Source organism: Pandoraea apista, from assembly GCF_001465595.2.
In the GTDB taxonomy this organism is placed as follows: Bacteria; Pseudomonadota; Gammaproteobacteria; order Burkholderiales; family Burkholderiaceae; genus Pandoraea; species Pandoraea apista.
In genome coordinates, this window is the sequence record NZ_CP013481.2 from 2866571 (window position 1) to 2924241 (window position 57671).

50 protein-coding genes (2 of these 50 running past the window's edge) are annotated in these 57671 nt (G+C 62.3%); 14 read left to right on the forward strand and 36 right to left on the reverse strand.

The window, feature by feature from the left end:
- The 7 genes from AT395_RS13220 to AT395_RS13250 all read right to left on the reverse strand — a co-directional run.
- A protein-coding gene (locus AT395_RS13220; RefSeq protein ID WP_048629440.1) for a universal stress protein crosses the window boundary here: on the reverse strand, window positions 1-318 show its 5' portion. The gene continues 99 nt to the left of window position 1, outside the view; only the first 318 of its 417 coding nucleotides appear in the window; it begins with the start codon at window positions 316-318; the stop codon falls past the left edge of the window.
- Between the two features lie 189 nt (window positions 319-507).
- Window positions 508-1383, reverse strand: a complete 876-nt coding sequence (locus AT395_RS13225; RefSeq protein ID WP_042115944.1) for a lipid A biosynthesis lauroyl acyltransferase — start codon at window positions 1381-1383, stop codon at window positions 508-510.
- A gap of 248 nt (window positions 1384-1631) precedes the next feature.
- A complete protein-coding gene (locus AT395_RS13230; RefSeq protein ID WP_048629441.1) occupies window positions 1632-2012 on the reverse strand; it encodes a TraR/DksA family transcriptional regulator in 381 nt (126 codons plus the stop codon).
- Between the two features lie 165 nt (window positions 2013-2177).
- Complete coding sequence (locus tag AT395_RS13235) at window positions 2178-3671, reverse strand: lyase family protein (protein ID WP_376738375.1); 1494 nt, start codon at window positions 3669-3671, stop codon at window positions 2178-2180.
- Between the two features lie 231 nt (window positions 3672-3902).
- Window positions 3903-5228 (reverse strand): MFS transporter, encoded by a 1326-nt coding sequence (locus tag AT395_RS13240; protein ID WP_048629443.1) that lies wholly within the window; start codon window positions 5226-5228, stop codon window positions 3903-3905.
- Window positions 5225-6448, reverse strand: a complete 1224-nt coding sequence (locus AT395_RS13245; RefSeq protein ID WP_109468901.1) for a M20 aminoacylase family protein — start codon at window positions 6446-6448, stop codon at window positions 5225-5227. Before AT395_RS13245 ends, AT395_RS13240 begins: the two co-directional genes overlap by 4 nt.
- A 66-nt stretch (window positions 6449-6514) precedes the next feature.
- Window positions 6515-7600 (reverse strand): porin, encoded by a 1086-nt coding sequence (locus AT395_RS13250; RefSeq protein WP_048629444.1) that lies wholly within the window; start codon window positions 7598-7600, stop codon window positions 6515-6517.
- Window positions 7601-7855: 255 nt separating this feature from the next.
- Between AT395_RS13250 and AT395_RS13255 the strand changes: the two genes are divergently transcribed.
- The gene (locus AT395_RS13255; RefSeq protein ID WP_048629445.1) at window positions 7856-8818 is read left to right on the forward strand and encodes a LysR family transcriptional regulator; all 963 of its coding nucleotides are present in this window, start codon (window positions 7856-7858) and stop codon (window positions 8816-8818) included.
- A 176-nt stretch (window positions 8819-8994) separates the two neighbouring features.
- Here AT395_RS13255 and AT395_RS13260 read toward each other — a convergent pair whose 3' ends face one another.
- Entirely contained in the window at window positions 8995-9468 is a 474-nt protein-coding gene (locus AT395_RS13260; protein WP_042115948.1) for a pyridoxamine 5'-phosphate oxidase family protein, read from the reverse strand.
- A 59-nt stretch (window positions 9469-9527) separates the two neighbouring features.
- Window positions 9528-10148, reverse strand: coding sequence for a BON domain-containing protein (locus tag AT395_RS13265; protein WP_231606144.1), 621 nt, complete (start codon window positions 10146-10148; stop codon window positions 9528-9530).
- A 403-nt stretch (window positions 10149-10551) separates the two neighbouring features.
- On the opposite strand from AT395_RS13265, the gene AT395_RS13270 reads away from it, so the two are divergent.
- Window positions 10552-11379, forward strand: a complete 828-nt coding sequence (locus AT395_RS13270) for a universal stress protein (protein WP_162597677.1) — start codon at window positions 10552-10554, stop codon at window positions 11377-11379.
- 71 nt (window positions 11380-11450) lie between these two features.
- Here AT395_RS13270 and AT395_RS13275 read toward each other — a convergent pair whose 3' ends face one another.
- Together AT395_RS13275 and AT395_RS13280 are read right to left on the reverse strand one after the other, a co-directional pair.
- Window positions 11451-12758 (reverse strand): NRAMP family divalent metal transporter, encoded by a 1308-nt coding sequence (locus tag AT395_RS13275; RefSeq protein WP_048629447.1) that lies wholly within the window; start codon window positions 12756-12758, stop codon window positions 11451-11453.
- Window positions 12759-12767: 9 nt separating this feature from the next.
- Complete coding sequence (locus tag AT395_RS13280; RefSeq protein ID WP_125347348.1) at window positions 12768-13220, reverse strand: hypothetical protein; 453 nt, start codon at window positions 13218-13220, stop codon at window positions 12768-12770.
- 1004 nt (window positions 13221-14224) lie between these two features.
- On the opposite strand from AT395_RS13280, the gene AT395_RS13285 reads away from it, so the two are divergent.
- Window positions 14225-15670 (forward strand): thymidine phosphorylase family protein, encoded by a 1446-nt coding sequence (locus tag AT395_RS13285; RefSeq protein WP_335645794.1) that lies wholly within the window; start codon window positions 14225-14227, stop codon window positions 15668-15670.
- Between the two features lie 132 nt (window positions 15671-15802).
- On the opposite strand, the gene AT395_RS13290 is transcribed toward AT395_RS13285, so the two are convergent.
- On the reverse strand, window positions 15803-16840 hold the full coding sequence (locus AT395_RS13290; RefSeq protein ID WP_042115954.1) for a zinc-dependent alcohol dehydrogenase family protein: 1038 nt from the start codon (window positions 16838-16840) through the stop codon (window positions 15803-15805).
- 24 nt (window positions 16841-16864) lie between these two features.
- The gene (locus tag AT395_RS25840; protein ID WP_048629450.1) at window positions 16865-17407 is read right to left on the reverse strand and encodes a universal stress protein; all 543 of its coding nucleotides are present in this window, start codon (window positions 17405-17407) and stop codon (window positions 16865-16867) included.
- 523 nt (window positions 17408-17930) lie between these two features.
- Here AT395_RS25840 and AT395_RS13300 point away from each other — a divergent pair.
- Window positions 17931-19943, forward strand: coding sequence for a PAS domain-containing sensor histidine kinase (locus tag AT395_RS13300; RefSeq protein WP_053086390.1), 2013 nt, complete (start codon window positions 17931-17933; stop codon window positions 19941-19943).
- 7 nt (window positions 19944-19950) lie between these two features.
- On the opposite strand, the gene AT395_RS13305 is transcribed toward AT395_RS13300, so the two are convergent.
- From AT395_RS13305 to AT395_RS13325, 5 genes are all read right to left on the reverse strand, one after another.
- Window positions 19951-20943, reverse strand: coding sequence for a zinc-dependent alcohol dehydrogenase family protein (locus tag AT395_RS13305; RefSeq protein ID WP_048629451.1), 993 nt, complete (start codon window positions 20941-20943; stop codon window positions 19951-19953).
- A gap of 29 nt (window positions 20944-20972) precedes the next feature.
- Window positions 20973-21758: a cyclic nucleotide-binding domain-containing protein gene (locus AT395_RS13310; RefSeq protein WP_048629452.1), complete on the reverse strand. Its 786-nt coding sequence runs from the start codon at window positions 21756-21758 to the stop codon at window positions 20973-20975.
- Window positions 21759-21895: 137 nt separating this feature from the next.
- On the reverse strand, window positions 21896-22540 hold the full coding sequence (locus AT395_RS13315; RefSeq protein WP_048629453.1) for a response regulator: 645 nt from the start codon (window positions 22538-22540) through the stop codon (window positions 21896-21898).
- A gap of 142 nt (window positions 22541-22682) precedes the next feature.
- Window positions 22683-23138, reverse strand: coding sequence for a universal stress protein (locus tag AT395_RS13320; protein ID WP_042115958.1), 456 nt, complete (start codon window positions 23136-23138; stop codon window positions 22683-22685).
- Window positions 23139-23142: 4 nt separating this feature from the next.
- Entirely contained in the window at window positions 23143-23646 is a 504-nt protein-coding gene (locus AT395_RS13325) for a universal stress protein (RefSeq protein ID WP_072632833.1), read from the reverse strand.
- Window positions 23647-23931: 285 nt separating this feature from the next.
- Between AT395_RS13325 and AT395_RS13330 the strand changes: the two genes are divergently transcribed.
- Window positions 23932-24243 carry a DUF1488 family protein gene (locus AT395_RS13330; protein WP_042115960.1) on the forward strand — a complete coding sequence of 104 codons (312 nt, stop codon included), beginning with the start codon at window positions 23932-23934 and terminating at the stop codon, window positions 24241-24243.
- 48 nt (window positions 24244-24291) lie between these two features.
- Here AT395_RS13330 and AT395_RS13335 read toward each other — a convergent pair whose 3' ends face one another.
- The 11 genes from AT395_RS13335 to AT395_RS13385 all read right to left on the reverse strand — a co-directional run bounded on the left by AT395_RS13335 (window position 24292) and on the right by AT395_RS13385 (window position 35953).
- The gene (locus tag AT395_RS13335) at window positions 24292-25749 is read right to left on the reverse strand and encodes a sensor domain-containing diguanylate cyclase (protein WP_224787588.1); all 1458 of its coding nucleotides are present in this window, start codon (window positions 25747-25749) and stop codon (window positions 24292-24294) included.
- Window positions 25750-26108: 359 nt separating this feature from the next.
- Entirely contained in the window at window positions 26109-26741 is a 633-nt protein-coding gene (locus AT395_RS13340) for a GntR family transcriptional regulator (protein ID WP_042118475.1), read from the reverse strand.
- A gap of 213 nt (window positions 26742-26954) precedes the next feature.
- A complete protein-coding gene (locus tag AT395_RS13345; RefSeq protein ID WP_082164835.1) occupies window positions 26955-27920 on the reverse strand; it encodes an alpha/beta hydrolase in 966 nt (321 codons plus the stop codon).
- The gene (locus tag AT395_RS13350) at window positions 27914-28261 is read right to left on the reverse strand and encodes a 2Fe-2S iron-sulfur cluster-binding protein (protein ID WP_082118040.1); all 348 of its coding nucleotides are present in this window, start codon (window positions 28259-28261) and stop codon (window positions 27914-27916) included. Before AT395_RS13350 ends, AT395_RS13345 begins: the two co-directional genes overlap by 7 nt.
- Window positions 28262-28546: 285 nt before the next feature.
- Entirely contained in the window at window positions 28547-28858 is a 312-nt protein-coding gene (locus AT395_RS13355) for a 2Fe-2S iron-sulfur cluster-binding protein (protein WP_042115962.1), read from the reverse strand.
- Between the two features lie 170 nt (window positions 28859-29028).
- Entirely contained in the window at window positions 29029-30060 is a 1032-nt protein-coding gene (locus AT395_RS13360; RefSeq protein WP_048629455.1) for a 2Fe-2S iron-sulfur cluster-binding protein, read from the reverse strand.
- 19 nt (window positions 30061-30079) lie between these two features.
- A complete protein-coding gene (locus tag AT395_RS13365; protein WP_042115964.1) occupies window positions 30080-30559 on the reverse strand; it encodes a GlcG/HbpS family heme-binding protein in 480 nt (159 codons plus the stop codon).
- Window positions 30560-30587: 28 nt separating this feature from the next.
- Window positions 30588-32042: an aldehyde dehydrogenase family protein gene (locus AT395_RS13370; protein ID WP_042115965.1), complete on the reverse strand. Its 1455-nt coding sequence runs from the start codon at window positions 32040-32042 to the stop codon at window positions 30588-30590.
- Between the two features lie 132 nt (window positions 32043-32174).
- Entirely contained in the window at window positions 32175-32906 is a 732-nt protein-coding gene (locus AT395_RS13375) for a TenA family transcriptional regulator (RefSeq protein WP_042115966.1), read from the reverse strand.
- A gap of 156 nt (window positions 32907-33062) precedes the next feature.
- Window positions 33063-34382 carry an MFS transporter gene (locus AT395_RS13380; protein WP_052765618.1) on the reverse strand — a complete coding sequence of 440 codons (1320 nt, stop codon included), beginning with the start codon at window positions 34380-34382 and terminating at the stop codon, window positions 33063-33065.
- A 65-nt stretch (window positions 34383-34447) separates the two neighbouring features.
- Window positions 34448-35953 (reverse strand): amidase, encoded by a 1506-nt coding sequence (locus AT395_RS13385; RefSeq protein WP_053086391.1) that lies wholly within the window; start codon window positions 35951-35953, stop codon window positions 34448-34450.
- A 215-nt stretch (window positions 35954-36168) separates the two neighbouring features.
- Between AT395_RS13385 and AT395_RS13390 the strand changes: the two genes are divergently transcribed.
- Window positions 36169-37119 (forward strand): alpha/beta hydrolase, encoded by a 951-nt coding sequence (locus AT395_RS13390; protein ID WP_082117895.1) that lies wholly within the window; start codon window positions 36169-36171, stop codon window positions 37117-37119.
- A 121-nt stretch (window positions 37120-37240) separates the two neighbouring features.
- On the opposite strand, the gene mqo is transcribed toward AT395_RS13390, so the two are convergent.
- Window positions 37241-38956 carry a malate dehydrogenase (quinone) gene (gene mqo / locus AT395_RS13395; protein ID WP_048629456.1) on the reverse strand — a complete coding sequence of 572 codons (1716 nt, stop codon included), beginning with the start codon at window positions 38954-38956 and terminating at the stop codon, window positions 37241-37243.
- Window positions 38957-39244: 288 nt separating this feature from the next.
- The gene (locus tag AT395_RS13400; RefSeq protein WP_048629457.1) at window positions 39245-40153 is read right to left on the reverse strand and encodes a LysR family transcriptional regulator; all 909 of its coding nucleotides are present in this window, start codon (window positions 40151-40153) and stop codon (window positions 39245-39247) included.
- 168 nt (window positions 40154-40321) lie between these two features.
- Between AT395_RS13400 and AT395_RS13405 the strand changes: the two genes are divergently transcribed.
- The 7 genes from AT395_RS13405 to gnd all read left to right on the forward strand — a co-directional run bounded on the left by AT395_RS13405 (window position 40322) and on the right by gnd (window position 49647).
- Window positions 40322-42043 carry an FAD-dependent monooxygenase gene (locus AT395_RS13405; RefSeq protein WP_048629458.1) on the forward strand — a complete coding sequence of 574 codons (1722 nt, stop codon included), beginning with the start codon at window positions 40322-40324 and terminating at the stop codon, window positions 42041-42043.
- Window positions 42044-42175: 132 nt separating this feature from the next.
- Window positions 42176-43558 carry an MFS transporter gene (locus AT395_RS13410; RefSeq protein ID WP_082164836.1) on the forward strand — a complete coding sequence of 461 codons (1383 nt, stop codon included), beginning with the start codon at window positions 42176-42178 and terminating at the stop codon, window positions 43556-43558.
- Between the two features lie 57 nt (window positions 43559-43615).
- The gene (locus AT395_RS13415) at window positions 43616-44479 is read left to right on the forward strand and encodes a fumarylacetoacetate hydrolase family protein (RefSeq protein ID WP_048629459.1); all 864 of its coding nucleotides are present in this window, start codon (window positions 43616-43618) and stop codon (window positions 44477-44479) included.
- A gap of 66 nt (window positions 44480-44545) precedes the next feature.
- Window positions 44546-45523 (forward strand): VOC family protein, encoded by a 978-nt coding sequence (locus tag AT395_RS13420; RefSeq protein WP_048629460.1) that lies wholly within the window; start codon window positions 44546-44548, stop codon window positions 45521-45523.
- 51 nt (window positions 45524-45574) lie between these two features.
- Complete coding sequence (locus AT395_RS13425) at window positions 45575-46735, forward strand: porin (protein WP_048629461.1); 1161 nt, start codon at window positions 45575-45577, stop codon at window positions 46733-46735.
- 182 nt (window positions 46736-46917) lie between these two features.
- Window positions 46918-48288, forward strand: coding sequence for an APC family permease (locus tag AT395_RS13430; protein WP_048629462.1), 1371 nt, complete (start codon window positions 46918-46920; stop codon window positions 48286-48288).
- 327 nt (window positions 48289-48615) lie between these two features.
- Complete coding sequence (gnd, locus tag AT395_RS13435) at window positions 48616-49647, forward strand: phosphogluconate dehydrogenase (NAD(+)-dependent, decarboxylating) (protein ID WP_048629463.1); 1032 nt, start codon at window positions 48616-48618, stop codon at window positions 49645-49647.
- Between the two features lie 85 nt (window positions 49648-49732).
- On the opposite strand, the gene AT395_RS13440 is transcribed toward gnd, so the two are convergent.
- Both AT395_RS13440 and AT395_RS13445 read right to left on the reverse strand, forming a co-directional pair.
- Entirely contained in the window at window positions 49733-50470 is a 738-nt protein-coding gene (locus AT395_RS13440) for a transporter substrate-binding domain-containing protein (protein WP_048629464.1), read from the reverse strand.
- A 33-nt stretch (window positions 50471-50503) separates the two neighbouring features.
- A complete protein-coding gene (locus AT395_RS13445; RefSeq protein ID WP_048629465.1) occupies window positions 50504-51703 on the reverse strand; it encodes a pyridoxal phosphate-dependent aminotransferase in 1200 nt (399 codons plus the stop codon).
- A 206-nt stretch (window positions 51704-51909) separates the two neighbouring features.
- Between AT395_RS13445 and AT395_RS13450 the strand changes: the two genes are divergently transcribed.
- Complete coding sequence (locus tag AT395_RS13450) at window positions 51910-53301, forward strand: aminotransferase-like domain-containing protein (protein ID WP_231606149.1); 1392 nt, start codon at window positions 51910-51912, stop codon at window positions 53299-53301.
- 59 nt (window positions 53302-53360) lie between these two features.
- Here the strand turns inward: AT395_RS13450 and AT395_RS13455 are convergent, their stop codons facing one another.
- The 3 genes from AT395_RS13455 to AT395_RS13465 form a co-directional block, all read right to left on the reverse strand.
- Entirely contained in the window at window positions 53361-54575 is a 1215-nt protein-coding gene (locus tag AT395_RS13455; protein WP_042115972.1) for a GGDEF domain-containing protein, read from the reverse strand.
- Window positions 54576-54822: 247 nt separating this feature from the next.
- A complete protein-coding gene (locus AT395_RS13460) occupies window positions 54823-56562 on the reverse strand; it encodes an ABC transporter ATP-binding protein (RefSeq protein WP_083577659.1) in 1740 nt (579 codons plus the stop codon).
- Window positions 56563-56707: 145 nt separating this feature from the next.
- Window positions 56708-57671, reverse strand: partial view of a hypothetical protein gene (locus AT395_RS13465; protein ID WP_048629467.1) — the 3' end only. It continues 2279 nt past the right edge of the window; 964 of the gene's 3243 nt are visible here — the last part of the coding sequence; its start codon lies beyond the right edge, outside the window; the stop codon is at window positions 56708-56710.

Sequence of the window (57671 nt, forward strand, 5' to 3'; positions counted from 1 at the left end):
GATATCCGCATGGCTTTGCGCGGCGCATTGCGCGATGGTTCGTTCGGCTGGCCCATACACGCGTTTCCATGTGTATGGGACACCGGCGTCCTCGAGAACCGCCCGTGTCTGCATGAGCGCGTCGCGCGTGGCCTGCTTTTCCCGTCTACGCAATGCACTCAGCGAATGGAAGGCAACGGCGCGGCTTCCCGCCGCATCGTCGAGCACTTCGACGATCTCGACCTCGGACACACATCGCTCCGCGAACATGAATGCGCCGTGACGCGCCGCCTGGGTTGCGCCCTGAGTGCCGAGCACGGGAATGAGCAGTTTAAGCATAGTGGCCTCCGTTGACAGCTTCATTCAAGCACTGCCACCGCAAGAATGACGTAAATGCACAGGGGCGCCGTGTATAAAATTCGTCAAAATTTGCGGTTGGCATGCAGGCGTGTCAACAGCGCTGATGTCGATATCGGCTGCCGCACATGGCGCAGGAGTGCCCGTTTGCGAGGCCGGACGAAACCCCGGTCAATAAACCGGGGCCATTCCCGTCGGGCGGTGCTTGAAGCGCCGGTGTACCCAGTAATACTGATCGGGGATTCTGGCGACCTGCTCCTCGAGGAACGCATTCATGCGGCGCGCGTCGACCTCGTCACTGCCCGACGGAAAGTCCGCGAGCGGTTCGAAGATCGTCAACTTGTACCCCTGATAATTCGGGAGCACCTCCGTCACGAACGGCACAACGCGCGCGCGGCCTAGTTTTGCGAGACGCGAGACGGCGGTAAGTGTGCAGGCGGGAACGCCGAAGAACGGCACGAAAACAGAGTTGTCGACGCCCTGGTCCATATCCGCTGCAATCATGACGGGCTTGCCCGAGCGCAAGAGTGCAACAATCTTCTTGGCACTGGTCGCCCGCTCGATCATTTCCGCGCCAAACCGGCCACGTTGCCGTTTGGCCAGATCACATATGCCTGTGCTGGACATGCGTGTATAGAGCGACGCCACCGGAAGGTGCGTCGAGTAGAGCATGCAGCCGACCTCGATCCCGACAAAATGAAACCCCATGAAAACGGTCGGCGGCGCGTTCGGATCATCGAGATCGATTCTACTGTCGAGCTTAACGATGTCCCGGATCGACTGTGCGCTGCCAAACCACTGAATGCCCCGCTCGAGATAGCTGCGAACGACATGACGGAAGTGGGATTTTGCGAGCGCCTGATGTTCCTGATCGGACTTCTCTGGAAAGCAAAGACGCAAGTTCACGAGCACGATATGCTTGCGGCGGCTCGGGAGCGCATACAAGGCTGTGCCGGCCATCATGCCGAGCCTTGCAACGAACGGATACGGAAGTACGGAAAGTACGCGTAGCAACGCCACTACGAGCGCAAGGCTGAAGCGTTTCAAGGCGTGGTCCCTATGAAGGGTGACGGTAAGAAAACGAACTCAAACGCCAGGTCGGCGACCTGCTTACTCGTCACAGCTTCGTGGGAATGCTTTCGCTTGAGAGACTGACCGCGGGCCGCACCACACCCAAGCCATCATCGGCAATTGGCGCTGAGGCGACTCGCGAGCCGGCACAGTGTAACAGGTAGTTCACGCCCGAGATAATCCCCAAATTCCCAAGCGGCACGCCAACGGGCAGACGGGCGCCGTCACCGCCCGGCATCGCGCCGGCTTTGCTCGTCAACGGTCAGAACGGCCTCCGGCGCGACCTCCAGTCGCGCCTGCGGGATCGGGACCCCGCTCTCGTCGGAGAATCCGTAGCTGCCCTCCGCGATCTTCTGCAACGCACGCTCGATATTGCCAATACGGCTGTCGTTGGCATTGCGCAGGTTTTGGTTGATTTCGTCCTGTGCCAGCGACTGCGCGTCGTCTTCGAATTCGTGGGCTTCATCGCCGTGCTCCGACTGCAACGACGCCTCGTTGGCGATCGTCTCCTCTTCGCTGCCGAGCAACTGCTGGCGCATGGCTTCCAGTCGCTTACGCTGTCGTTCGATGAAAGCGGGACTTAGCGTCGATGAAGATTCGGGCATGGTGCTTCTCCTATCGTCGGATACGGCGTGGTCGCGCATGCGCGCGTCAATGCCGGGGACACGTCAAACATTGGCGATGACCGCATGCGCCATCACCTTATGCCCAGGACATCGACGCGGTCAAGGCACCCTGCACTGCGGCCCTCCACCATGCCGCAGTGCGCCTTAGTCCGCCGATACGTATTTCCGGAAGTCGCTATCGAGCGACGCCAGTGACCGGTCGATGGTCTGGCGATGCGTATCGATCCACCTACCGTCGGCATCGAGCTCACGATCGGTACGCGTCAGCATGCGCTGCATCTCGGCGGGTTGCGGCCCGCCGGACGTCGCACGATGCCTGACGATCGCCACCGGATCGAGCGTTGCACGAAACTGTGCCTCGCTCATCGGAAGTTCGCCGCCGCTGACCTGCATCTCCGTGAGCGTCTGACGGAAGATGCGCTGTGCTTCGGTATAGGGGAATTGGCTCGGACGAAGGTCGTGTGCCTTCGCGTAGTCGACGATCTCCGACGCAAAGTGATGCCCCACGCGGAACGGCAGTCCGTACTCGCGCATGAGGACATCGGCGATCTCCTGCGACGCTGTCCAGTCGCTGTCGAGTTCGTCAAGCGCACGCTGTGGATCGACCACCAACGCGTTCAGCACACGATCCCAACGTTTGAGCAGTGCCGTGGTCTTGTCGATGACCGCCATGTTCTCGTCGATGTGTTTCGCATCGCTCATGCCGGGTGGAATGTTATGCGCCGTGATCGCGCGGCCCACGCCGAGCGTGACGACCATCGAGGCGGCCGTGCGCGTGTCGTTGAGCAGCCCCGGGTTGCGCTTCTGCGGCATCGCGCTCGAGACATACGTGTTACCTCCGCCCTCTCGCAGCATGATCCACGGACGCGGCTGTGCATACTGCACCATCACGTCTTGCACGAAGGCCGAGGTATGCAGCGCAATGCTCGTGGCCAGTGCGCCGATCTCCACGGGCAAATCCGTCGCCGCGATCTGCGCAGCATCGTAGGCGTTATCAACCTTGTCGGCAAAGCCCAGAGCATGCGCCATCTTGTCGCGATCGAGCGGCCAGCTCGTGCCGTTGAGTACCGTCGTGCCCATCGGGGACAGATCCACGCGCGCATACAACTCGTGCAGACGCTGCGCATCGCGTTGAAGTCCCGCTACGTGCCCCAGCAGATAATGGCCGTAGCTGTTCGGTTGCGCAGCCACGCCATTGGTGTAGTTCGGCACGATGGTCGATTCGTATTGTTGTGCAAGCCGGCGCAGCGTTGCCGTTGTCGTGCGCAGTTGCGCGGCAAGAACGAGCAGCCGGTCGCGGTACATCGCGGCGCGCACCGTTGCCAGCATGTCCTGACTGGAACGGCCGGCATGCAGCAGTGTCGCCTCGACACCCGCAGCCTTGATCAGCAACGGCTCGAACGTGATGACCAGATCCGGGCGCGCGCCGCCGGGCTGATCGCCCGCACGCAGCACCGTATCGAGGCCGGTCGCGATGCGCGGCGCGAGCTTCGGGTCCAACAACCCCTGGCGGGTATTGATCACCAACGACGCCTTGTTGATTTCGCCCAGCCAGAAAAAGGCGTCGCGCCGCGGCACCGCCGCCATTTCGGACTCGGGTGCGGTCGCAGTTTGCGCTCCTGCGGGCGCGCTCAGCATTGTCATAAGGCACAGTCCTAATCCAGCAATTCGTCCCTTGTGCACTGCATGTCTCCTGTTCGTCGAGGCGTCCGAAGGGAGATCGGCGCCGGCATTTTCTGCAGGCAGCCACCTTACTCCGGTCGGCGTCATCGCGCCATATGCCGGCATATGCTGAGACAACAACGCCGGCCTGGAAGGACCGGCGTTGTTGTCTGGCCTACAGTGCCTGCCGTTGAGCCATCGAGCTCGTCAGTCCAGCATCACACGCGACATTTCCCGGCTCTTGAGTGCCGCCACGAGCGAAATCAGGCTGATGACGATCACGTAACCCGCCGGAGCCAACTTGGAGCCGGTCGCGGCGATCAGCCACGTCGCGATGAACTGCGCGAACCCACCGAACACCGACACCCCCACCCCGTAGACGATCGCCAGGCCCGTTGCCCGGATGTGCCGCGGGAACACCTCGGTAATCATCGTGACAGTCGTGACCGAGATGAACACGGTCGGGATCGTCAGCACGGCGGCCACCACCAGCAAACGCCCGGTGTCGGGTGCCGCCGTGAGCCATGCAAATGCAGGCACGATCGATACGAGCAGGATCACGCGTGCGATCGTTACCACGGGCTTGCGCCCCCAGCGGTCACTCGCGATTCCGGCCACTGCCGCCAGCCCCATCTGCAATCCGCCCGCCACGAACGACGCCCACAGCCCGCTCGACAGCGACAGCTTGAGCACCCCCACGCCGTAGTTGGTCAGGTAGTGCAGCGAGATGTAGTTCGACGAGGTCGCGCCAGCCGTCATGAGAATACCCAGCACCAGCGCGCGGCGATGCTCTCCCAGCACCTGTGCCACCGGACTGCGCGCGCCGCGTCTGGACGGCTCGACGTCGTGCGTTTCGTCCAGATGCTTGCGGATGTACGTGCCAAGCGGAATCAGCGCCAGGCCGATCAGGAACGGCACGCGCCAGCCCCACGCAAGCAACTGATCGTGTGAAAGCGAGGCGGTCAGCACCAGGCCCACGAGTGAGCCAAGCAGCGTCGAAAACGCCTGACTGAACAACTGCCAGCTCGCGAACAGGCCGCGGTTATTGGCATTGGCGTATTCGAGGAGCATCGACGTCGACGCCCCCACTTCTCCACCCACCGCGAACCCCTGCACCAGACGGCCGACAATCAGCAGCAGCGGTGCGGCCATGCCGATCTGCGCATATGTCGGCACCACGACGAACACGGCCGAGCCTGCGGCCATCAGCCACAACGTCAGCGTCATGGCGGCCTTGCGGCCACAGCGGTCGGCATAACTGCCGATCACGATACCGCCCAGCGGACGCACCACGAAGCCCACACCGAATGTCGCCAGCGACAGCAGCAACTGCGTGAACGGTGAAGCCGCCGGGAAGAACAGTTTGCCCAGCACGGTCGCGAAGTACGTGTAGATCGCGAAATCGAAGAATTCCAGTCCGTTGCCGACGGTGATCGCTACGATCTTCTTCGTGAGCGATGCCGGGCGCGCGCTCGCGGTGCCCGGCGTGGCCTGTGCGGCCTGAGCTGCCGTGGTGTCGGTGCGCGTCGTCATGCGTTGTGCTCCGGGGTCAGGAAACGCTCGACCAGACGTGTCCAGTACGTCGCGCCGATCGGCAGCAACGCGTCGTTGAAATCGTAGTGCGGGTTGTGCACCATGCAGCCGCCTGCGCCTTCTCCATTACCGATAATCAGGTAGCTGCCTGCGCACTTCTCCAGCATGAACGAAAAGTCTTCGCTGCCGGTGAGCGGCTCGAAGTCCTCCATCAAACCTTGCGGGCCCAGCCAGTCCAGCGCCACCTGACGCGCGAATTCAGTCATGTCGGCGTCGTTGATCAGCGCCGGATAGCGCCAGCGATAGTCGATTTCGGCCCGGGCACCGAACACGGTGGCTTGCGCGTTCACCAACTCGATGATGCGATCTCGCAACTGCTCGCGCACTTTCGGTGTGTGCGCGCGCACGGACAGGCGAAGTTCGACGCTGTCCGGAATCACGTTGGGCGCATCGCCGCCGTGAATCGCGCCGACGGTGACCACCGCCATACGGCGCGGATCAACGTTGCGCGACACGATCGATTGCAGCGCCACCACGATGTGCGATGCCGCCAGCACCGGATCGACGCTGTCGTTCGGCATCGAACCGTGTCCGCCACGGCCGTGTACCCGAATAATCACGGTGTCCGACGATGCCATCGCGGGACCGGGGCGGAACCCGATCTTGCCGACCGGGAAGCCGGGCATGTTGTGATATGCGAACACGGCGTCGCACGGGAAGCGCTCGAATAGACCGTCTTCGATCATCTTCTTCGCGCCGGCCAGCCCTTCCTCGGCCGGCTGGAAAATCAGATGCAGGGTGCCGTCGAAGTTGCGCGTCTTCGCCAGATGGCGGGCCGCCGCCAGCAATGTGGCGGTGTGGCCGTCATGGCCACAGGCGTGCATCTTGCCCGCATGCTGGCTCGCGTAGGCTTTACCGGTGGCCTCCTGAATCGGCAGTGCGTCCATGTCGGCGCGAATGCCTACGCTGCGCGGGTTGTCGCCCACCTTGAGGGTGCCGACCAGACCGGTGCCCCCAATGCCGCGCGTAACGGTGTAGCCCCATTCCGTGAGCTTGCCGGCCACCAGGTCGCTCGTCTGGAATTCTTCGTAAGCCAGTTCCGGATACGCGTGAATCTGATGACGGAGCGCGCGCATGCTGGCGTCGTGTTCGAGAATGTCGGCCGGAATGTCGGCCTCGATCACCGCCGGAAAGGCGTACTCAGTGATGTCGTGGGGCATCGTGTCTCCAATTCAAAAATGACAAAAAGGCGAACGCGCGATGCGCTCGCCTTGAACAGCACAAAATCAGAAGCGGTGCGTCACGCCCAACGCCGTCACGAATACGTCGCGCCCAGCGCTGGTTTGCGCGTTATCGAGCGTGAGCGCCGACGCTCCGCCGTTGTCGATCCAGGCCATGCGCGCGTAAAGCGCCGTGCGCTTGGACAACTGGTAGTCGTAGCCGCCCAACGCGCCGAACGCCTGGTTGCCGCCGCCAGCCACAAGGCGCTCGACGACCGACAGCTTGAACACGTGAGGACCGACGGGAACGGTCGCGCCGACCAGATACGTGGTGGCAATACGCCCCGTCACGATGCTGGGCACGATGCGGTTGTACGCTAGCGACAGCGTGGTGCTGCCGATCCTGTACGACAGGCCCGCGCCATAGTGGTCGGTGGCCTGAGACAAGTCGCTGCGCACCACGTTGTACGACAGGCCGGCATACAGGCGTTGGCCCTCGTATTGCGCGAGGTAGCCGGTGTAATGCGCCGGCGCACCGCTGGCGCTCGCCGTGCTAAAGCCGTACAACACCTGCCCGGAGAAACCGTTCATGTCCGGCGTGGTGTAGCTCACGGCGTTGGCCACGCGCGAGTCGATCCCCGCAGCGTTACCGCCCAGATCCGATGTGGCATAGGCCACATTGGCCATCAACGACAGCTTGGTCAGGGCGTACGGATCGACCTGCGACGAAAGCGGGAAGATCGTTGGGAACTGACGGCCGAGTTTGAGCATGCCGTAGCGATGCGAACTCAGCCACACGTTGGCTTCCCGATTGAAGATCGTGTTGGTCGACTGGAGCGTGCCATTGTTGGCGTTGAAGCCCGATTCCAGCCGGAACCCGGACGTTAGCCCCCCACCCAGATCCTCCGTACCTGTCAGGCCAAAACGCGAGGTCGAACCCGCACCGCTGCCCACCTGTGTCGAACTGCCCTTGCCCCCCGAGTCGTAGCTGACATAGTTGTCGACGGCGCCATACAGTTGCACGTCGGCCTGTGCGGCATTGCAGCCCACGGTCAGTAACGCGCCGGCGGCAAGGCTGGTCAGGGTGATGCGTACGGGCTGCAAGGGGCGAAGATGGGCGCCTGTGCGAACGCAGATGGGGGTGTGGCTCATTTGACTCCTGTGCGTATGCCTTGTTGACCGTCGGGGCGGCCTTGTTTATGAAACGCTTGTGTACGGCTTATGAAATTTCGACGCATGGTAGCCACGTCGATTTTCAGCGGATAGGCAACGCCAAATTTTCGTGTCAACCTTAGGTTGACGCCCGTGCCAGCCCGGTCGATGATTCAATGTCGTGCGCCGGGTGCTTTCCATCCCGCCGCCCCACTTTGAACGCCCTCGAACGCCCCCTTTCTCTGCCTCTGAACCATGTCGTCCGATCTGAAGCTCCATCAACTCGAATGTCTCGTCGCCGTGGCCGATCATGGCAGCGTGCGCGCCGCTGCGGGCCGGCTCGGCCGGTCACCCACCGCAGTCAGCAAGGCGTTGCGGGAACTGGAGCAATCGATGGATGTGGTGCTGATGGAGCGTCGGGCAGACGGTGTGGGACTCACACCTTCCGGCACCTCCCTGCTCTCTCACGCCCGGCTGATCCTCGGACAACTGCGACGGGCAAGCGAAGATGTAGCGCAAGCGGCCGCCAAGCGCGGCGGCACGATCCGCATGTCTGTCACCCCATGGTTGATGCATGGGGTGATTCCGGCTGTCGTACGAGCCTTTCGGGAGCAACGGCCGGACGTGCAGTTGGATATCGCCGAGCATCTGGGCGGCGACTACCCCGCCGTACGTAACGGGCATCTGGACTTCGCGTTCGGCCCCAGCCCTGACGTGGGGCAGGAGCGCGCACTGGAGATCCGGCCGATCTACACCTATTCGTTCGCGGTGGTCTGTCGCCCGGGACATCCGGCGGCGGGCGCTCGCACGATCGCCGATCTGCGCGGTTATGACTGGCTGCTAAGCCGCTCGATGGAACGCACGGCGCAAGCCATTCGGGCATTGCTGGAAGACCAGCACGACGAGGCCGCGCAGCGTTGTCACTTCGCCCGGTCTGTGAATGCTGCCCTGGCGATCGTGCGTTCGACGGATATGCTGACGGCGGTGCCCTGGCCGTTGATCGAGACCCCGGACATGCGTGACCGCTTCGTCGCGCTCGATTTCGATGCGATCACCGACGAAAGCACGACCTGCCTGATCACTCGCCGGTATGAGCCGCTGCAAGGCGCGGCGCTGGCGTTTCTGGAGACGTTCTGGCGCGTTGCCCGGGAACTGGCGTCCTCCTCGGACGGCCCGACCCGTCGTATCTTCAGCATGGTGGAACCGGCTTATCGCTGATCGTCAGTCCGGCGAGCCGGCATCTAGCGCGTGGCGCGGCCGCGCCTGTGCACGAGCGTCTGACATCGATCCACGTCAAATTCGCGCCGCAGACCATGGTGAACATGAGCGCGAACCGAAGGCCGCCTGAATATGCGAAACCTATAAGCCCCTGCGGCCTGTGAATAGCCTTCAGGCTATCCACAGTGGCGTTTCGACGGGATAGAGACGATGTCCATATGTCCGAACCCTCGGCTGTAATCCAGCACCTTGATGGCCCACGACTCCAGCTTTACAACGGTCGTTCTGCTCGATCCATGCTCCGGAACCCGTGTCCACGCGTTGGGGAAGCGCGCGTCGAGCAAGCGGATTGCCAGCGACCGCTCGGCGGATTCGTCCGGCAGGATTTCCGCGAACGCATGCCCCGACAGGGCCTTGATTTCCGGCCATTCCGTGTAATGCTTGAACAGGCAGAAGGACACCTGAGCGTTGCGTTCGATATTCGCAATCTTGCGGCTATCGCGTCCGGTGGCGAAATAGATGTCGAGTCCATGATGAACAAAGCAAACGACATCCGACTGCGTGTTCCCGTCTGCCATCAGCGTGGCGAGCGATAGTTCTCTGCAACTGCCGAGAATGTCGAGCGTGACGGCTTCCAGCGTTGTGTTCATCGTGACCTCCTGGTTTTCGCTTCAGTCCGTCGCTCGTAAGCGGCCAATGCCCGACGCGCTCACTCGACCGTTATCTGGTCCACCACCGCAGATACGCCGTGCGTGGTCATGGCCGCGCCCCTGACGGCTTCTTTTTCGGCCAGCGAATGGACTTTGCCGGTCAGAAGCACTTCGCCATTGCCCAACAGGGAAATCTCGATGTGGTGGGCTTCACGCATCGCCTGACGCGAAAGCGCTGCGGCAATTTGCCCAACGACTTCTGAGCGACGAGGACTGTCCTGAACCTTGATGTCGTTGATCACCCCCCTCACCCCACGCAACGTGCGAACCGAGTTTTCGGCGAGCACTCGCTGTGCATAGGATTCGACGTTGCCCTCGATCGTGACCCAGCCGTTTTCCACCTTGACGTGCATACCGTCAGCCGGCAGCCCCGCGTGCCAGCGCAGCATGGCGAGCGCAGCTCTCGCGATATCGGTGTCTGTCTGTCGGTCCTTCAATGCCGGGAGAACCTCCAGCGAAACAACGATTGCACGTGCGCCGGCAACACGCGCCGCGACGCGCTCCGCCTCGCACTTTTCTAGAAAGCTCGTCACGTCGCCAGATAGGGTGACGATGCCGTCACGCACTTCCACGCCAATCTCATTGGCGTGAATGTTGGCGTCGCGCGCGAGTTCGTCCATGACGTCGCGCTGTAGTTGAGCGTCTGTCTTCATAGGGTGTCTCCGAGTCGTGGTGTTCATGCGCGCGATATGGCGTGGCGGCGACATCCGCACCGCGATTCATGCCTTCACATTAGCGCGAAGCGCAGCGTATTCCAGCGCTCTCTTGCTGCCGTTTGATCAACGTCAACTCGCCCTTGCAACGCGTCTATGGCGAGACGCCCCCCCTGAGCCAGACGACTATCGAACGCGCCTTCGGATGGCTCGGCGTCAGTCGCCGCCCCGTCAGGACATTGATTCGCATCAACTGCACGCCATGAACTCGCCCGCCTGTGACCCAAAGCTCACGTATAAACAAAGCACGCCTGCACAGCTACTGCGGTCGTGGGCGAACGATAACGTGCCTTGTGCAAGGAGAAAGACGATGAGCCTGCGGAGAATTTGTGTCCATGTGGACGATACTGCGACGAGTGCCGCGCGTTTGCGATTCAGTGGACTGCTCGCCCGTCAACACGACGCCAGCCTCGCTGGCATCTATCTGCCTCATCGGCCGGGTGCCGTGCATTCCGGACAACCCGAATCGTCCGGGACTCGCTATCAGACGGAGGGGCACTCTCAGGCCGCCCGGCAATCGGCGGAGCATCTATTCAAGGAGGTTTGCGCCGAACACGATATCAGCGGCGACTGGCACTCTCCGTTCGGCGCTCCGACCACCATTTTGTCGAATTTCTCGAAAGGCACAGACCTTTGCATCGTCGGCCAGCCCGATGCTCCGGGGGGCGTCGCGGCGCTAGGCGTTGATGGGCTCGGGGACATCATTGTCTCGGCTGGCACGCCGATACTGGGCCTGCCTCACAACGTGACGTTTCCCCGCGAGATTCGACGCATCGTGGTCGCCTGGAACGGCTCGCGAGAGGCGCGTCGCGCCATCGGCGACGCGTGGCAACTGCTGGGTCGAGCCCAGGATATTTTCGTCGTGGGCATCAACCGTTCGCCCGCTGGCGACGACCCATCGCTTGCCGACATCGTGCGCCTGATGGAAGCACACGGGTTGCGCGCGAAGGCCGTCTCGGTGAGGCAAGATACCGAAGCAAGCGATGGCGTTCAGTTGCTCGCCACCGTCGAGGCGCACGAGGCCGACTTGTTGGTCATGGGCGCCTATGGTCACGGGCCGACGCGCGAGCGGGTATTCGGTGGGGCAACGCGTACGGTACTCAAACATATGTCGACCCCCGTGCTGTTTTCCCACTAAGTGCCGACTCGCACGTTCTGCCTCGCCTGATCCAACTCGCACTGCGGCCGCTAAGGGGCCGCAGTGCTTCTTTAGCTTGCCAGCAGCATAACGACGGCGGCTGCACCCATTACGCCGGTGGCGACCCACCCAAGCGCAAGCATTGGCCAACTCGCGGTGAAACGCCCCATCACTGACTTGCGCGTCGCCAGCAGCAGTACCACCGCCATCAAGGGAACCGCCACCACGCCATTGATGACAGCGCTCCAGAACAGGGCCTTCATCGGATTGATCGAGGAATACTGAATGGCGGTGGCGGCCAACATACTGAGCCCGATGATCCCGTAAAAGCCGAGCGCGCTGCCCGGCGGGCGCTCGAGCCCCTCTCTCCAGTGCATTGCCTCGGAGAGCGCATACGCCCCCGACCCTGCCAGTACGGGCACGCCGATCAATCCAACGCTCACGATACCGAGGCTGAACAGCACGTAGGCCAGATTGCCGGCCAGCGGCCGCAACGTGTCGGCCGCCTGAGCTGCCGTCTCGATATTGTGAATTCCCGCTGCATGGAGGGTGACGGCGGTCGCGAGCATGACAAAGTAAGCCGTAATGTCCGAATAGAACATGCCCGTCCAGGTGTCCCAGCTAATTCGCCTCAGTTCGCCCCCTGCGGCGGTCTGATCGTCGATTAACGCAACTGCGCCGGGTGTTCTCTCCAGTTCCTCGACCTCCTCCGAGGTTTGCCAGAAGAAGAGGTAGGGGCTGATGGTCGTGCCGAATACCCCGACCACGACAGCAGCACTGGTGGCGTCGATAGTGAACTGGGGCCACACGGTTCGCAGCGCCACCAGCCGCCAGGGCACCTGCACCGTCAATAGCACGGCGGCGTAGGCAAGCAAGGATAGGGTTAGCCACTTCAGGAACACGACATACCGGTGATACGGAACAAACACTTGCAAGACGAGCGTACCGATCGCAAATGCGATGGTCATCCAATGACGATTGGCGCCGCTGATCAGCTCGGCAACCTCACCCATAGCCGCCAGATCCGCCGCGATGTTGAGCGTATTCGCTATGAGCAGCAATACAATCACAGTCCGCAGCACGACGGGAGGAAACGCGGTGCCGATATTTGCCGCAAGCCCTTTTCCCGTAACTCTGCCGATGCGGGCACAAAGCAGTTGCATGGCGGCCATCAACGGAAATGCCAGCGGCATTGTCCAGAGCATGTTGAAGCCGTACTGCGCGCCCGCTTGGGCATAGGTGACTACGCCGCTAGGGTCGTCATCGGCAACGCCGGTAATCAGTCCCGGACCGACGCGCGCGAGCGGGTGATCGCGCAAGCGCTTGCGCAGCGCCTGAAGGACACCTGACGAGCGTTCGCCGCGCAGTTCAAGCCCCATTTGGCCGAGTCAAGGCGTGGCGCACAGCAGCCCGGCCGCCAGAAGGTACGCCGCAAAATCGCGGCGGCCCTCCGATAGCGTGTCGGCCACCGTTTCGAGTTGCTCAAGGGTGTACGAGTATTCGTCGGCGGAGCGCGGTAACGGGTCTTCGACACCTGTGTCGGACCAATCGCGCACCGGCAACACACTCGGCGCACAACGGAATATCCACGCTGGCTGGATACCGTTGCTGGGCACGTGTCTTGTCCACTCGGAATGGACAATGTCATGTAGCAGCATCGAGTATGTATAGGGAATCAACAGTTGTGCGCTGATCCGGTCGTAGCGATCCATGGGGTAGTCGACCTGCCGCAGCACGTCTAGCAACATCGTGCGCCGGGCGCGGAAATCGTTCCCTCGCGTAAGCAGGGAAAAGCACGTTGGATCTGCCTTCGAGAGCGTAATGGCTGCGTCGTCAATCAACCGCTCGTATCCGGCTAAGCTTCGAACGATTTTGGCGAACAGGATCAAATGACGTTCCGTAAGGCATGAGTCGTGGGGCGTGGGCATGTCGAGTCCTCGCATTGTTGCCTGACATCGGGAATGTGTTCTGTACGACTGCGCAGCGTCGGTGTGAGTCGTTGGCAGACGTGGGGGCACGCGGGCTGCGGCGTTACCCTTTGACGCATGCAACGCGAACGAGTCGGCGCACCTCTATTTATCTCCCGCAAACTACTGCGCGTTACCTTGGGCCAGTTACGGATTGGCGGCTTTGGGCATGATCGTGTCCCCACAAAAGCGGGCGATCATCGGGTCGTGATCGCCGAGTCCGGCCTAGGCCGGATACGCCGCGAAAACAAAATCGAGGCGCCACGAATCCAGCATAGCCAGCCCCGGGCTGCATCCTTTGTCCCACATCAAGATCGGCCGGGGTAATTTGGTCATCGCGCAACACCAAAAGAAACGCCCGCGAAGGCGGGCAAACACCCAACTGGCTTGCGTTCTTCACGGGGCCGTTTCCGAGCGCAACTGCCGAAACGAGGGCAGCATCGGGTAATCGTTCAGCCGACAGGCAAGTGCCGACGACGTCTCCACAATAGTCCTCAACGGCGCGCACCGGTTTGACATTCCTCAACCCTCGGAAAAATGCCATTCGAGAGATCGGGCCGCGACTGGCGATTTGATGCACGTCAATCTTGCCAGGACAAGCGTCGCGCGGTGGAATCGGCGGTACTACGCTGTGAAATGGAAGCCCCGATTGAATTGGCTTCGCATTTCACGCGCGACAAACGCCCCCTCGCCTATCTGACCGGAGGTGCACTGTGTCTGACGACATCAAACACTCGCCTCAAGCGACGGCCTGCGGTCAATCGAATTCGCCGGCGCCGCACCCCACTGATAAAACGCCAGACGAAGGTGCACCGGTTCCGCTTACGGAGCGGCGATTGCGCGCACGCAGGGTACCAGTCGATACGCTGGGCGAGGTGGTGGCTTATCTTCGACGCGATAGTCAGATTTGTCGATCAGAGGGATTCGCTGCGCAAACACGTCTACAGCTCGAGTATGGAGGCGGAGTTGTCGTGGCAACACTCCAGACGGTAACGGGAGACTGGCTCGAACTCGACGAAATCGGACTGAGCGAAACCGCCCTGCTTAGGCTCGATGTCGCGGAGGGGGCATGGGTACGAGTGCATCACATGACCCCGGTTGAGTCCTTTCGTCACGTTCGGCACCACATGTCCGGTGAAGCCTTCACGTCCGCGGCGCTTGACGAGGTCGTGGCCGATATTGCGGCGGGACGCTATTCCTCCATCCAGATTTCGGCCTTCTTGACGGCATGTGCCGCCAACCGGCTCTCCGACGACGAAGTTATTTCGCTCACGCGCGCAATGGTCGCCACCGGCAAGACGCTGCGCTGGCCGGGAGATCGCATTGTCGATAAACACAGCGCGGGGAGATTGCCGGGCAATCGAACGACGCCGATCGTGGTGGCCATTGTGACGTCGCAAGGGGTGGTGATGCCAAAAACCGCCTCGCGGGCGATCACCTCGCCGGCAGACACGGCGGATGTCATGGAAACCATGGCGCCGGTCAACCTCAGCCTGGAGGAAATGCGCAGGGTCGTAAATGCCGTCGGCGGATGCGTAGTTTTCGGCGGCGCGGCGGGTCTGAGCCCCGCCAACGATATTCTGACTCGGATCGAGCGCCCGCTCGATCTGGACAGCGAGGGCCGGATGATGGCCTCGATTCTCTCAAAGACACTGGCTGCGGGCTCAACGCATGTGCTGATCGATGTTCCCGTTGGGCGTACCGCCAGGATTGATTCCCAATATGCCTTCGCACGCTTTTCCGAGCGCTTGCGAACGATTGGCCACGCGCTCGGACTCGATATTTCCACCTATGTCGGTCAGGCAGATCAACCCGTCGGGCGTGGCATAGGCCCCAGTCTTGAAGCCCGCGAAGTCGTATCGGTTTTGCAGAACCGGCGTTGCGCCCCGGCCGACCTGCGCAGCAAGAGCTTGCAGATTGCCGGAAGACTGCTGGAGATGGGCGGGAAAGTGTTGCCTGGCGACGGCGAAGCGTGCGCGCGGGCTGTGTTGACCAGCGGATTGGCGTGGCAGCAATTTCAGCGAATCTGTGAAGCCCAGGGGGGAATGCACGAACCGTTGGTCGGCCGGCACAGCAAACCGGTGACCGCCCGCCATCCCGGCGTGGTGACGGCCGTGGACAATCGGCATCTGGCGGGAGTTGCCAAATTGGCGGGCGCCCCGGCAGCGCCGAGAGCGGGTGTCGTTTTCGAGGCGCCGATCGGAACATCTGTCGTTGCTGGCCAACCCCTATTCACTATTTACGCGGAAAGTCAGGGAGAACTTGAGTACGCGTACGAGTACGCCTGCCGCTTTCCCGCCATCGTCGCCGTAGGGGAATCATGAACGACAGCGTGTGCCCGTCACCGGCGAACGAACCTCTGGCGCGTTCGCCGGCCGCGAAAAGGGCAGCCCTGACGCCCCGATCTCCGCCCGGGGGCAGACGACAGACCATCGCCCTCCCAGTCGATACCCGCCTCAGGGCGAGATGATAACTTTGAGCGCATGCGTGTTGGCGGCGTCGCCGAATGTCCGGTACGCATCGAGAATATTGGCAAGCGAGAAATGGTGGGTAATCAATACGCTGGGCGCGAGGCGCCCCGATGCCACAGTCTTGAGCAACATGGGGGTGGCAGCGGTGTCGACTAGCCGGGTGGTGATGCTAATGTTCCTGTCCCATAACGATTCGAGGTGCAAGTCCACCTTTCGGCCGTGCACGCCGACATTGGCGATGACGCCCCCCGCAGCGACAATCGACTCGCAAAGCTCGAACGTCGCCGGCACCCCCACGGCTTCGATGGCGGTATCTACCCCCTGTCCGCCGGTCAGCCGGTGAATGACTTCCACGGCATTGTCCTTGGCGGGCGATACCACGGCCGTGGCGCCGAGCCGAGACGCGACCTCAAGACGTGAGAGGTCCGGATCCACGACAATCACCTGGGCCGGCGAGAAAAACTGCGCGGTCAACAGCGCCGCGAGCCCGATCGGGCCAGCACCGACAATGGCGACGCTGCTTCCGGGCTGGATCTTGCCATTGAGCACCCCGCACTCGAAACCCGTGGGCAGAATATCGCTGAGCATCACCAGCGCGTCTTCATCGACCCCCGCGGGGGCGTGGTAAAGGCTGGTATCGGCGTGTGGCGTGCGAACGTATTCCGCTTGCGTGCCATCGATCCGGTTGCCAAGAATCCAGCCACCCGCCGCGCAGTGGGAGTACATCCCGCGCCGGCAGGCATCGCATTTTCCGCAGGACGAAATGCAGGAGATCAGCACGCGGTCGCCCGGTTTGAACGCCGTGACCGCCTCGCCGACCTGCACAATCTCTCCGACCCCCTCGTGGCCGAGAATGCGGCCCGGTGCCACCGTCGGCACGTCGCCCTTCAGGATGTGCAGATCGGTTCCGCAAATCGTCGTTTTTCGAACACGGACGATGGCGTCGGTTGGCGCCAGCAACTGTGGGATTGGCCGGTCCTCAAGCGTAATCTGCTGCGGACCGTGAAACACGAGTGCTTTCATGGCATGACTCCGGGTTGGACAGCGTCAATGCGACATCAGCACCGGCACCGTCATGGTTTCGAGTAGCGTGCGGGTAACGCCGCCAAGGACCCATTCCTGCATGCGTGAGTGCCCGTACCCTCCCATCACGATCAGGTCGATGTTCATGTCCGCCGCGCGCGAAAGTAAGGTCTCGGCTACGCTGACGTCTTTGGTGCCACGCTCGGGCGTAACCTCCACATTGATACCGTGACGTGCGAAGAACATGCCGATGTCGAGCCCCGGAATGGGGCCCAGATCGTCGGGGTGATTGCCGCGCCCGACATGCATGACATGCACGGTTTTGGCGGCCGTCAGCAACGGCATCGCATCGGCGGCAGCCCGTGCGGCTTCTCGTCCGCCGTCCCAGGCAAGCAAAACGTTGTTGAACGCCTGAGGTAGTTTCCCGGCGTACGGAAGAATCAGTACAGGCCGGCCGCCGCCCAGCACGGTCGATTCGACAAACCCCACGGCAGGCGACGTCTCGGCGTCGTTCCGATCCTGTTGGCCAACAATGACCAGATCCGCATAGCGCGCGTGGGTCCGCATCTCACTGCTCTCGTCGTACAACGGGGTCAGCCACTCATGGCTCACTGCCTGGCGCCGACAAATGTCTCTAAACATCTGTTCTGCCCGGGCAAGGCGCTCGGTGTCGCTCTCGGGCGCCGGGGGCGGAGGCAGCCCTGCCCCGGCACTACGCGTGACGTCGGGAAACCCGGGGGGATGGAACGGTAAATAAATACCCGTAAGATGAGCGGGTAGTCGTCGCGCGAAGTCCACTGCAAACTCGAGCCGTGCGTGGCATTGCCGGCTATTGTCAACGTGTACGAGCAAAGTCCGGTAAGTCATGTCGGCTCTCCTGAGAAACGATCACTTTGTACTGTAGTGCTCGTTGACGGCGTGCCCGTTGATACGGATCAAGCTCTTGTTCGGGCGCTACCAACAGGGATGGCCGGCGCTGACCGGCGTTGGTGCCGGGGCGTGCCTGTGGGATTGCCTCGTATGGGAAATCGGCGCGAGCGGTGATACAACGACATGATGGACGACGCACAGCCCCTGTATCGGATGACCTATGGCCAAAACGACTCTCCCCGGCGTACTCCGATCTCTCTCGAAGCAAACCGATGGCGCCATTTTCGCGGTGCTGTTCGCGGTTATCGTCGCTCTCGCTGCGATCAACTGGCTGGCCGTGCGCACAACGGTTCAGGACAATGTCGACGCCCGGTTCGACTTGCGAACCAGTGCGGCAACAGACAAGCTGGCGATCGCCATGGCGGCGTATCGCGACGCTGTTCATATCGCGTCGGATCGCCTCGCCGCGACATCCCCGATGGACGCGCCGACATGGAGCTCGTACGTCAGAAGCATGAGGCTGGCTGAGCGTTTGCCCGGACTCGCAACGTTCGGCGGATGTGAGCGTGAGGGCAACACGATCAAGCGACAGGTTGCCTACTCGGTGGGCGAGGAAGTCGCCCTCGGGCCGGATGGCGCGATAACGTTGCCCACGCAGGCCACGCAGGCCACGCAGGCCACCAGCTCCCAGACGTCGGATCGCGTGTTCACGCGCGCGGATTCGGCGACCGGACGTTCCTATCTGATTTTCCTGGCCGACACTCGTCAGCCGGCGATATGCGCTTATGCGATAGCCGACGTGGACCGATTCGTTCACGACGCCGTCGGGCCGTTGATCCATGACCTCACGTTGACCATTTCCCTGATGGACGACGCCGGGCAGCCAACCCCAATCTTCGACAGTCTTTCTCCCAGAGCGCCGGCCGAGCCGCGACCACCGGCCGAATACCGGGTGCAGACTAGCGTGCCGTATGCGAACAAACCCGCGCTATCGCTCACGTTTACCGCGTCGCACGAATTTGCGGCGTTACGCGGCGCGGGCGTCGCAGACTGGGTACTCGCCTTCAGCGTTCTCATGTGTGCGGGAACGTTGCTGGCATGGGCGCTAACCATCAACGTTCGCCGCCGCGCGCGGGCGCTTCGCGAGCAAGAGGCACTTGATAAGCGCCGCTCGGAGAGCCGGCTATTCAGTGTGATCGAGTCAGTGCGCGAGGCGATCATCACCATCGATGAACATCAGCGCATTCAGATATTCAACCCCACGGCCGAGAGTATCTTTCGATGCAGTGCCATGGAGGTGATTGGGGAGCCGCTTTCGCGGTTCATTCCGGAGAGATTTCGCGACGCCCACTACCACCACATCGCCCGCTTCGGCCAGACTGGCGTTTCCGAGCGATTGATGGGCCGTGGCAGGCCACTATGGGGATTACGCGCCGATGGCGAAGAGTTTCCGATGGAGGCATCCATCTCTCAGAGTACCGACGCCGCAGGCAAGTTTTACACCGTCATATTGCGTGACGTGACGGAGCAACGACAGATCGCAAACGCCCTCCAAACCTCCCGAAACGAGCTTGAAAAACTGACGGCCCGTCTTCAGGACGTTCGGGAGGACGAGAAACTGAGGATCGCAAGAGAGCTGCACGACGATCTCGGGCAACGGCTGACCGCGCTGAAGATGGACGCTGTCATGCTCAAAATGAGCTTGGGGGAACACTCGTCCGCGAGCGCGGACATCAACAGAATCGAACAATCGATCGACGGCATGATTACGGCGGTTCGTCAGATGGCGGCAGACCTTCGCCCGACGATGCTCGACGATCTGGGGCTCGGGCCCGCCATCGAATGGTTCGCGCAGGACTTTGCACGCCGTTACGGTGTGGCAGTCGATGTCGCGGGGGCTCGCCGTCTGCCGTCCATCCCGCCAGCGCTGTCCACGGCATTGTTCCGAATTGTTCAGGAAGCCCTGAACAACGTGGCCAAACATGCGAGAGCAACGGCGGTCACGATCGAGATGTCTTGCGATCGGGACATCCGGTTGCGCATTTCCGATAACGGCCGGGGGCTACCGCCGACACGGCCGAAGCCCGACTCGCTTGGCCTTATCAGTATGCGAGAACGGGCCCGCCTGCTCGGTGGCACGCTGGACGTTCGAAGCCCTGCCGACGGCGGAACCGTCGTGACCACAGTGATTCCGTTGCCGGCATCGGCCCCCACTGAGGCATCGCCCGGATAGCCGGTGGCTACGACTTCCTTATCCGGAGAACTGCGGCGCCCGAGAACGCGCCCCGGCGCAGGTCATCGAGGGCCACATTGGCTTGTTCGAGGGGATAGGTCGTGGTCGCCACATGCAGCGGAATTTGCGCGGCCAGCGACAGAAACGCCAGCCCGTCGTCCCTGGTGAGGTTGGCGACCGACCGGACTTGGCGCTCGCCCCAGAGCAACCGGTAGGGAAATGAGGGAATGTCGCTCATATGAATGCCTGCACACACCACAACGCCGCCGCGATCGAGCGCGGCGAGCGTTTGCGGAACCAAATCGCCGACCGGGGCAAAAATGATCGCCGCATCGAGGGGTTGCGGTGCGGGAGCATCGCTCGGACCGGCCCAGATGGCGCCGTGAGACAACGCGAACTGCATGCCCGCTTCGTCGCCTGGCCGGGTGAAGGCATAGACGTCGCGCTTTTGGGCCTGGGCGATCTGGGCGATAAGATGTGCGGCCGCGCCGAAGCCATAGATCCCGAGCCGGCGCGCATCGCCCGCCATGCTCAGCGAACGATATCCAATCAGCCCGGCGCACAACAGCGGGGCCGCCGTCGCATCGTCGTATTGCTCGGGTAGCCGGAATGTGAAGCGGGCCTGCGCGACCACATATTCCGCATAGCCTCCGTTGAGCGTATAGCCGGTAAACCGTGCGTCTGCGCACAAATTCTCGCGGTGACTCCGGCAGAACCGGCAACACCCGCAAGTGGCGCCGAGCCACGGCACCCCGACGCGGTCCCCGAGCGCCAATTCGCGAACATTTTCCCCAAGCGCCGCGACCGTCCCGACAATCTCGTGTCCCGGGATGATGCCCTCGGGAACGTCGGGAAGTTCGCCATCCACGACATGCAGGTCGGTACGGCAAACGCCGCATACGTTCACCCGGATGAGCACTTGCGTCGGCCCCGGGCTCGGCACGGGAATGTCCACGAGCCTGAGTCTGGCTTCTGCGCGTGAAAGCTGCATTGCCCGCATGACTGCCTCCGCTGCAACGGTGGTGTTTATCAGGCCGCGCTCACCAAATCGCTCAGGCGCTTGGTATCGATCAGGGTGATCTCACGTTGTTTGACACGCAGCGTGTTCTGCGCCTGCATGCGAGAGAGCATCCGGCTGACAGTTTCCAACTGCAATCCCAGAAAACTGCCGATCTCTTCGCGCGTCAACCGTAGCAGAAAGGCGTTCGGCGAGTATCCGCGTGCCGCCAAACGTGCCGACACATCCAGGAGGAAGCCGGCCAACCTGGCTTCACCGCGGGCGACGCCCAATCGCATCAACTGGTTCTGCTCCCGCACGATGCCCGCGGCGATCAGGCGATGCAACTGGTGCAATACGACAGGGAATTGCGCGGCGACACTTTCGAGCTCCGAGAATCTGATCGCGCACACCTGACTGTCCTCAAGCGCGACCGCTTCCGAAACGTACTTGCCGTTTGCGATCGCACCCAGCCCTAGAATCTCGCCGCCCAGCAGGTATCCGGTGACTTGCTCCTTACCGTCCGGGTGCGTAATGACTGTTTTGAAAGAGCCTGCACGCACGGCGTATATATGCTCGAGCGAATCGCCGGGACGAAACAGCACTTCGCCCCGGCGAATGGTCCGCCGCACCCGGGTCACGCAATCCAGACGCCGCGCCGATTCGTCGGACAGGCCCTCGGCCAGACAGAATTGCCGCAGCAGGCAGGTGCTGCATCTGGGGATACCGCCCGAAGGCTCATCGAACGCCCGGTGCACGCGGATAGTCTGTGCGTCCGAGGGCGGACCGGCCTGATACTCGCGAAGTGGGATGTACATGATGACCTCCGGCGGGTCGACGTCAGTTCTGGACGTTTCCAGTATTGAAGACGAGCGCCGGAAAGAAAATCAGTGGCTGTCGCGATGTTTTGTCAGCAGATATTGCGACGTGTAGGCTTCGGCCTACAAACGCCGGACTAAAGGCTATCGCGCAACAAGTCGTGCCGGATCGCGTAATGCACCAGTTCGGTTTGTGTTTTGAGCTGGAGTTTCTGAAGAACGCGCGCCTTGTAGGTGCTCACGGTCTTGACGCTCACGCACAAGGCGCTCGCAATATCGCTCAGCGTCAAACCTCGGGCGAGCATCAGGAACACGTCGAATTCACGGTCCGAGAGCCGCCGAAAACTCGGGCCGTCGATGGCGGCGGTTGTGAGGTCTTTCGCAATCCTCTCCGCCATGGCTGAACTCAAGTACACGCCCCCGCTATTGACCTTTTTGACAGCGCTCACCAGTTCCGCCGGCGCACTTTCCTTGGTCAGGTAACCGGACGCGCCGGCTTTGAGTGCCCGCACGGCATATTGTTCTTCGCCGTGCATGGTCAGCACGAGAATCGCTACGCGAGGAAATAGGGCTTTGATGTGGGCAATGAGGTCGACACCGCTGCGTCCCGGCATCGACATGTCGAGCAGCAGTACGTCGCAGGGCGCGGTCTGTAAAAGCGCGATAGCTTCGGCGCCGTTTGAGGCCTCCCCTACGATTTCGAGATCGTCGCTGCCGGCGAGAATGCGCTGCAATCCGGCCCGAATCAGCATGTGATCGTCCGCAACAATGATGCGAGTCATGCGCCCGCCTTTGTGTCGTAACGTGATTCCGAGGTTTTGCCTTCGCAATATGTGCGGTTGCCCTAAGTCGCACAACCACGTTGACGATTTTACACGCGCGGGCACACGAACCTCCACAATCTTGCCTTCCCCAAGCCCCTCATTACTCGCCTGCCCCATTTTCGCCCGGTATGAGAATCACGGGGCGCGTTGCCTGTCTGACGCAATTTTCCGCCACGCTTCCCAATGCGAGACGTCTCACGCCGCGACGGCCGTGGGTACCGATCACGATAACGTCGGCCTGCCATTCTTCGGCAGCCAGATTGATCTGATGCGGAACATCACCGCCCAGCGGCAGAAGCTCCCGAATTTCCACGTCGCCTTCGACACCGGCTCCCTTTAGGCGCTCACTGGCCGTTTTGCGAAGGCTCTCCCCTTGCATGCGCATCGCTTCAATGAAGGGAAATGGGTCGGCATCGGCCACATAGGCGACGGGAATATCGACGACGAAAAGGACATGGAGCCGGGCTTTGCGGGCGGTGGCAAGTGCCAACGCGTAGTCGAAGGCCTTATCTGCCGTTGGGCTCCCGTCAATGGCTACCAAAATGCGCTGGATCATGATTTCACCCCTTCATACTCGTCGCAGCTGTAGCGGAGACATTCGTCGGTGCACTCGATTGGCAAGTCACCAGCATGACCGGGCGGTGCGCTTGCCGGAGCACTTGTTCGGCCACGCTGCCGATCATCAGGCGACGGATACCCCTGCGCCCGTGCGTACCGAGAATCAGGAGGTCGGCTTGCCACCGCTCGGCCTCGCGGACGATGGCGTCGGCAATCGTTCCTCCCCAGGCGCGTATATCGATCGAGCGCGTGTCAGCCTGAAGGCCCTCGTCTTGAAGCTTCCTGTAGGCATCCGTCAGCGTGAGCTGAGTCTCGGCAATCATTCCCTCCCTGACGGCATCGAGGTCGATATGCGACGCAAACGCGGCCTGATAGTGGGAGAACGGGTCATCGACAACGCCAATTGCCCGGACAACGTCGTCGGGCATCGCGAAGCGGATGGCTTCACTTAGGGCATGCCATGAGGTTTCACTGCCGTCCATGGCGAGAAGGATTCGATTTGGCATTTTGTTGGCCTCGACGGGAACTGGTTAATCAGGCGACGACATGCCGGTTGCACGGGGTCGCCTGACTTGACGTTCAACCGTGTGTTGTCGCTGTGACTGAACGGTAGACGCAGCGCGGCCGGGCGTGGGGGAACTCGAGCGAGCTGTTTGACACACATCAACGTCCATGGCGCCAACGGCCCGCAATGCCGGGTGCGATGGCTATGCTGACAATACCGGGGGCGATGTCTGCGCCCGAAGCAAGCCGCGTCTTGCGCCGGGTTAGCCCTATCGGGGAGCCGCACCATGAAGATTGAGTTTCCACACATCTCGCTCGCCTACAACGGCGACGACATGACGGTCGAGTTCGCGGCAGACTGCGATCACAAGCGAATTGTCTGCGCTATCTCTGCCGAGGCGCTGGAAGATCATTTCGGCGCGAAATCGTGTAACCCGGAAGATCTGATGGCGGCATTCCGAACGAATCGCGCTGCCATCGAGAAGATGACCGAGCGGTATCTGGCACTTTGCCAGGGGGCGCCGATTCTCCTGCGTAGCGGGCATTTCCGTTGGGGAATGGAGTGTTCACCATGCAGAACAACGCCCGGTGGACGATGACGAGGCCCCGCACGTCGGCACCGCCGGTAAAGGCGCGCTTAGCCTGAATCAGCCGGAAACATGAGGGGCAGCTGCCCTGCGTGCCGGACGATACACCCGCACACAATTTTGTCCCTCCGCTTTGGCATCGTAGAGCGCTTCGTCGGCCATGCGAATCAGCTTGTCCGGCTGACATCTCCCCTGACCGATGGCCACACCAATGCTCACCGTCACCACCCCTGTCCGATTGCCGGCGTGAGGCGTGCCGACACGCTCGATGGCCGCACGCACCTTGTGCGCTACGGTCAGCGCCTGTGCTTCGTTCGTGCCCTCGAGAATGGCGACAAACTCCTCGCCGCCGAACCTCGCGAAATGGTCGGTCGATCGATTCAGGACCGCGCGAGCCGCCGCTGTCGAGCGCACCAGAACGGCGTCTCCCGCCTGATGGCCGTAGGTATCGTTGTATGCCTTGAACTTGTCGAAATCCAGAAACAGCAGCGCCAACGGTGCGCCAGTCCGCATTGCTACGGCACACGCCTTTTGCAAGCAACGATCGAAAGTGCGGCGATTATCCAATCCGGTCAACGGGTCGATATGCGCCTCCCGCCGCAGTTCGATGATTGAATTTCGTCTCAGACGAAGTTCTCGCGAAAAAAGAAACGTCGCGGGCAGAACGACCAGACTAAAGACCAGCATAAGCACGAGGATCGACACCGCTCGTTGCTCCCAGTCACTCAATATGTCGTGCTCCGAGGGCGCCACGTCGATGATGATGGGAAGATGGTCAACGCGCCCGAACGTGTGCAGTCGCTTGATACCGTCGATACTCGCCGCCCCCCAGACGGAACCCGAGGGAACGCTCGAGAGCACTTTGAAGACACTCCCTGCGCTAAGGTTCTGGCCCACCAGTGTGCGGCTGAACGGAACGCGGGTCAGCAGCGAGCCGTCGGTCATCATGATGGCCGCTGTCCCCGAATGTCTGAGATCGATGCCGTCAAGCAGGGAGCGAAAATAGTCGACATTGATCGTGCCGATCACCACGCCGCCGAATGCGCCGTCGGGCGCGCTGATCTTCCGGCTAATGGTAATGTCCGTCGCCGCATTGGCACGCCTGGAGGCATGCGGCGGACTGATCCAGAGTTCGAGCGACGGGTTTGCCTTGTGCTTCAGGTATGCGGCTCTGTCGGAGAAATCGGCGGTGGGAGTTGCCCCCATATGCGCCGAGTCAGCCAAAACGCGCCCGTTCGCATCGAGAAGCACAATGCTGCCGAAATATTGAGCCGTCGCAGAATTGTCGAACAGTATCCGATCGCGAAGCCGGGGCGGCAGCGACATGGTGTCGGCATCCTTTGCCCCTTGGATGACGGCTTGCAACGACAGATCGTAGGAGGTGATCGTTCGCACAACATCTCGCTCGATCACCAGCAGCAAATTGCGCGAGCTTTGCGTGGCCAGTTGAACGGCGTCGGCGTATGACTGCCAGGCTACCCAGCCGCAGAGTGCGACCACGCCCGCCCATAAAGCCATTCCGCTCAAGACGACACCGCCGGGCGTCAACATCCGCGAGATCAGCGCCAACAGTCGCCGCTTGTATTTACTGTACATCAGCAGGCGAATACCATTTTCGTCTTGGAATCATTTGCCGTGTCGGCATAAGGAGGCTGTTGCGGCCGACGGATGCGCAATTATGGCGGTTGCCTGCGGCAAAGACGGTAAGACCGAGTGCCGCGCTCAACTTTTCGGAGTCGCAGGCCCCTCGGTAGCACGATAGGGATATCCGTTGCCCGCCCCCGATGCCGGGGCGCCAGCATCAAACAAAAAGGGTTACGCGAAACGCGCAACCCTTTTCACTGGGTGCTATCCACCCGGGCGGCCCTGGCCTTGGCTTAGCGTGCCAGATGGTCGAGATAATACTGAGCGGCGCGTGTAACGTGGCGCTCGGCGAGAAGGGCCGCAAACGCGGCATCGCCGGACTGGACTGCGCGCAGAATCGCGGCGTGCTCTTCCCAGGTAATGCGCACTTCTTCATCGTTGGTGTTGACGAAGAGCATACGCGAGCGGTCGCGCAACGAGCGCATCAGCTCGGCGAGCATCGCATTGGCGCCAGCGGTATAGAGCAGATCGTGAAAGCGCGCATTTAGCTCCAGCAGGCCGGCAGTCTCCCCGGCGGCAACCTTGGCGTTGCCTTCCTGAAGCACTTTCTCAATGCGCTTGACCAGCTCCGGGCTGCACCGCTCGGCGGCCAGACGAGCGTTGAGCCCCTCGAGCGTTGCCCGGATCTGGATCAATTCGCGTGCCGACGCCGGGTCGACCGATGCGACCACCGCGCCGTGACGCGGCCGCACTTCGACCAGCCCTTCGACGGCCAGCGCACGTAGTGCCTCCCGCACGGGCACGCGCGATACATCGAGTTCGTCGGCAATCCGGCCCTCGACAAGGCGGTCGCCCGGCTTGTACTGACCCGACGTAATCGACTCGCGCAAGCGAGCAATCACCAGATCCGAAAGCTGCTGGTGCATGATCGGCTCGCGCCCATTTGCCCCCGTCGCTACCCGCCCCATATTTCCAATCTCCCCAAACCCTGGCTGGCGCCGATCGACGCGTCACACGTCGAATCACGGCATTTCACTCATGAGCGCATTCTATCAGTGCACGGCATTTTGTAGACTGTACACGATGCCTAAGATGCCACCTCTTGCGCAACATCAATGTTGCCGTCGGCGTCAGGCCCCTCACGGGTGACGCGGCACCGACGCCATAAACGCCAGGATTTCCCGTCCCAGCCATTCCTCGCCCGAGTTGAAGTGTGCAACGATGGAAGTATGGTTATGCCCGCGCATCTGGACGAAACGCGGCGCAATGCCCCGTTCGCGCAGCAGCCCCAGGAAAAACGCCGCCCCGTAATCGTCGAGAAACCGATTTTCGTATTCGGCGATGGCGATCATCGTCGGCACCCGGCTGCGCGCAGCGTGGGTAAGCGGGGAGCGCTCACGGTAGCGCGCCTCGTCCGGGCCGAAATAGGCGCGCACCGGACCGGCGTTCGGGTTGCGCGCATCCACGTCTGCGAACAGGCGCGCACTGATTAGCACGAGGCCGGCCACGCCACCGCAAGGCGTGTCTCGCGTTTGTGCCAATGCCGGGTCGAACAGATAGCTCGCCGCGTGGGTTCCACCCGCTGAATGCCCTATCAGGAAGATGCGGGACGGATCGATTTGCCACTGCGCCGCATGGGCGTGTACCCAGGCGACGGCTTGGGCAACGTCCTGTGCACCGCCCGGCCACGGCGCCGTGTCGGCAAGCCGGTATTCCACGTTGATCGCGACAAATCCCTGCCGCGCAAACCAATGGCAAACGTTGTCGTAGACCTCGCCATTCACGCTCTTGTTGCCGCGCACGAATGCCCCGCCATGCACGAACAGGACCGCCTGCCGCAACTCGCCGGTCACGCCCGCATGACTTGCCATGGCCGGTGAGAAGATGTCGAGCACCTGCCGCGCGTGCGCGCCGTAGGCCAGATCGCGCTCGACATGAGGGCTCTTCCGGGCAGCCGCCAGAAGCGGTGTGTAGCAGTCGATGACGGCTTTTCGGTGGGCGATGATGTCATCGTTCCATCTTGGTCCGAGGTCGAGCATCGCGCGTCGATCCTCGGGCGAAAGCGCCCCGAACGGCGCCATTGCAGCGTTGGCATCGCTCACCATGACACACTCACATCGCCATGGACGAAGGTTTGGCAGGCCATCCGATAACCGTTCGCCAGATCTTCCGGGCTCAGGTGACGGCGCTCCTTCTGCTTGATCTCGTCGGTATGCTCTCGGCCGGATTCCACTTTGCAACGGCAAGTGCCGCACAGCCCCCCGCCGCACTTGAACGGAATTCCGCCCTTCTCTCGCAACGAGACGCGCAGCAGATTGCTGTTGGGCGCGGCCTCGACCGTTTTGGCGCCGTTGCTAAGGAATGTGATCTGGACCGTGGCCGTTGCCTTCGGCTCCGTATCACGACGGCTAAGGCGCGCTTGGGCGTGATCGTGCCCGACCAACATGGCGAGCGAAGCGATCGCCTCCGGCACGCTCTCGAATTTCTCGTAAAACTTGGTCGGCACGAGATTCGCGGCGTGCGGGGCCGCCTCTTCGACGATTCTCACCTTCGCGTGACCGTCTAGCTTCGCGACGACAAACGCCGCAACATGACGCTTGCCGTAGTAATAGTCATGGATTTCGACGGGCGTGATGCCAAGCGTCGGCTCGCTGCGATACTCGCCCGGCCGGCTCGTGAGTACGATGTACATAGACTGTCCTTGTTGCGGATTCCTGTCTTGCGTTGGTGCTTAGCGCCCGGGCGTCAGGTCGTCGCCCTGCTCCAGTTCAATGTCATGTTCGATCCACAACTGGCAGACCAACCGGTAACCAGCGTCGAGCCGCTCCCCCAGTTGCTTCTTCTCTTTCCAATTGGGCGGTGGCAGGTGCTCCTGCCCGGCCAGTACCCGGCATGCGCAATGCGCGCATTTGCCCATGCCGCATTCGTAACGCAAATGCGGGAACGGGAACTGCTTGATACCTGCGCGAACGACCAGATTGGTACTGGCCTTCACTTCGTCACGGTACGTTTGCCCGTCTTTGCGAAATACGACAGTCGGCATGCTTCCTCCTATTGCGTGTTACGTGTTGCGTGATGCCTTGCGCCAGATCACTGCACTGACATGCCGGCGGGAAATAACGTGCCAAACGCCAAATGCGTGGGCATTTTTGAATACTGTATACCTTTCGATCGGAGGGTATTCCACGTTCCCCGCCCCTGCCCCTGCCCGCTTCATGCGGCCGCTTGCACCGGCGCCGAATGCTGAAACGTGAAACTGTCGACGTACAGATAGCGCACGCTCGCGCCACTCGCGACGAAGGCGCGTTTGGCGTCGGCAATCATCACCGGCGAGCCGCACAGGTACAGCGCGTGCTCCGACAGATCGGGATGATCCGCCACCACGGCATCCTGCACGTAACCCCGCGCGCCCTGCCACGTAGCGTCGGGGCGGGAAAGCACCGGCACATAGCGGAAATCCTCATGCTGCTGCGCGAGTTGCATCAATTCGTCATGCAGATAGAGGGCGTCGGCGTTGCGGCCGCCCCAGTACAAATCGATCGGAGGCGTATCGCCGCCCGCGAGCATCTCGACGAGCATGCTGCGCAGCGGCGCAATCCCGGTGCCCGTGGCGACCATCACGATTGGCCGATAATCGTCTTCGTGATAGCCGAAGCCACCCATGGGCGCTTCAATGTCGAGCCTGTCGCCGGCGCGAAGCGCGCTCAGGCGTGTCTGCGTGAAATAACCGCCGTCGATTCGACGAATGTGAAGCTCCAGTTGGCGAGGATCGTCAGACGGTTCGGGGCGCGACGCGATCGAGAAACTGCGTGGGCCTGCCTCTCCCAGGAGCACGTTGACATACTGCCCGGGACGGAACACCCACGGCTCGTCGTCGTCGACAGCAAGAACGAGCCGGGTGACCTCGGGGCTTAGCGCGGCCGTGCTCACGACTTCGGCCTTTCGGTGTCGCGCCGGGGCGGGGGCGGCCAATGGACGCTCGGTACTGATGGCGAGGTCCGAGACCGCGCGCGCCTGACATAACAGTGCATAGCCTTCGTTCGCCTCGTCCTGCGACAGTGCGTCGGGCGGCGCCTCATATTGCACTCGCCCCTGCTGAAGCTTCACGCGGCAAGTGCCGCAGCCGCCGAACTCGCAGGCAGACGGCAGCACCACACCGGCCCGCCGCGCGGCCTCCAGTACCGTTTCGTCAGCGGCGGCCTCGAAGCTGCGCTGCGCTTCTATCCATGTGATCCGATAGCTCACAAGTGACCTCTCGTCAGGTTCAGAGCTTGATGTCGGCCTGGACCAGCACTTCGCGGCCGCTCTCGCGCAACAAGGCTTGCAGGGCCGCAAGACCCGCGAGACCGGCCTGGGTGTCCTGTTCGCCATTGCCGCCGGATAGCCCGATACCGCCCACGACCTGATTGTCGACCACGATGGGGAAGCCGCCGACGAAGGCTGCAAAGCGTCCTTCAAAGCTCCACTGAATGCCGAATGCCTCGTTGCCCGGCAGTGCGGGACCATTGGGTGGCGTGGTGAACAGGTGAGTCGAGCGTTTGTGTCCTGCTGCCGTGAAGGCTTTGTTCCACGCAATCTGCGGCCCGGTGACGCGCCCGCCGTCCATACGCTCCATGGCGAGCGGGAACCCGCCCTCGTCGACTACGCAGATCGATTCGAGGACACCGATCTCCTGCGAGCGGGCAACGGCTGCCGCGATCATGTGCCGGGCTTCGGCAAGTTCAAGTTTGAGGAATGGCTTCATGGCTGATGAGAGTCGTGAAAAACAGGCGTCAGACGCCGCGATAGACGGTCTTCGTCTGCAAATAGAACTCGAGTCCATCGCGTCCGGACTCGCGGAAGGTGGCCGTGCTCGATTGCTTGAGACCGCCGAACGGGGCGTTGACCAGATTGCCGGTGGTCGTGCGATTGATCTTGACCGTGCCGGCCTCGATGTCGTTGGCGAAGCGGTGCATCAGTCGCGCGTCCTGCGTGACGAGCGAGGCCGCGAGGCCGTAGTCGCTGTCGTTCGCAACGGCGATTGCGTCGTCGTAATCGTCGACATCGATCACCGCGATCACCGGTCCGAAGATCTCCTCTCGCGCGATACGGGCGTCGCGCGGCACATCGGCAAACACGGCCGGCGTGACGAAATAGCCATGGGCGTAAGCGTCATGCGTGAGCTGCTGGCCGCCGCAGACCCACGTGGCTTCTCGCTTGCCAATCTCGATGTACTCGAGCACGGTGCGTAGTTGCCCTGCGGTGGCGAGCGGGCCGAGGTCCATGCCGGGCACCAGGCCGTTGCCAATCTTGAGCGCGGTGGCCTTTGCAGCAAGGCGTTCGACAAAGGCCGCGCGAATCTCGCGTGCGACGAGCACCCGGCTGGTGCCGGTGCACGCTTGCCCGGTGAGCGAAAATCCCCCTTTGACGGTGAGATCGACCGCGCGGTCGATATCTTTCGCGTCGAGCACGATCAGCGGGTTTTTACCGCCGAGTTCCATTTGCGTGCGCGTCGACAACGACGCCGACCGATGGATTTGCTCACCGGCAGTCGTCGACCCGGTAAATGAGATCGCCCGCACTTCGCGCGCGCCAGTCAACGTGGGACCGACCGCCGAAGCGCTTCCCGTCACGAAGTTCAGCACGCCCCGAGGAATGCCGGCCTGCACAAACGCTTCGGTCAGGCGCAGCCCGCTCAAAGGCGCGTCCGAGGCGGGTTTGAACACCACGGTATTGCCACAGATCAGTGCGGGAGCAATCTTGCGGGCGGGAATCGAGACAGGGAAATTCCACGGCGAAATGACAGTCACCACGCCCAGCGGTTCACGCACGGTGTATACCGTCATGTCGCCGTCGTCGTTCGGGAAGGTTTCGCCACCGTACGACTGGGCTTCCACCGCGTAATAGCGAAGTGTCTGTGCGGCACGCATGAACTCGTCCGTTGCGAGGGCCACTTGCTTGCCCTCCTCTCGCGTGAGTTCTTCGCCGAATCGCGCAGCGTGGCTTTCCAGGTAGGCGGCGGCGCCCAGCAGAATCTTCGCGCGAGCGCTTGTCGAGAGACGCTTCCAGGCGGTAAAGGCCGTTGCGGCTGCGCGCACGGCAGCTTGTGCGTCAGCCTCGCCCGAAGCCTGGAAATGGCCGATTACGTCGCGCGTATCGGCCGGATTACGGTTGTCGAAAGTCGCGCCCGATCGGCTCGGGCACCACTCGCCGTCGATGTAATTCAGAAACGTGGGAACGGTTGTCATGAGTGCGGCAGTCCTGCAAAGCGACGTTAAGCGACGAGAAGCCTGTCGAGGAAGGCGTGGAGGAGGCCCGCGCCCCGCGTGCGCCCTCCCCCCGGATGGCGCAACGTGGAGCACGGGACTGCCGGGCGTTGCTCAGGCCGCCAGTCCCAACTCGGGCAGCGGAACTTCCTTCTCGACGTAGTCGTAATACAGCGCCGTTGTGTAAAGCAGGCGCATTTGCGCCCCGATCTCGCAGATCTTCAGGCAGCGTTGCTGCAATTCGGGCGTATTCGCGTTCTCCAGCACGATCTGGTAGCCGCGCTCGCCGTGAATCTCGTCCGACACGATATGCAGATCGAAGAATTCGACTTCCTCGTCGGTGAACTTGTAGGTGTCGCGCAGCGTGGGGGTCTGCTTCCGGTAGATCGACGGCACTTGCGACTCCAGACCGACAACCAGTCCCGCAACGGCGACAACCGGGTCTTCGCGCATCGCGACGGCATAGCACCAGCTTTGCAGGCCGCGCGTCGTCGGCGACATGTTCTCCGGGTTGACCACACGCTCGCGGGTCGTGCCGCACGCTTCGGCAAAGCGAATCAGCAGATCGGTGTGACGGTCTCCCCCGATTTCCTCCTCATACATGTTCGCGAGCAAAAAGTCTTTTGCCTCGGTCATGTGGTCCGGCGTCCGGGCGTACAGATAACCGAGGTAATCGGCGAACGGCCCCACGTAGTGGTAGTGATTCTCTGCCCAGCGGGCAAGGTGTTCGCGCGTGAGCTTGCCGCTTGCCCACGCAATGCTGAACGGCGCCTTGTTCGCGCTTTTGCCCTTGATCGCCTCTTCGAGTGCCGCGCGGAAGGTTTCGCGGTCCATCAGTTCTGCCATTTCTCGCTCCTTGATTCTCAGGTGGATGACCCGCCAGCGCGGATGCAGGCGCCGGCAGATCTCGAAGTTGTATTTTGGTACACTGTATACAGTTTTGGAAAAAATGCCAATAGATCAAATTTCTGTGTGTGAGGACTCCGGTGTTACGTGAGGGAATCAGTCGGCCGCGTTGCGGACCGTGTGGGGCATCGGGTGTTCGAGTGCGGAGGCCAGGCGGGCGTCGGATTTGACGGGATCGATGGCGTCAAGCGCAATGCCGTTCGTCTCGGGCAGCATCCAGGCGGCGACGATGACGAGGCCATACCCGACGGCGGCAACGATGGGAATGGCGAGCGTGAGCGTCATATGGCCACTGGCGAGCCAACCTGCCATGAACGGAAAGACGGAACCGATCACGCGGCCGGCGTTATAGGCCACACCGTAACCGGTGGCGCGAATCTCGTGTGGGTACGTCTCTGAAATGGTCGCCGCCACTCCCGCGAACGTGCCCTGCATCAGCACGCCCATGAGGAAACCAAGCACCATCATGACGGGCATGGGGGCCGGAATCAGCATGTAAGCAATGCTCATGGCGAATGCGCCGAGTGCAAACAGGATGTACGTCGGACGACGCCCCAGTCTGTCGGTACACCACGCGCCTACCGCATAGCCGACGATCGAGCCGCCAATGGTGATCGCCAGCCACAAGCCGGTACCCGTGACAGAGAGCCCGCGTTCCGTTTTGAGCCACGTGGGCATCCATGTCGCAATGGCGTAGTACGCACCGAGCATGCCGCCCGAGAGCATGCTGCACAGGAACGTGCGCGCGGCAAGACGGCCGCTGAATACGGCGCGGATCGTCTTGAGCGGACTGGTCTTGCTGCGCTCGGCTTGCGTGCGGGTGAACGCTTCCGGCTCTTCCAGATTGCGTCGCAGCCAGAACACGAGCAGTGCAGGCGCGACACCGATGAACAGACACACCCGCCACGCCCACTCAGGCGGCAGCCAACTGAAGATCGCGCTGTAGGCCAATGCCGCCAACGCCCAGCCAAACGAGTAACTGCTGGCGGTGAAGCCAGAGAACTTGCCGCGATGCGCGGGATTCCGGATCGTCTCCATGACCAGCACCATACATAGCGACGACTCCCCGCCAAAGCCCAACCCCTGAATGATCCGCAGGATTGCCAGTTGCGTTGGCGAGTTGGCGAGACCGCAGGCGAAACAGGCCAGTGCGAACAAGGCGATGGTCCAGCGAAGAATGCGCACGCGCCCGTAGCGGTCGGCCAGCAAGCCCGCCCCGATGGCGCCCACAAGCGAAGCGATCAGCGTGTAAGTCACGATACTGCCGGCAGTCGCCTTGCTCATGCTCCAGGTGGTGAGCAGCACCGGGATGAGAAAGGAATAGATCATGAAGTCATAGACGTCGACCGTATGGCCGATGAAGGTGCCGGCAAAGGCGCGCTTCTCGTTTCTCGACAGTGATGAGAGCCAGGACATGAAGGTGTCCTCCTTAAGTTGTCGTGGGTTTTGTGGGAAGTGGGATGTGGGGAAATGCGGATACGTCAGACGGGAGGTACAAATGCGTAGCCGGCGGCTTCGAGCAATCTGGCCACGTGGATCGAGCGCAGATCGTGATACAGCGGGGCCACGATCTGAACGCCCACCGGTAGCCCATCCGGCGTGCGCCCTGCCGGGGCGACGCTTGAGGGCAAGCCGCACAGGCCGGAGTGACCGGCCCAGAAAATCTGTGTGGTCAGCGGCTGCGACCGTCCGTTCACGTTCAGCGTGCGCTGCCAGGGCGCGCCTTGCTCGTTAAGCAAGAACGCAGGTGTCGCAGCCACGGGGCACAGCAGTACGTCGACTTGCTCGAACAGGTCGCGCCAGGCCGCGGCAAAGCGCTCGCGCAACGGTTGTAACTTGAGCCAGTCGCGATGGCGCATTGCCGTGCCGACATACTGGAGCGATGCATAGCGCATGTCATTCGCAGGCACCTCGGCGGCGGCCGAGACAGCGCCCGCGAAAGCGTCATCGCCGAGATAGCCGCTGGTTGCCGCGCGAAGCATCAACGTGTAGGCGCGCAGCAATTCACCAGCGTCCAGTGACGGGCGCGCATGCCACACCACGGTTGCCCCGCGCCGTTCAAGGTCTCTCCCGAGCGCCACAATGCACTGCTCCACCTGCGCGTCGACCTCGGCGATCGGGTGATTGGGCAGAATGCCGAAACGGATCTCGCGCAGATCGCCGGCCTGGCATCGAGGAAGCTCGAAACGCACCGCGCAGGCAGCGTCCGCCGTGGGACCGGCGATAGCGAGGAGCACTCGCTCCAGATCATCGGCACTGCGGGCAAGCGGTCCGGCAACGTTGATATCGGGATACGTTGTACCGCCCGGCAGCCCGTGCCCATCGAGCGGGACCAGCCCGTGGGTGCTTTTATGCGAGAAGATGCCGCAATAGTGGGCCGGGTTGCGGACCGACGAGCCGATGTCCGAGCCCACATCGAAGAACGCCATGCCCGCACAGACTGCGGCAGCGCTGCCCCCGGAGGATCCGCCAGGGGTTCGCGAAGGGTCGTGCGGGTTGCGGGTTGTGCCGTAGACGTCGTTGTAACTTTGCCAGTCGCGCAGCCATATCGGCACGTTGGTTTTGCCGAGCAGGATCGCCCCGGCGTCTATCAATCGCTGCACTACGCTGGCATGACGCGTCGCAATATTGCCCTTGAAGGCCGGGTCGCCGACAGTCGTTGGCCAATCCTTGACATCAAACGACTCTTTGATCGTGAACGGCACGCCGTGCAGCGGCCCGCGAACCGTGCCTGCGCGCCGCTCGGCATCTCGAACTTGTGCGACGGCATACGCCTGATCGAAGTCGCTCACGACCATCGCATTCAGGTGCGGATTAGACTGCCGCCACACCGCTTCGCACGCAGCAACGAGATCCACAGACGTGGCTTCGCGCCGCTGAAGCGCGTCCTGTGCTGCCGAGATCGTGGCGTAGTGCCAGCGTCCAGCCGGCGGCGTCGATGTCGTCGCCGTAGCCGGCGTGTGCGTGCCAAGTCTGGAACTTGTCATGATGGAATATCTCTTTCAGTATTCTGTATACCATCGATGGACAAATTTTCCCTGTCAAGTCACTTGCTTATCAGGGTTTGTGCTTAAGTGTGCTGGCACGGGCCGATCCGAAAGCCTCTCTCGTACACGAATACGCAAGTTGCGCCCTCATCACTTTGACCGTGGGATCGGCTGCTAGAATCTGGCGCACTATAGGGCTCAGGGAGAGAACCGTCATGACCAATCGACGCCAATTTTTCGGCTATGGGCTGGCGGCTCTGGCAGCAGCATCTTCCTCGCGCTCCGCATGGGCCGACGACGTCGAGAAGAAGGTCTTCCTCGACTACACGCAGAAGCAACTGAACGAGGCTTACACCCAGACCGTGTGGGCGCCTAACGCGAAGCAGGTCATCGACGGCTACGCGAAGACCAGCGAGGAAGTTCGCCGCAAGCTCCCGCCCGTGACCTATGCCTACGGCGACAAGCCGTCCGAACGGCTCGATGTGTTCGCTCCGGCCGGCGCCCGCGGGTTGCCCGTCATGGTGTTTATTCACGGTGGCGCCTGGCAGCAACTGTCCAAGGAAGACAGCGCAGGCCCTGCCCCCGTGTTCGTTGCCGCAGGTGCCGTCTACATCGCCATCAACTTCGACAACATGCCGGACAACACCCTGCCCGGCATGGTCGACCAATGCCGCCGGGCACTTGTCTGGGTAGGGGCGAACGCGACCCGCTTCGGTGGCGACCCCGAGCGCATCTATGTCTCGGGCCACTCGTCCGGCGGGCATTTGACGGCGGTTATGCTCAGCACCGACTGGCGTGCCTGCGCAGCGCCCGCCCAGTTGCTCAAGGGCGGGGTCGTCATGAGCGGCATGTGCGATCTCGCTCCGGTGGTGCTTTCGGTGCGCGGAACCTACCTGAAGCTAAGTCCGGAGCAAGTGACCGAATACAGCCCGATTCGCCATCTCAACCGATTCAATTGCCCTGTGTTGGTGGCGTGGGGAACGCTGGAGAGCCCTGAGTTCAAACGCCAGAATCGTCAACTTGCCGATGCGCTTGCCGGTCGCGCAAGATTGGCCGGGGTGCTTCGGATAAAGGGGGCAAATCACTTTGAGGTCGTCAACGAACTGAACCGGGCAGACGCCAGCCTGACACGGGCTACGCTGGCGCTGATGGGGCTGACAGACTGACTCGGTGAGCAGGCTTACCAACGACAAAGGGTTACGAGACATCTCTCGTAACCCTTTGTTCATTTGGCACCTGTAGTCACGCATGCGCGTGCCACAGGCTACCCGACTGCCCACATGTGACTTACAGCGCCATATCGGGCACCTTCTTCACCACCCCCGGGTTCTGTACAGGCGCGGTGTTCGGCACGAATCCCTCCAGGCTCGGCGAGGCGATGGCCAATTGCAGCGTTTCAGCCGTGTTCGCCCATTCCGTTGCCAGAAGCTGCGGATTGTCATTGAGCTTCTTGCCGTAGCTCGGCACGATCTCGCGAATCTTCTGCTGCCAGGCCGGCGTTTTCATCTGATTCGGGAAAACACGCTCGAGCAACGACAACATGATCGCGGGCGATGTCGAGCCCCCCGGCGACGCGCCCAGCAGCGCAGAGACCGAGCGATCTTCGGAAACCACGACTTCCGTACCGAGCTTCAGAATGCCGCCCTTCTCCGGATCATTCTTGATGATCTGCACCCGTTGACCGGCTTCCCACAGGCGCCAATCTTCGTCCTTGGCTTCAGGCATGTAATGGCGCAATGCATCCATCTTCTGCGATTGCGACAGCGCCAATTGCTGCGCCAGATACTTCACGAGCGCGAATTCATGGACACCCACCTGCAACTGGGGAATGACGTTGGAGGGCGTGGTTGCCTTGGCAAGGTCAAAGTACGAACCGTTCTTGAGGAACTTGCTCGACCATGTGGCAAACGGTCCGAAGAGGATCACCTTCTTGCCATCGAGCACACGCGTGTCGAGATGGGGCACCGACATCGGGGGCGAGCCGGTATCGGCAAGGCCGTAGACCTTTGCCAGATGGCGCGAGGCAATCTCGGGCTTGTCCGTGACAAGGAACTCGCCGCCGACCGGAAAGCCGCCATATTGCTTCGCTTCCGGAATGCCCGAGAGTTGCAGCAAAGGCAAAGCGGCGCCGCCAGCACCGATAAAGACATTGCGCGCGTCGACGGTCTGGATCTTCGAGCTGTCCTTCGTATCGAACGCAGACACGCGCCAGGTACCGTCTTCATTCCGCGTGATCGAGCGAACCTCGTACCCGGTCGTAACCTTGACGCCCGAGTTGCCGCTCAGATGTTTGTAGAACTGGCGCGTGATCTCGCCCAGATTCACGTCGGTGCCAAGTGGCGAGCGGGTGGCGGTCACCACCTCTTCCGGCTTGCGACCTTCCATCATGATCGGAATCCACTCCGCGATCTTTTCCCGATCGGTCGTCATTTCCATGCCGGCGAACAACGGCGAAGCTTTCAACGCATCGACACGCTTGCGGATGAATTCCCGGTTTTCCTCGCCGAAGACGAGGTTCATGTGCGGCGTCGAATTGATGAACTCGCGCGGATTGCCCAGAACACCCTTGCGCACTTGATGCGACCAGAACTGGCGGGAGATCTGGAAATTCTCGTTGATGGCGATGGCCTGCGTGATATGGACATTGCCCTTATCGTCCATCGGGGTGTAATTCAGTTCGCAAAGCGCCGAGTGTCCGGTGCCTGCGTTATTCCACCCGTTCGAGCTTTCTTCGGCGACCTTGTCCAGACGCTCGAATACTTCGCACGTCCAATTGGGCTCCAACTCGGACAGATAGACGCCGAGCGTCGCGCTCATAATGCCGCCACCGATGAGCAGCACGTCGACCTTGCGATCCGCCTTGGCGGCGCGGTACTGGCTACCGAACAGGTACGAGTACCCACCCCATACGGCGGCGGCCCCGACAGCAGCCGCAATGAACTTGCGTCGGGAGAAGGGCTTGCTGCTGCCTTGAGACGCTGGCTTGTTGTCCGTTTGAGTCATGTGAATAGAAAACCCTCAAAAATGCTGTTTGGATTTCTAGACCGATCAATCTCCCGGGGCGAGCATTCTTTAAACGTGCTCGCCTGCCATATTTCAGACTAGTAAGTGTCATAGGGTCGGCGGATCGGGAACGAAGTCATGTACCCGAGCCGCGCGAGGGGCGAATTGTAGCGCAGTCCGAATGCGGCGCGCTTGGGAACCATAGGGCGGGAATGGACATAGGGATACGTTCATTTCATCGACATTGGCGAATGCCTCGAATGTTGCGCGACCGGCACCTTGCAATGCTCAACGCAACGCCTCCGCCACGAGCTTGCGAAACCAGCGGTGCGCGGCGTCGTTGTGAAAACGGGGATGCCAGAATTGCCTTACCGTGAGGTCCGGCAGTGCAATGGGCAGATCAAACGCGTCGACATGCGCCATCTTGCCGAACAGATCCGCGAGTTCGTTCGGGATCACGGCAATAAAGTCCGAATTGGCGACAAGACTCGGCACCGCGAGCAAGTACGGGACTTCCACGCCGACATTCAGGCGCGTGCCGCGCTTGCGCAACTCCTTGGCGAGCAGCTCGTTCGTCATCGCCAGCGTTGCTGCGACCACATGGCGCGTATTCATGAACCTCTCGGCATCCATGCGGGCCGCCCCTCCTCCCTTACCTCGCTTGCTTGCCGAGGCACGCCGGATTCCCACCAACGACCGCGTGAACAGTCGCTGCTGATGCAAATGCTCACCCATCCGGTCGAGATAACCGATCGCCAGATCCAGTTCTCCATCCTGTAAGGCAGCCCCGAGTTCGGCCGCCGGCACCTGAATTGGCCGCAGCGTCGCCATCGGAGCATGTTCGGCCAGCGCCGCGAGCAGCCGTGGCAGCAGAACAATCATGCCCATATCGCTTAAGCAAACCGAGAACGTGCGCCGGGTGTCCGCCGGGTCGAATGCGCGCGCGTCGAGCACATCCTGCCGGATCAACGCCAACGCCCGGGCGACGCCGTCCGCCACGCGCTCGCCGGTCGGTGTCGGCGCCATGACCGCGCCCGCGCGCACGAACAGATCGTCGCCGAATCGAGTGCGCAGCCGGCTCAGCGCATGGCTCACTGCCGGTTGCGTGAGTCCCAGACGCTGTGCAGCCCGTGACACGCTGCGTTCTGCCATCAACGCTTCTACGACATAAAGAAAATTCAGATCGGGGTATTCCATTGGCGTCTCCTCAGGGCGTCTGCGCGCCGCTGTACTACAAATTTTGTATGCATTGAATTCATAATCTATATGATTTTCATTTTATAGATTTATACATCGCAGCCGCGTACCTTTGCATCAACACGTCGCGACAGACGTGAAAAAGGCAGGTATCAGGAGACGACGGTGATGGATTGCGATGTATTGATCGTGGGCGCTGGCCCGGTGGGTTTATTTCTTGCGGCGTCGCTCGCGCAAGAGGGGCTGCGTGTCGAAGTCTTCGACGCCAAGTCCGGCACCAGCAAACACCCCGCAGCAAACGCCAACAGCGCGCGCACGATGGAGCACTTCCGTCGTATCGGCGTTTCCGCACATATTCGTCAATTGGGCCTGCCTCCGGACCAGTCCCCTGACGTGGCCTACTTCACGACAATCTCGGGACACGAACTGGCTCGGCTTTCGCAGCCGGCATCGCGTGACGCCGTGGCCTACGCCAAGGCGCACAGCTTTACGTGGCCGACGCCTGAGCCGCCGCACCGCTGTTCGCAGCTCTACATCGAACCCGTGTTGCTTGACGCCGCACGTCGCCAACCGAGCTGCGACGTGCACTTCGACGCAACCGTCACGGATCTCGTGCAAGACGCGGATGGGGCCAGCGCTGTCGTCACCCTCTCGGAAACGCCGGATCGCCCGGCACAGGTGCGCCGCGTGCGGGCGCGCTACGCCGTGGGTTGCGACGGCCCACGCAGCTTTGTCCGGCGCTCGTTGGGGCTTCGCTATGGCGGCGTAGCTAGCGAGAAGCGTGCATTCATGGGCGGACAGATGGACGCCGTGTACTTCTACGCGCCCACGCTTGTCGAGGCGAGCGGCAAGGCTCCGGCATGGCAGTACTGGACCTTTGGTCCCACGCAACGAGCACTGATCGTCGCGGTGGACGGCCGGGGTCACTTCATCATGAACGTACAACGCCACGACGACGAAACGCCGTCGGACGACGTCGTGCGTTCCCGCATCGCTCAGGCGCTGGGCGCCGATATTCCGTTCGAGGTGAAGAGCACCTCGGCATGGACGGCAGGACACGCCCTGGTCGCCGAGCGGCTCGTCGTCGGGCGTGTGTTTCTCTGTGGTGACGCCGCGCACTTGTTCACACCGACGGGCGGGCTCGGGTACAACACCGGCATCGACGACGCGGCCAACCTTGCATGGAAGCTCGTCGCTCTTGTGCGGGGCAACGCAGACGAAGCGCTCGCCCAGAGTTACGACGCCGAACGCCGTCCCGCCGGAGAGCGCAATACTGCCTTCGCGCGCAATTTTGCCGACAGCATCGGCTACGTCGCCCTGCCCCCTGAAGCGTACGAGCCAGGCCCTGACGGGGACGCGGCAAGACGCGCGGTCGGCGAATACCTCGCGTTTCACGCACGGCATGAGTTCGTGATTCCCGGTGTCCATTTGGGCACTCGATATGAATCGTCGCCACTACTGATCCCGGAACCCGGCAGCCCGCCTGCCGACAACGCCAATCTCTACGTGCCGTGTGCGCGCCCCGGACATCGTGCGCCTCATGCGTGGCTTGCCGACGGCAGTTCGCTGTACGACGCGATGGGGCAGCAGTTCACCTTACTTTGCGTTGACGCACAGATCCCGGATGCGAGCGCAGTGCAAACAGCTCGCGACGTGCTCGGCGACGTGGTGGTCTTTGTGCCGACGCTTGCGGATGCTGCATCGCTCAAGCGGCTTTATGAGCACAGCTACGTACTGATTCGCCCAGACCTTCACGTGGCATGGCGCGGCGACACCCTCAACGACGCGTTCGTGATGGCGGCCCGCCGGTGTCTGGCGCTCGATACGTTCGAGGCTCGAGCCGCCGCGCCAGCCGTGAGCCCGATACCCGATCCGATCTTGAATTCATGACCTGTCGACGATAGCCCGCTTCACTTCCGTTCATTGCCATTCATATGCGGCATGCCGGCCACGCGCTTAGACAACAGACGCTGGCAGTCGCAGGCCGGCGGCCTTATCGCCGGATACCCTCAGGAGACAACGATGTACGTAGATTCCACGTCGCAAACGGCTTCAGCCGGCGATACCGTCGTGCGCCGCAAGACGCGCGAGCCCATGACGGCGCTGCAACGGCTCACGCTCTTCCTCTGCTTTCTGATCGTCGCCACCGATGGATTCGATGTGGCCAGCGTCGGCTACGTCGCACCGTTACTCAAGCATCAATGGTCGTTGAGCCCCGCCCAGTTGGGACCTGTCTTCGGCGCGGGACTGTTCGGACTGACCATCGGCAGCTTCCTCTTCGGGCCTCTCGCCGACCGAATCGGGCGCAAGCGCGTCATTATGATTTCGATGCTTCTGTTCGGTATCGGCAGCCTCGCGTGCGCGTGGTCGCCCTCGGTGGGCGTGCTGGTCTTTCTGCGGTTCCTGACCGGCGCGGGGTTGGGCGGTGCCATGCCCAATGCCATCACGCTATCCTCCGAGTACAGCCCGGCACATAACCGTGCATGGCTCGTCACGCTCATGTTCTGTGGCTTCACGCTTGGGCTTGCATGCGGCGGCTATGTGGCGGCATGGCTGATTCCGCACTTCGGCTGGCAAGGCGTCTTCGTCTTTGGCGGATTGGCGCCGCTCGTCCTGCTACCGATCGTGGCCTGGCAGTTGCCCGAGTCGCTGCGCTTCATGGCGGGTAAGCCCGCATTCGCGCAGCAGATGCAGCGCACGCGGGTTCGCCTGGGCGAGCACGGCGCGGCGTCTTTCGACGCGGAAGCCACGGCGCAACAGAAGCCGGCCGAAGTCCTGAACGGTGCAGCCAAGTCTGTCGAGCGTCCAGTCGCGACGCTCTTCAACGCCCACTACCGCACCGGCACGCTGCTGCTGTGGCTCGCGTTCTTCTGCACCCTCTGGGTGTACTACCAGATCAGCAGTTGGTTACCGACCGTACTCACCGAAAGCGGTATTGCCGTGGCCCACGCCGCCCAAGTGGGCGCGATGCTCCCCATCGGCGGCACGCTCGGTTCGTTGCTCAATGCCCGTCTGATGGACCGTTTCAACCCATTTGTCGTGCTGGCTTTCTCTTATGTCGTCGCAGCCGTCTCCATCGCCCTTGTTGGCATGTCGCTGCATTCCACCACGCTCGTTTTCGTCACGGTGTTCTTTGCCGGCTTTGGCCTGTCGGGGGCACAGACCGGTGCCAACGTGCTCGTTGCGGGGTTCTACACCACCGGGGCGCGTGCGACCGGCGTGAGCTGGGCGCTCGGCGTCGGACGTGTCGGCTCGATCATCGGTTCGATGACGGGGGGCGTGCTGCTCGCCGCTCTGTCGTCGGTTCAGGTGGCGTTCCTTGTGTTCGCAATGCCTGCCGTGATCGCCGGCATTGCCATGATCGCCAACGGCGTGCGCTATCGCCGCCAACTGGCGTCCATCTAACGACAACGCCGCGCGAGCGCCAATCCACATTCAGCCCATCCCTCTCTGGAGTCCACTATGCGTTTTGTCAGCTTTGAACTCGACGGCAAGTCCTGCCTCGGTGTGCGCGATGCCGAGCGTATCCTCGTACTTGGCGAATTTTCTCTCGAAGACCTGTTGGCCGACGGCGTCGATCTCGTCGCGTTTGCGCAAGCGAATACGTCGACGCATCACGTTGGCGCCGACGCGATCAGTTATCTGCCGCCGTTGCGTCGTCCCCCGAAGATCCTTTGCGTGGGATTGAACTATCGCGACCACTCGGCCGAGAGCCAATATGCGCAACCCAGCTACCCGACTCTCTTCACACGCGTGAACACGAGCCTCGTCGCGCACGCCGCTCCGATCGTGCGGCCTGACGTTGCCGATAGCGAAGGCGTCGACTACGAGGGCGAGCTCGCGGTGGTCATCGGTCGCGGCGGCCGCCATATTCGCCACGAAGACGCCCTGCATCACGTGGCGGGCTACTCCGTATTCAACGACGGGTCGATTCGCGAGTATCAGTTCAAGACACCTCAGTGGACCATGGGCAAGAACTTCGACGCCACGGGCGCTTTCGGCCCCGATTTGGTCACGGCCGACGAACTGCCGGCAGGCGCGCGCGGGTTGCGGCTACAGACGCGACTCAACGGTGAAGTCGTGCAGTCAGCCAGCACCGACGACATGGTTTTCGATGTCGCCACGCTCATCGAGGTCATCAGTCAGGCCATCACCCTCGAACCGGGCGACGTTATTGTCGCCGGCACGCCCTCCGGCATTGGCTGGGCACGTACGCCGAAGCTACTCATGCGCGAAGGCGATGTGTGTGAAGTGGAGATCGAGCGCGTGGGCCTGCTGCGCAACGCCATTGTCAACGAAGTGACGCTGCGCAAATCGCGCGTCTGATCGCCACTTGCCGCCGGCTCCCGCGCTCGTCGTGCGGCGCCGGCGGGCCCCTGCCCGGAGGACGCCATGAATGCCTCACCCTCGCCCGGCGCGCCGTGCGCCGTGCATTCCATCGATCACTTCGCGCTCAATGTGCCGTCGCTGGCACAGGCGCGGCACTTCTTTACGACGTTTGGCCTGGATGTGCGCGATGCGATCGCCCCCGAACAGGGGCTCGATCTTCACGCGGCGGATGGACATCGCTGGGCACGCTTGCTCCCGGCGGCGGGCAAGTCGCTCGCGTATTTGCAATTCCACTGTTTTGAGGAGGATTTCGATGCGCTGCGCGCGCAGGTCGTGCAGGCCGGCGCGACGCCGGCAGACAGGCCGCCGTCTCTGACAGAGGCGACCGGGCGGGCGCACGATGACGGCTTCTGGTTCCTTGACCCCGACGGTTGCCTGATCGGCGTGCGCGTTGGCGAGAAGACGTCACCCAACGCGAAACCGTCTTTCGTGCTGAATTCGAGCGCCAATGGTGCACGAGGCACGCATTGCCGGCACGACGTGACGCAAGTGCGACCACGGCGCCTGTCGCATGTGCTGCTCTTTACGCCCGACGTATTGCGCGCCCTTGCGTTCTATCGCGACGCGCTCGGATTGCGACTGTCGGACCGTTCGCAGGACATCATCGCCTTCACGCACGCGCCCCATGGCTGCGACCACCATCTCGTGGCTTTCGCAAAAAGTCACGCACGTGGCTGGCATCACTGCTCATGGGATGTGGCGAGTCTGGACGACGTCGGCAACGGCGCAGCACAGATGGCTGCGGCCGGCTATCGGCACGGCTGGGGCGCGGGCCGACATGTACTCGGCTCGAACTATTTTCACTACGTTCAGGATCCGTGGGGATCGTTCAGCGAGTACTCGGCCGACATCGATTACGTCGAGAAAGGCCAAACATGGCCCGCCGGCGACTTCGATCCTGAAGACTCGCTGTACCTCTGGGGGCCCGACGTCCCCGAGGACTTCATTCGCAACACCGACACCCACGATACCGCCGCCTGAGCGCGGCGGCACCACAGACCAGACACACTGGCATCGACTGAGGAGACAGCAATGAGGGTAGCAACGGTACGCCTCGCAGGCGTAGCGGCGACGGCACTCGCCGGTCTGAGCATGAGCCCGGCGTACGGGCAGACCAATATCCAGCTTTATGGCGTACTCGACACGGGTATCGAGTTCGTGACGCACGCCGGGCCGACCGGCGCGAGTCTATGGCGCGTTCCCGGCATTACGGGAACAATGCCGTCGCGCTGGGGAATTCGCGGCAACGAGGATCTCGGCGGCGGATTGCATGCGGTCTTCGCGCTCGAGAATGGCTTCAACGTGCGGGCGGGCGACGTCAATCAGGGCGGACGACTATTCGGCCGTCAGTCGTGGGTGGGGTTGCAGAACGACTGGGGCACACTGAGTTTCGGGCGCCAGTACTCCATGACTTTCTGGGCGCTCTCCGACGCCGACATTCTCGGGCCGGATATTTACGGCGGGCTCGGGTCGTTCGACGCGTACATCCCGAATGCCCGCAGCGACAACACTGTCGCGTATAAGGGGACATGGCGCAGCCTGACGTTTGGCGCGACGTGGTCGTTTGGCCGCGACAGCGCGGGCACGGGCAACTCGCCGGGACAAGGCACCTGTGCGGGCAATGGCACTGGCGCGAACGGGTCGCCGGCATGCCGCCAGTGGTCGGCCATGCTGCGCTACGACACGGCCTCGTTCGGGCTGGCGGCCGCCTACGATCAACAACGGGGGGGGCCGGGCGCGGCGGCAAACTTCTTCGACGGCGTGGCTCCGGTCGCCATTGCCGGTAGCGGCGCCACGGACTCGCGCATCCAGTTGAACGGCTATGTCAAGGGGGGCGACTGGAAGGTCGGCGGCGGATGGCTCGGACGACGTGTGAGCCCTGATGCGGCAGGACTGCCCGGTGTCAACTCGGACATGTTCTATCTGACGGCGTCATATACGTGGACACCGCAGTATGTGATCGACGGTGGCGTGTATCGCATCGTCAATGCCCAACACGACACCCGCGGCACGATCGCCGCGTTGCGGGGCACATGGCTGCTCTCCCGACGCTCGGCCGTCTACCTGCAAACCGGGTATCTGTTCAACAGCGCTCGTGCGGCCTACACCTTGAGCCAGGGCGGCGCCGGTGCTTCGCCGAATGCAGGGGTCAACCAGTTGGGCGTGATGGCCGGGGTGCGCCACACGTTCTGATGCCGGACTGGCGGGCGAAGTCAAGCGCACGCGCGCTTTCGCCCGCTCGCGCCGCACTTTGCGGTGGCGCTGACCGGTGAACACTCCGGGTTTTCCATGTAGCCGGCCAAAAAATTACTGGTTGAATCCCGCACCGCGACGGAGTAAAAGTCGATCCATCGACGTCAACCGTGAGTCGCGCCATGGATCAACCCGCCAAGCTCAACGCCGATTCGCTGGGTATCGTCGAGTCGGTCATCATGGGCATCGCCGGCACGGCGCCCGCCTACAGCGTCGAGATCACCACGTCCACCATCATCGGTACGGCCGGCACGCTATCGCCGGCGAGCATTCTGGTGTGCGGACTCATCATGTTTGGCATCGCCTACGCCTTCATCAACATGAACCGCGCTTTGGCAAGCGCCGGCACCTCATATTCGTGGGTCAGCATGGTCTTCGGGCGCTCGCTCGGCTTTTTCGCCGGCTGGGCGCTTTTGGTGCTGTGCTGCGTATTCATGGTGTCGGCCATGATTCCGGCGGCCAATGCCACCCTGCTCATCTTCAATCGTCCTCTGATGAATAACGTGCACTACGTGACGGCGATCGCGGCCGCGTGGCTCACGATCGTCAGCGCGGTGGTCGTCAAGGGGATCAAGCTCACCAGCTATATGCAGGTACTGATGACGATTGTCGAGGGCCTTATCCTGCTCGCGATCATCGTCGCGAGCTTCTTCGTCTTTCCGCATGCCGCGCAGCACCCGTTCTCCTGGGACTGGTTCTGGCCCTTTGCCTTCACGCCCAAGTTGTTTGCGAACGGTGCATTGGTCGCGATCTTCTTCTTTTACGGATGGGATGTGACGCTGAACCTCAGCGAGGAGACCCGGGACTCGAACCGCACCCCCGGACGGGCCGCCTTCTGGTCGATGGTGTTCCTGATGGTGTTTTTCCTTGTCTTCATCGTCATCACACTACTCGGTCTGTCCGACGCCGAGATCCAGCACTACAACACGAACATCATTTTCGCCATTGCGGAGAAGTTGTTTGGGCCAACATGGGGCTACGTCGCAATCATCGCGGTGTTGCTGAGCACGGTAGGAACGGTCGAAACGCAAATGCTGCAATTCACGCGAACGCTCTTTGCCAAGAGCCGCGACGGCGCCTTGCACGAACGTTATGCGCGTCTGCATCCCCGTTGGCGAACGCCGCACATTGCGATTTTCTTCATCTGGATCGCCGGCCTCGTGCTGTTATTGATGTCGTCGTATCTGCCGACCATCAACGTCATCCTGCAAGATTCGATTACCGCGATCGGCTTCCAGATCTGCTTCTACCTCGGACTGACCGGGCTCGCCTGTGGCTGGTACTACCGCAAGATACTGACGCAGGGGCCATGGCTCGCCGTGACCCACGTGCTATGGCCGGCGGCAAGCGGCGTTTTCCTCTTCTTCATCGCGCTATACAGCGTCCCGACGTTTGATTGGGTCACCAATGTCGTGGGGATGGGTGGCATCGTCATCGGTGCGATCCCGCTGCTTCTGAATCGCAGACGAATCTGGGCCGTCCGGGCGGGATAGCGCGATCGGACCGCCTCTGCCGCCAGCGCGTACCGCGTGCGCGGGGGGCGGCCCGCGGCGGGGCCCGGCCTACCCGGGCCGGAGAATCGCCCCGGCGGTGCCGATCTGACGGCACGCGTCGCCTACCTGCCTCGCGCCGAACCTTCCGGGGCTGAGGGATCGAAAGCGCGCCCGCTTGAAGACTTTGCAAGACGCGGCACCACGCCCTTGCCCGTAGCGTCAGGAGGCCAGATTCCGCGCGAAGGTGTAGAGTTCATCCGTCAGGTCTGGAAGTCATGGAGGGTGCGCAATCGCGTCACCTCGACCCACCAACTTTGGGAGCCAGCCATGCAACTCGGCATGATTGGATTGGGCCGCATGGGTAGCAATCTGGTGCGCCGGCTGATGCGTCATGGTCATCAGTGCGTTGTGCATGATATTCAGCCCGCCGCGATCGAAGCACTGCACCACGAGGGCGCGACGGGCGCGGCGTCACTCGATGAAATGCTGTCCCTTCTGCCTGCCCCCCGGATTCTCTGGCTGATGATGCCGGCGGCGGCGGTAGACACGACGCTGGCCGACCTCGTGCCCCGGCTGTCGCCCGGCGATATCGTCATCGACGGCGGTAACTCCTTTTACCGGGACGATATTCGGCGCAGCGTCGCTTTGCGCGAGAAAGGTGTCCATTTCATCGATGTGGGCACCAGCGGCGGGATCGCCGGTCTCGAACGAGGCTACTGTCTGATGGTCGGTGGCGAAGCAGACATCGCGAGGTATCTCGCACCGATCTTCGCCGCCCTCACCCCCGGGGCGCCTGCCAGGCCCGGCCGCGAGACGGGCTCAGACGTACCGGGCCCCGAGTCGGGGTATCTCTATTGCGGGCTTCATGGGGCCGGTCATTTCGTAAAGATGATCCACAACGGTATCGAATACGGAATGATGGCCGCCTACGCAGAAGGTATGAACATCCTGAAACACGCGAACATCGGGATGCGTCAACACGAGGTCAGCGCCGAAATCACGCCCTTGCCACATCCCGAGTACTACCAATACGACTTCAACCTGCCCGATATCGCCGAAGTGTGGCGGCACGGAAGCGTGATCGATTCCTGGCTGCTCGAAAAAATCGCGGGGGTATTACGGACGGACCCGGCGTTGGAGACGTTTCCCGGCCATGTCGCGGATTCGGGCGAAGGTCGTTGGACTATCGCGACAGCCATCGACGAAGGCGTGCCGGCCCCAGTGCTGCGCGCCGCACTCTATGCGCGCTTCAGCTCACGAGGTCAGGGGGTTTTTGCCGACCAATTACTGTCGGCGATGCGCTATGCCTTCGGCGGTCATGTGGATGCCGGACCACCGGCAAAATCTCGCAACGCCTGAACACCGGATTTCTACCATTTCTCAGTCGTGCTATCCGGGGCGAGAAGCGTCTCGAATCGCACGACTGTCAAGCCAGGCGTATCGTTCATAGCGCAGATGGGCCAGAGGCGCGTTGTATGGCACCCTCGATTTCCGTCTTTGTCAGGCCGTATTTCGCCATACGGGCGCGGTGATCGGCCGAGCCGAGGTATTGACGCAATTGGCGATTCACTGCGCTCAATAGCGCCAGGTTGTCCCGCCTGAAGGAAAACGCTCCGACCGGCGCGCCGCCGTGCCCCGCCGCTTCATGCGCAACGGCGTCGAGGTCCCGGTGCGTGCCCACGATTTCCCGGTTGCCCACTGCCGTAGCCGCGTAAGCATCGATTTCTCCTGCGATGAGCGCCGCCACGGCATCGGACTGTCGGCTGAACGTCACGATACGGTCGCTCGGCACGCCCGCGTTCATCGCGGTGTCGCGCTGCACGGTGCCGGCGACAAGACCCAACATCGCCTCCCCCCGGGCCGCGACGTCTTCATAGCGGGAAAGCGCTTTCGGATTGCCATGTCGAACGACAAAGCCATCCCCTAGCGCCCAAACCGGCACACTGAAGGCAACGGTCTGTGCTCGCTCGGCCGTGACGAACAATGGCACGTTCATGTCCCACCGACCGGCCTGCACGCCGGGGAGCAGTTCCTCGAACGTGGTCGGCACATATTCGATAGCCGTCGCGCCGATCGCTCGAAGCGTCTCCTCGGCCAATTCGATATCGGCACCGGTGGCGCTATGGTCCGAGCCTGTCCAGTAGAACGGAGGTTCTTCGATATAGGCGACGCTGACTTTCATGGCGATGGGTCTCCTTCAACGAGAGTCATGGGGTCAGGAACGCAGACACGCCGTCATGACCGACGACAATGCCGACAGGGCCGCGCCGAGCCGTTCGGGGGGCAGATAGCCGAAGCCGAGACGGAACACACGGCGGCTCTCGCCGAACCAGTCACCGGACGCCAACTGCAAGTCGTAGTCCGGCAGCAACGCCCAGAACCGCGAGACGGCGGTATCGTCGAACACATCGGCACGCAGTTGCACGCAACACAAGGCGCCGGCGTCGGGGCGTATCCATTCGATGCGCTCGGCCTCGGACGTGCACCATGCGCCAAGTGCCTCCAGTGCGCTGGCGAGCAAGCGCCGCCGTGGCGCCAGAACCCGCTGCCGATGATGCAACACGGCCGTGGCGAGGGTTTCATCGAGCACAGAACCGGAGATGATGGTATTCATCTTTGCCACAATGATGCGCGCCCGAAGGTCCGGGTCGGCAATGGTGAGCCACCCCGTACGCAACCCTGGGGCGCCTAGCGCTTTCGACACCGAAGCACCGGTCACAATACGGGGATCGAGGGCCGCCATGCTTTCCATCGGTCCCCGATCGCCGTAGGTCGCTTCCCGATAGGTCTCGTCCACGAAAAGCACGGCCTGAGGACAGCGCTTTTCCATGAGGGCCAGCAACGCCTCGATCTCCTGGCGGGACGTTTGTACCCCACTCGGGTTCTGTGGAGACGCAAGACTGACCAGCCGGGTCTTCGGCGACAGGGCCGCCTCCATCTGGTTCATGTCGAGGCGATACCCCGTTTCGAACCCGAGCCTCACCTCCCGGACCGTGACGCCTGCGCCCACCAGACACCCCCGGCTCGACGGAAAGCAAGGCGTGACGAGAACGGCCTCGTCCCCCGGGCGGCAAGCTTCGAATGCGAGGAGAAACAAACCGAGTGCGGCGCCCTGCGTTGTGACAACGTTATCGGCCGGGACGTTGCAGGCCTGCCCAATGGCTTCGCGCAGCGCGAGCGCGCCCGCCGATTTGCCATACCCGAGTTTCAGGTCGCGCAGGCTCTCGATATCGGCGAAGTCCAGAATCTCGCCGAACGTCAGGTCTTGCGACGTGCTTTCGGCAAGGTTGAATGTCCGATTCACCTCCAGCAGCGAAATGATGTCGTTGTAAGGAAAGCGCCCGCGCCATTCGGGCGGCAGCTGGTTCGCTCCCGTCTTTGCTTGTTCGGTCGTTGAGACTGTCGGTGCGTTCATTTAACGTGACTCCGTGAAGATCAGGCACATCGTAGCCGCTGCCAAACGACGATAACAGTCACAATTTCGGCTAAATAAACCAACACAATTTCAACTTGCAGACCCGGTAGCCCGCGTCAATAATTGACCCGTCTTTCGTCTCGCGCGCCGCCATCGATATGCCCTCACCGTACCGTTACCTGCAATTGGCGGACCTCATCGTCAATATGATCGACAACGGCGCATTGTCACCTGGCAAGCGTTTGCCTTCGGTCCGAGCCTTCAGCGAGCAGCACGGCGTCAGTGTCTTTACAGCGCTTCGGGCCTACCGTCTGCTCGAAGATCGGGGACGTCTGGTGTCGCGTCCACAATCGGGCTTCTATGTGGCGGAAGCGCGCCGTCATCGGCTCGCACTTCCGTCCGTACCTCGCCTGAAGCCGAAAGCCTCTACGGTGTCGATCAGCGGCGCCGTAGCGGGCCTCCTGGAGCACGCATCGAATCAGGCGCTGGTTCCCCTCGGCTGCACGGTGCCCGACGCCTCGATCCTGCAAGCCAGGCGATTGGATCTCGCACTGGCCCGTGCCGCCCGGCTGCATGGCGATCGTCACAACATCTATTGTCCGCCCCAGGGCGAGCCGGGATTGCGGCAGGAGATTGCGCGGCGGTCGATGCGTATGGGACATGTCATGTCGCCCGACGACGTGCTGATCACCAGCGGGTGCACGGAAGCGCTGTTGCTGGCGCTTACCGCCGTGGCCGACCGGGGCGACACGATCGCCGTTGAGTCGCCGACCTACTTCGGGCTGCTGCACACCCTAGAAATGCTGGGCCTCAAGGTTATTGAGTTACCGACCGATCCCGTAAGCGGCATCGATATCGACATGCTGTCGAGCCTGTTGGACGCGCAATCCGTTGCCGCGTGTGTTCTGTCTTCGGGTTTCAGCAATCCGCTGGGTTCCGAGATGCCGGAGGCGAACAAGCTTGCGCTGCTTTCCCTGCTGGCACAGCGCGGTGTGCCGTTGATTGAAGACGACGTCTATGGCGATATTCATTTCGGGCGTGAGCGACCCAAGCCGTTCATTGCCCTCGATGGCGGCGAAAACACCCTTTACTGTAGCTCGTTCTCAAAATGTCTCGCCCCCGGGTACCGCGTCGGCTGGATTGCCGCAGGACGGTACAGTCAAAGGGTTCTTGAGCGCAAACTCGCCTTCAGCCTGTGTAGCCCGGTACTGCCGCAGGTGGCGTTGACCGAGTTTCTGGCCAGCGGGTTATACGACGCACACCTGCGCCGTATCCGTCATGCGTTTCAGGACAATCTCGTTCGGATGACGCGTGTGATCGAGGACAGCTTTCCGCCCGCGACAAAGGTCAGCCGGCCGGCGGGCGGGTTTGTCCTGTGGCTGGAACTTCCCCGGCCGTTCGACTCGCGCGCGCTGTTCGACGAAGCGCTGGAAGACGGCATCTGTTTCGCCCCAGGCGACGTTTTCTCGGCCCACCGCCATTTCCGCAACTGCCTGCGTCTGAGTGCCGCCTCGGTATGGAGCGAGCGCATTGAAAACGGCGTGCGGCGTCTCGGGCAGTTAGCAGCGGCGCAGTTGGCCCGCCATGCGGCGGCCTGACGCCGGCGAGCGTCCCTCACCTCGCCGACACGCCACAGGCAGTGTCGGGAGGTATGGCATTACAGGGGGGTAATGTTGCCGGAAGCCATCTCGCCGGCGCCGGTCGAAAGCGGCCGCCACTGACGGCTTTCCACCGCCGGCGCGACCACGACGCAATTCCGGCCGTTGGCCTTGGCAGCATAGAGTGCGGCGTCGGCGCGCGCCATTACGGACGCGAGCGTATCGCCCTCGCGGTACGCATCGACCCCCGCACTAAGCGTGGACACCACGTCTTTGCCCGGGACACACGAGCCCGACGCAGCAACAATGGCACGCAGACGGTCGACAAGTTGCCCCGCCTCTTCCTTGGTGGCGAACGGTAACAGCAGCGCAAACTCTTCACCGCCAATGCGCCCTACGATGTCGTCGCCTCGCACGGCGTGAGAGATCAGCGACGCCACATGAGCCAGTGCAAGGTCCCCTGCCGCATGCCCATATCGGTCATTGATCCTCTTGAAGTTGTCGATATCCAGAATCGCGATGGAGTACACGGAGTTCTTCGCCGCCGTCGCCTGAGTCACCGCTTCGGCACGGGCGATGAAGGCGCGGCGGGCAAGCACGCCCGTCAGGTCGTCGAACGTCGCCAGACGCTCCATTCGATCCGACAGCCGATCATGCGCGAGCAACACCATACCGACCGACAGGCACGGCAAGGTCAGTGTCGCGAGACCGAGGAACATGACATTCAACGGCGTCGGCTCCAGAAACATGGCCTCATGGGCGAAGCCAAGGCCATACGAAATGGCTCGGGCCACATGGACCACGGCCCCAAGCGTTGCCGCGATTGATACGAAGTAATAGGCGTATTTGGGACGGCCCGGCGGCCGGTATTTCAATACCGACCAGCCGATGTGGAAACGGATATAGGCAATGAGCGCCGATATCATGGCGCTGCGGGCGTCGACGTGCGGCGACACGAACGTCCAGTAGACCAGCATGCACAGAATCACGCCGGTCGCCGCATACTCCCAGGCGAACGAGGTGCGTTGATCGAGAAATTGCCGGAAGCCTCGCAGGCCGAGAAGCGAGGCGACCACCAGCAGGCTGCTGGCCGTGACCACGATCATGTCCGAGGTTCCCGAGAGCAGCAGCGCTGAGGTAATGACCAACAGCCCGCTCGCCACACACCACAACCGTACTCCGGGGACGTGGGCCTGAAATAGCGAACCCAGAACGGCCACGCTCATGACGCACGATAGGATCGCAATGCTGATGAAGACTGCCGGGATAGACATGGAAGCGTGACCGAGTATTGTGTTCGCATACAGCCGCAGGGGCAGACGATATGACCCTACATCATCGGTGGGCGTCCGCATATAGACCCGTATTACCGGTCGTTAGCCGCGTTCAGACGCCAGCATAGCCGAATTCGATGAGGGAACGACGTCGTTTTGACAACAGATCACGACCTGCGCGCACGCGCCTCCATGCTGGGTCGATGGCGCACTGACGGTGCCGTCGACATGGCGAGGCTACCGTTGGCTAAGTCCGTCGCGCCAGCACTTCGTCACGCGGGCCGGCATCCACCACGCGACCGCCTTCCATCACGACCAGCGTGTCGAACCTCTCGAGCAGGCTCGGCCGGTGCACCGAAGCAACGATGCATGCTGTCGGAAATGCCGCATCCATCCGGTCGAACACCCGGCCCTCGGCCAACGGATCGAGAGCGCTGGTCGGTTCGTCGAGCAGTAAGAGCGAACTGCCCTGCGACGCCAATGCCCCACGCGCGAGCGCCAGACGCTGCCGTTGGCCGCCCGAGAGGTTCCCGCCGCGCTCGTTGAGCGCGCTCGCCAACCCGTCAGGCAGTTGCTCAAGCACGTCGTCGAATACACCGGCATACACGGCGGCATGCAGCGACTGCACGTCGGCCGGTTCACCGAACGTCAGGTTTTCCTCCACGCTCGCCTCGAACACTTCCGCCTCTTGCGGGATCAGCGTCGCGAGCGTGCGCAGATCGGGCCACGGCGCCGCAACCCCGTCGCGTAGCAATTCGCCTTGCTGCGGGAGGTAAAGTCCCGCGAGCGTACGCAGCAAGGTACTTTTCCCGCCACCGCTCGGCCCGACCAGCGCCACTCTCGAACCGCGTTTGAGCACGAGATCGACACCGTGCAGCCCGCCCCGAGCGTCGTCGGCGTAATGCCACGTCACGCCGCGTAACGCCAGCGTCTGCCACGGCGCATCGGGAACGATGGCAGGCACCCCGGCGCCGGGATCGCCCGGGGCCGCCCAGATCGGCTCGGCGCTGCCGTAATCCGTATGCATCCGTGCAAAGCTCTGAAAATTGGAGGCCATTGCGCCTACTACCGTGGCCGCCTGCTGCGCGTACTGATAGATCATGAACACGGTGCCCAGCAACACCGCCTGCCCCGGTTCACGCGACTGCAACACGTACACGACCACCAGAATCCACGTTAGTCCCATGCCGAGAATATCGACGGCAAACCACTTCCCTTCGTTGACCGTCACGGTGCGACGCAGCGGCACCATCACCGCGTCCATACGACGTCCCAGCACTTTGCGCGACGCCGTCTGCAATCGCAGGCCGATCACTGTGCCCGCGTTGCCGACAAAGTCGAGCAGCGCGGCCGCATAACGGCGCTCCGCATCGTTCTCGGCTCGCGCGAGCTGCATCAGTACGCGGTCAAAGCGCAGGATGATGAGGGCAATGACGACATAACCCGTCACGGCAATCAGGCCACTCGTACGCGAGAGCAACGCCAGCGCCACCAGCGGTCCGACAAAATTGAACGCGCTTTGCAGATAGCCGAACTGATTCTGTGCGAAGTCAGATAACGCGCGGCTGGACTGCACCACGCGATGCTGCAACTCGCCCGAGTGCCGGCCGTCGCGCCATGCCAGCGGGGCCGCAGCGATGCGTGCGTAGAGTTCATCGGCCAGCCGGACACGCACACGCACACCGACATTTCGCTCCAGAATTCTGCCGGGGCCGTGGAGTGTCCATGACAGGAGATAGATACCGACGAGGTAGACGATCCAGCGCCCCGCCGTCGCCATGTCGCCCTGCTGAAGGGCGTTGATCGCCTGCGCCGCCAGCCACGGCATGGTCAGACGTAGTAATTGGGCCGCCGACAACAGGCCGGCGGCACCCAGCAAATGGGCTCGCACACCGCTGGCATGACGCCAGAGCGCACGGTAAAGATCGCGCGCCGCGCTGCCGAGCCCGACGGCGGGCTCACGCGAAGAGGATTCAGGCGCCGTCATGCGTGCATCGTTCCTTTGCCCCCTGGGCACAGTGCCCGTACCACCCTTTACCCTGGGATGGCCAGCGGCGGTACGGGCATTGATCAGACGCCGGGAGTGGCGTCGAGATCGGTCAATATAGGGGAAAAAAGATCAGGCGTCCTGCTTACAGGGCGTCGCGCGCACTGGGTAACGCCCCCCCGCTCGTGGGCCCCCGCCCGCGTGCCGGGCTCAATGTCGGCGAGGGCGCCACAGAGGTCGCGGCATCGCCCGCCCGGCGGCTGCGCGGTGCCTGGGTCACGTAGTGGAACCGCAGTTCGGCATCGGGGTAGTGGTACGGAACCATGGCGAGATTGACCGCACAGGAATCGCAGAACGGCATGCGCGAGCACAGCATGATCGAGCGAATAACGTTCGTCCCGGCAGGGTGCTCCGCATAGATCTGCGCCAGGATCATTCGCTCCGTGTCGAGCGTGCGGGCCTGAGGGCCCTGCGATGCGGCATTGTAGGTCGGCAGGTCGGCATCGGCGACTACGAACCGCAGGTGCGGCGGTTCGGTGAACGCCGCATTGGCGCCGGTCCGCGGGGATTGACTGCGTTGACTGATCACGTTCTCCTGCCGCTGCCGGTAGGCGCGGCCTGCGTCCACCGTGCGCACCGGCATCAGGTTCGTTGACAGCGATCTTTGCTGAAGCCCCGACAGGCAATAGTAGATCGTACGCGTGCCGTCGACGAGCGTTACTTCCGCGACGGCGATGTTCGCGTTGCCCGAGACCTCGCGCATCTGATCGCCGACATCGCGCGCCGCGCGTGCCGAGCCACTGACGAGCCCCTGTAAATCCTCCATGCCGGGAAACAGGTCTTCGAAGATCGACAACACATCGCGAGTGGTCTGCACGTCGCCGACGAACGGCAACTGCGACCACACGGCCAGCGGTGCCGGGCGCGATACGAAGTCTCTCGAAATCGCATTGACGAATGCGTCGGCCTGCGCCGGGTAGTGCTGCCAGTGGCTCCATATCCGATTGAACATCGGCATCAATGCCGCATCGACCTCCGGAGGCGGCACGCCCCCGCTCGCCCCCGGCGACGCGGGCGGTGTTCTGAACGCCGCCACCCGGTGTTCGATC

Excerpts from the sequence above, each read along its gene's own strand:
- gnd (WP_048629463.1), top strand. The coding sequence starts at position 48,616 with ATGCAACTCGGCATGATTGGATTGGGCCGCATGGGTAGCAATCTGGTG.
- AT395_RS13240 (WP_048629443.1), bottom strand. The coding sequence starts at position 5,228 with ATGACGACGCGCACCGACACCACGGCAGCTCAGGCCGCACAGGCCACG.
- AT395_RS13335 (WP_224787588.1), bottom strand. The coding sequence starts at position 25,749 with ATGGCTTTATGGGCGGGCGTGGTCGCACTCTGCGGCTGGGTAGCCTGG.
- AT395_RS13260 (WP_042115948.1), bottom strand. The coding sequence starts at position 9,468 with ATGAACACAACGCTGGAAGCCGTCACGCTCGACATTCTCGGCAGTTGC.
- AT395_RS13350 (WP_082118040.1), bottom strand. The coding sequence starts at position 28,261 with ATGTTGGTCGGGCACGATCACGCCCAAGCGCGCCTTAGCCGTCGTGAT.
- AT395_RS13445 (WP_048629465.1), bottom strand. The coding sequence starts at position 51,703 with ATGAACGCACCGACAGTCTCAACGACCGAACAAGCAAAGACGGGAGCG.
- AT395_RS13460 (WP_083577659.1), bottom strand. The coding sequence starts at position 56,562 with ATGACGGCGCCTGAATCCTCTTCGCGTGAGCCCGCCGTCGGGCTCGGC.
- AT395_RS13425 (WP_048629461.1), top strand. The coding sequence starts at position 45,575 with ATGAGGGTAGCAACGGTACGCCTCGCAGGCGTAGCGGCGACGGCACTC.
- AT395_RS13365 (WP_042115964.1), bottom strand. The coding sequence starts at position 30,559 with ATGAAGCCATTCCTCAAACTTGAACTTGCCGAAGCCCGGCACATGATC.
- AT395_RS13245 (WP_109468901.1), bottom strand. The coding sequence starts at position 6,448 with ATGCCCCACGACATCACTGAGTACGCCTTTCCGGCGGTGATCGAGGCC.
- AT395_RS13430 (WP_048629462.1), top strand. The coding sequence starts at position 46,918 with ATGGATCAACCCGCCAAGCTCAACGCCGATTCGCTGGGTATCGTCGAG.
- AT395_RS13400 (WP_048629457.1), bottom strand. The coding sequence starts at position 40,153 with ATGGAATACCCCGATCTGAATTTTCTTTATGTCGTAGAAGCGTTGATG.
- AT395_RS13440 (WP_048629464.1), bottom strand. The coding sequence starts at position 50,470 with ATGAAAGTCAGCGTCGCCTATATCGAAGAACCTCCGTTCTACTGGACA.
- AT395_RS13380 (WP_052765618.1), bottom strand. The coding sequence starts at position 34,382 with ATGTCCTGGCTCTCATCACTGTCGAGAAACGAGAAGCGCGCCTTTGCC.
- AT395_RS13325 (WP_072632833.1), bottom strand. The coding sequence starts at position 23,646 with ATGCCAAATCGAATCCTTCTCGCCATGGACGGCAGTGAAACCTCATGG.
- AT395_RS13290 (WP_042115954.1), bottom strand. The coding sequence starts at position 16,840 with ATGAAAGCACTCGTGTTTCACGGTCCGCAGCAGATTACGCTTGAGGAC.
- AT395_RS13420 (WP_048629460.1), top strand. The coding sequence starts at position 44,546 with ATGAATGCCTCACCCTCGCCCGGCGCGCCGTGCGCCGTGCATTCCATC.
- AT395_RS13355 (WP_042115962.1), bottom strand. The coding sequence starts at position 28,858 with ATGCCGACTGTCGTATTTCGCAAAGACGGGCAAACGTACCGTGACGAA.
- AT395_RS13310 (WP_048629452.1), bottom strand. The coding sequence starts at position 21,758 with ATGTACATCCCACTTCGCGAGTATCAGGCCGGTCCGCCCTCGGACGCA.
- AT395_RS13230 (WP_048629441.1), bottom strand. The coding sequence starts at position 2,012 with ATGCCCGAATCTTCATCGACGCTAAGTCCCGCTTTCATCGAACGACAG.
- AT395_RS13275 (WP_048629447.1), bottom strand. The coding sequence starts at position 12,758 with ATGGGGCTTGAACTGCGCGGCGAACGCTCGTCAGGTGTCCTTCAGGCG.
- AT395_RS13250 (WP_048629444.1), bottom strand. The coding sequence starts at position 7,600 with ATGAGCCACACCCCCATCTGCGTTCGCACAGGCGCCCATCTTCGCCCC.
- AT395_RS13405 (WP_048629458.1), top strand. The coding sequence starts at position 40,322 with ATGGATTGCGATGTATTGATCGTGGGCGCTGGCCCGGTGGGTTTATTT.
- AT395_RS13320 (WP_042115958.1), bottom strand. The coding sequence starts at position 23,138 with ATGATCCAGCGCATTTTGGTAGCCATTGACGGGAGCCCAACGGCAGAT.
- AT395_RS13340 (WP_042118475.1), bottom strand. The coding sequence starts at position 26,741 with ATGCACCAGCAGCTTTCGGATCTGGTGATTGCTCGCTTGCGCGAGTCG.
- AT395_RS25840 (WP_048629450.1), bottom strand. The coding sequence starts at position 17,407 with ATGCGGACCCACGCGCGCTATGCGGATCTGGTCATTGTTGGCCAACAG.
- AT395_RS13450 (WP_231606149.1), top strand. The coding sequence starts at position 51,910 with ATGATCGACAACGGCGCATTGTCACCTGGCAAGCGTTTGCCTTCGGTC.
- AT395_RS13390 (WP_082117895.1), top strand. The coding sequence starts at position 36,169 with ATGACCAATCGACGCCAATTTTTCGGCTATGGGCTGGCGGCTCTGGCA.
- AT395_RS13300 (WP_053086390.1), top strand. The coding sequence starts at position 17,931 with ATGGCCAAAACGACTCTCCCCGGCGTACTCCGATCTCTCTCGAAGCAA.
- AT395_RS13255 (WP_048629445.1), top strand. The coding sequence starts at position 7,856 with ATGTCGTCCGATCTGAAGCTCCATCAACTCGAATGTCTCGTCGCCGTG.
- AT395_RS13370 (WP_042115965.1), bottom strand. The coding sequence starts at position 32,042 with ATGACAACCGTTCCCACGTTTCTGAATTACATCGACGGCGAGTGGTGC.
- AT395_RS13455 (WP_042115972.1), bottom strand. The coding sequence starts at position 54,575 with ATGTCTATCCCGGCAGTCTTCATCAGCATTGCGATCCTATCGTGCGTC.
- AT395_RS13330 (WP_042115960.1), top strand. The coding sequence starts at position 23,932 with ATGAAGATTGAGTTTCCACACATCTCGCTCGCCTACAACGGCGACGAC.
- mqo (WP_048629456.1), bottom strand. The coding sequence starts at position 38,956 with ATGACTCAAACGGACAACAAGCCAGCGTCTCAAGGCAGCAGCAAGCCC.
- AT395_RS13270 (WP_162597677.1), top strand. The coding sequence starts at position 10,552 with ATGAGCCTGCGGAGAATTTGTGTCCATGTGGACGATACTGCGACGAGT.
- AT395_RS13385 (WP_053086391.1), bottom strand. The coding sequence starts at position 35,953 with ATGACAAGTTCCAGACTTGGCACGCACACGCCGGCTACGGCGACGACA.
- AT395_RS13410 (WP_082164836.1), top strand. The coding sequence starts at position 42,176 with ATGTACGTAGATTCCACGTCGCAAACGGCTTCAGCCGGCGATACCGTC.
- AT395_RS13235 (WP_376738375.1), bottom strand. The coding sequence starts at position 3,671 with ATGCTGAGCGCGCCCGCAGGAGCGCAAACTGCGACCGCACCCGAGTCC.
- AT395_RS13415 (WP_048629459.1), top strand. The coding sequence starts at position 43,616 with ATGCGTTTTGTCAGCTTTGAACTCGACGGCAAGTCCTGCCTCGGTGTG.
- AT395_RS13265 (WP_231606144.1), bottom strand. The coding sequence starts at position 10,148 with ATGGACGAACTCGCGCGCGACGCCAACATTCACGCCAATGAGATTGGC.
- AT395_RS13375 (WP_042115966.1), bottom strand. The coding sequence starts at position 32,906 with ATGGCAGAACTGATGGACCGCGAAACCTTCCGCGCGGCACTCGAAGAG.
- AT395_RS13345 (WP_082164835.1), bottom strand. The coding sequence starts at position 27,920 with ATGGTGAGCGATGCCAACGCTGCAATGGCGCCGTTCGGGGCGCTTTCG.
- AT395_RS13305 (WP_048629451.1), bottom strand. The coding sequence starts at position 20,943 with ATGCGGGCAATGCAGCTTTCACGCGCAGAAGCCAGACTCAGGCTCGTG.
- AT395_RS13315 (WP_048629453.1), bottom strand. The coding sequence starts at position 22,540 with ATGACTCGCATCATTGTTGCGGACGATCACATGCTGATTCGGGCCGGA.